Raw genomic sequence first — 54,869 nt, forward strand, 5'->3', positions numbered from 1 at the left:
CTTCTCGGCAAGGCGGGTGGCTTGCGTACCCTTGCCCGCGCCCGGCGGCCCGACGAGGACGATTCGCATCAGCGGAGGAACCCTTCGTAATTGCGCTGCTGGAGCTGGCTCTCGATCTGCTTCACGGTCTCGAGACCGACACCCACGATGATCAGGATGCTGGTCCCGCCGAACGGGAAGTTCTGGTTTGCCCCAAATCCGGCCAACGCCATTGTCGGCACGAGAGCGATCAGACCCAGATACAGCGACCCCGGCCAGGTGATCCGGTTGAGTACGTAGCTCAGGTACTCAGCGGTCGGTCGGCCAGCCCGGATGCCCGGGATGAAGCCACCATACTTCTTCATGTTGTCCGCGACTTCCTCGGGGTTGAACGTGATGGCCACGTAGAAGAAGGCGAAGAAAACAATGAGCAAGAAGTACATAGCGATGTAAATCGGATCGTCGCCCTGGACGAGATGGGCCTCGATCCAGGTCTTCCAGCTCGAAGTGCCACTCGAGAACTGCGCGATCAGTGCCGGGATGTAGAGCAGCGACGAGGCAAAGATCACAGGGATGATGCCCGCCTGGTTGACCTTCAGCGGAATGTACGTCGACGTGCCGCCGTAGGACCGGCGGCCGATCATGCGCTTCGCGTACTGGACCGGAATACGGCGCTGGGCCTGCTCGACGAAGACCACCAGGCCGATCATGAACAGGCCGACGAGGATGACCACACCGAACTCGATCCAGCCGTCCGCCAGGGAGCCCTGCTCCTTGATGGCCCACAGGGCGGCCGGGAAGGTCGCGGCGATCGAGATGAACATCAGGATCGACATGCCGTTGCCGATGCCGCGGTCGGTGATCAGCTCACCGAGCCACATGACGACGGCGGTACCGGCGGTCATCACGATGACCATGGTGACGGTGACGAAGATCGACTGGTCCGGGACGATCTCGCTCGCCACCGGGCAGCCGCTGAAGAGGTTGCCGGTGCGGGCGGTGGCCACCAGGCCGGTGCCCTGCAGGATGGCGAGCGCCACGGTCAGGTAACGGGTGTACTGCGTGATCTTCGCCGTACCGGCCTGACCCTCCTTCTTGAGGGCCTCGAGGCGAGGGATCACCACTGTCAGCAGCTGCAGGATGATGCTCGCGGTGATGTACGGCATGATGCCGAGCGCGAAGATCGTGATCTGCAGCAGCGCGCCGCCGCTGAACATGTTGACCAGACCGAACAGACCCTGGTTGCCCTTGGCCACGTCGATACAGGTCTGGACGTTCTGGTAGTCGACACCCGGGATCGGGATATGCGTACCGATCCGGTACACCACGATGATGCCGAGCGTGAAGAGCAGCTTCTTGCGCAGGTCGGGCGTCTTGAACGCCCGGGCGAACGCGGTGAGCACGGTGCCTCCTGCGACCCCCGCGCAACTGCGTCAAGGGTGATGGTCGTGAGATTCCGATAAGACAACGACTTACGTAACGGTCAACTGCCGCTCAGAGTGCCTCAGGTGCGGCACGCTGTGAAAGTTGGCAGTGCAGGCCACCTTACCCGCGGGACTGCCACCCTTGGAACGACCGACCGGGGATACCCCATTTGTGGGGTATCCCCGGTCGGGATCGCTCAAGTCATCGAGACGCCTGCTGGGTTCAGACGAGCTCGGTGACGGTGCCGCCGGCGGCGGTGATCTTCTCCTTGGCGGAGCCGGAGACGGCGTCGACCGTCACCTGCAGCGCCACGGAGATCTCGCCCTGGCCGAGGACCTTGACGAGGCTGTTCTTGCGAACGGCACCCTTGGCCACGAGGCCCTCGACGGTGACCTCGCCACCCTCGGGGTACAGCGCGGCCAGCTTGTCGAGGTTCACGACCTGGTACTCGGTCTTGAACGGGTTCTTGAAGCCCTTCAGCTTCGGGAGGCGCATGTGCAGCGGCATCTGGCCACCCTCGAAGCGCTCCGGAACCTGGTAGCGGGCCTTGGTGCCCTTGGTACCACGACCGGCCGTCTTACCCTTCGACGCCTCACCACGACCGACACGGGTCTTGGCGGTCTTGGCGCCCGGGGCGGGACGGAGGTTGTGGATCTTGAGCGGGTTCTGCTCCGCCATGATCAGTCGACCTCCTCGACCGTCACGAGGTGGCGGACGGTGTGCACCATGCCGCGGAACTCGGGGCGGTCCTCCTTGACGACCACGGTGTTGATCCCCTTGAGACCAAGCGACCGCAGGGTGTCACGGTGGTTCTGCTTGCTGCCGATGTAGGACTTGACCTGCGTGATCTTGAGCTGCGCCATGATTACGCACCCGCCCCGGCACGCGCACGCAGCAGGGCCGCGGGGGCGACGTCCTCGAGCGGCAGACCACGGCGGGCCGCGATCTCCTCGGGACGCTGCAGGCCCTTCAGGGCCTCCACGGTCGCGTGCACGATGTTGATCGCGTTGTCGGAGCCGAGCGACTTCGACAGCACGTCGTGGATACCGGCGCACTCGAGCACGGCACGCACCGGACCACCGGCGATAACACCGGTACCCGGGGACGCGGGCTTGAGCAGCACGACGCCGGCAGCCTTCTCACCCTGGATGGGGTGCGGGATGGTGCCCTGGATCCGGGGGACCTTGAAGAAGTGCTTCTTGGCCTCCTCAACACCCTTGGCGATGGCGGCCGGCACCTCCTTGGCCTTGCCGTATCCGACACCCACGGTGCCGTCACCGTCGCCCACCACGACCAGCGCGGTGAAGCTGAAGCGACGACCACCCTTCACAACCTTGGCGACGCGGTTGATCGCGACAACGCGCTCAACGTACGCGGTCTTCTCGGCGGCAGCTGCGCCGCCGTCACGGCCCTTCCGGTCCCGCCGCTCGCCGCCACCGGCACCGCCACCGCGGCGCTGGGGTCCAGCCATTGGAATTACCTCTCTCTGTTTCCGCTAGCTACGGAACCGGCTCAGAACTTCAGGCCGGCTTCGCGGGCGGCGTCCGCCAGAGCGGCGATGCGCCCGGCGTACTGGTTGCCACCACGGTCGAACACGACAGCCTCGACGCCGGCGGCCTTGGCACGCTCGGCGACCAGGGCGCCGACCTGCTTGGCCTGCGCGGACTTGTCACCCTCGGCACCGCGGATCGAGGTGTCCAGGGTGGACGCCGACGCCAGGGTGTGACCCTGGATGTCGTCGATCACCTGGGCCACGATGTGGCGGTTCGAGCGGGTCACCACGAGACGGGGACGCTCCGCCGTACCGTTGATCCGCTTGCGGATCCGGATGTGACGGCGCTTGATCGCGGCGCGCTTGTAGGCGTCGCCCTTAAGGATCTTCTGTCCGTATGCCATGGCTTACTTACCCGCCTTTCCGACCTTGCGGCGGATGACTTCGCCCTCGTACTTGACGCCCTTGGCCTTGTACGGGTCGGGCTTGCGCAGCTTGCGGATGTTGGCCGCAACCTCGCCGACCTTCTGCTTGTCGATGCCCTCGACCGAGAAACGGGTCGGGTTCTCCACCTTGAAGGTGATGCCCTCCGGGGCCTCGACCACGATCGGGTGGCTGTAGCCGAGCGCGAACTCCAGGTTCGAGCCCTTGGCGGTCACTCGGTAACCGACGCCACTGATCTCGAGCTTCTTCACGTAACCCTGGGTCACGCCGGTGATCATGTTCGCCACCAGCGTGCGGGACAGGCCGTGCAGGGCCTTGTTCTGACGCTCGTCGTTGGGGCGGGTGACGTTCAGAACGCCGTCCTCACCCTTGACGATCTCGATCGGCGCGGCGACGGTGTGGGTCAGCTCGCCCTTGGGGCCCTTGACCGAGACCGTGCGGCCATCGATGGTGACGTCCACGCCGGCGGGAACCGCGATGGGGAGCTTGCCGATGCGCGACATAGCTGTTTCCTCCGTTCCCTTCCGTTACCAGACGTAGGCGAGAACTTCTCCGCCTACGCCCTTCTTGCCGGCCTGCTTGTCGGTGAGGAGCCCGTGGGACGTGGAGATGATCGCCACGCCGAGGCCGCCGAGCACCTTCGGCAGGTTGGTGGACTTCGCGTACACCCGGAGACCGGGCTTGGAGATCCGCTTGATGCCCGCGATGGAGCGCTCACGGTTCGGGCCGAACTTCAGCTCGAGGACGAGGTTCTTGCCGACCTCGGCGTCCTCGACGCGCCAGCCCGTGATGAAGCCCTCCTGCTGGAGGATCTCCGCAATGTGCGACTTGATCTTCGAGTGCGGCATCGCCACGGTGTCGTGGTACGCCGAGTTCGCGTTCCGCAGACGCGTAAGCATGTCTGCGATCGGATCAGTCATGGTCATGAATTGGCCTTCGGCCTCTCTCGCCGGGGTTTCCTGGTGCGCCATCCCTCTCCCCGATCCGAGACGGGACGGGTGCGGCGCGGTGGACCTACGGCGTAGTAAGTCGTATGGGCGTCAGGCGCCCAACCCTCCAAGCCTAAGCCATGGAGAGGTGGGCACCTGACACTGCCCTTTACTTACCGAGAGCTTCCGGAATCCCTTATGTGGGGGATTACCAGGAGCTCTTGGTCACGCCCGGCAGCTCGCCACGGTGAGCCATCTCACGAAGGCACACGCGGCAGAGGCCGAACTTGCGGTACACGGAGTGCGGACGACCGCAGCGCTGGCAGCGGGTGTACGCGCGCACACCGAACTTGGGCTTGCGAGCAGCCTTAGCGATCAGAGCCTTCTTCGCCATCTCGCTCACGCCTCCTTGAACGGGAAGCCGAGGTGACGGAGAAGAGCACGGCCCTCTTCGTCGTTGGTCGCCGTGGTGACCACGGTGATGTCCATACCCCGGACGCGGTCGATCTTGTCCTGGTCGATCTCGTGGAACATGACCTGCTCCGTGAGACCGAAGGTGTAGTTGCCACGGCCGTCGAACTGCTTGGGGGACAGGCCACGGAAGTCGCGGATGCGCGGCAGCGCGAGCGACAGGGTGCGGTCCAGGAACTCCCACATGCGGTCGCCACGGAGCGTGACGTGGGCACCGATCGGCTGACCCTCACGCAGCTTGAACTGCGCGATGGACTTGCGGGCCTTGGTGACGGCCGGCTTCTGACCGGTGATCGTGGTGAGGTCGCGGATGGCGCCCTCGATCAGCTTGGAGTCGCGGGCGGCGTCGCCCACACCCATGTTGACCACGATCTTGACGAGGCCGGGAACCTGCATGACGTTCTCGTAGGAGAACTGCTCACGCAGCTTGCCCGCGATCTCCTCGCGGTACTTCGTCTTCAGACGCGGAGTGGTGGTGGTAGCCATCAGATGTCCTCACCCGTCCGCTTGGCAACGCGGATCTTGTTGCCCTCTTCGTCGAAGCGGTAACCGACGCGGGTCACGACCTTCTTGCCGTCCTTCTCAACGACCAGCTGGACGTTGGAGACGTGGATCGGCGCCTCGGTCGTGACGATGCCACCGGCCTGCGAACCGCGAGCCGTGGGGCCGGCCTTGGTGTGCTTCTTGACCCGGTTGACACCCTCGACCAGGACGCGCTCGTCGCGCGGGTAAGCGGCAATGACCTTGCCCTGCTTGCCCTTGTCCTTGCCGGTGATGACCTGGACCAGGTCGCCCTTCTTGATCTTCATGCTTACAGCACCTCCGGCGCGAGCGAGATGATCTTCATGAACTTCTTCTCGCGCAGCTCACGGCCGACCGGGCCGAAGATACGGGTGCCGCGAGGGTCGCCGTCGCCCTTCAGAATGACGGCGGCGTTCTCGTCGAAGCGGATGTACGAGCCGTCCTGGCGGCGGCGCTCCTTGACGGTGCGAACGATGACCGCCTTGACGACGTCACCCTTCTTCACGTTGCCACCGGGGATCGCGTCCTTGACGGTGGCGACGATGACGTCACCGATGCCCGCGTAGCGGCGACCGGAGCCACCGAGCACACGGATGCAAAGGATCTCCTTCGCACCAGTGTTGTCGGCGACACGCAGTCGCGACTCCTGCTGGATCACGTCTATCTCCTGTTTGTCTGCCGGTTCCCCAACCGGGCTGATTCCTCAGCCCGGTTGGAGCCTGGCGGAACTGTCCTGCGAGGTTTGCCCCGCAGGAATACCTTGCTTAAGGAATTCCCTTACGGGAATTACTTGGCCTTCTCGAGGATCTCGACGACGCGCCAGCGCTTCGTCGCGGACAGCGGCCGGGTCTCCATGAGGAGGACGCGGTCGCCGACACCCGCGGCGTTCTGCTCGTCGTGCGCCTTGAGCTTGTTGGTACGGCGGATGACCTTGCCGTACAGCGCGTGCTTGACGCGGTCCTCGACGGCGACGACGACGGTCTTGTCCATCTTGTCGCTGACGACCAGACCCTCACGGGTCTTGCGGAAACCGCGCGCGCCCGCGGCGGAGCCGCTGTTCGTTGCAGTCTCTTCAGTCACGTTGCTCTCGCTCATCAGGCGCTCTCCACCGTCTCGATGCCCAGCTCGCGCTCACGCATCAGGGTGTAGATCCGCGCGATGTCCTTTCGCACGGCCTTCAGCCGACCGTGATTTTCAAGCTGCCCCGTCGCCGCCTGGAAGCGGAGGTTGAACAGCTCTTCCTTGGCCTCGCGAAGCTTCGCCAGAAGCTCCTCGTTGCCCAGCTCGCGCAGCTCGGACGCCTTGGTACCGGCCGACATCACGCTTCACCTGCCTCGCGCTTGACGATCCGGCACTTCATCGGCAGCTTGTGGGCCGCACGGGTCAGCGCCTCACGGGCGATCTTCTCGTTGGGGTACGACAGCTCGAACATCACGCGTCCGGGCTTGACGTTGGCCACCCACCACTCGGGAGAACCCTTACCGGAACCCATGCGGGTCTCGGCCGGCTTCTTGGTGAGCGGGCGGTCCGGGTAGATGTTGATCCAGACCTTGCCGCCACGCTTGATGTGACGGGTCATGGCGATACGAGCCGCCTCGATCTGGCGGTTCGTCACGTACGCCGGGGTCAGCGCCTGGATGCCGTACTCGCCGAACGCAACCTGCGTTCCACCCTTGGACATACCACTGCGCTTCGGGTGGTGCTGCTTGCGGTGCTTGACCCTACGGGGGATCAGCATGTCGGTCAGGCCTCCGTTCCGGTGCTCTCAGCCGGAGCGGCAGGGGCCTCGGCCTTGGGGGCCTCGGCGCCGGCAGCCTGCTGCGGCTTGCGACCGCGCCGCTCGCCACCGCGGCCACCACGGGCCGGGCGGTCGGCGCCACCGCGGGCCGGGCGGTTACCCGCACGGGCGGCAGCGTTCTCGGCGCGGACCTCGGCGATGTTCTTGACGTCGCCCTTGTAGATCCAGACCTTCACACCGATGCGGCCGAAGGTCGTCTTGGCCTCGAAGAAGCCGTAGTCCACGTTCGCGCGGAGCGTGTGCAGGGGCACACGGCCCTCGCGGTAGAACTCCGAGCGGGACATCTCGGCGCCGCCGAGGCGGCCACCGCACTGGATCTTGATGCCCTTGGCGCCCGCCTTCATCGCCGACTGCATGCTCTTGCGCATGGCACGGCGGAAGGAGACGCGGGAGGACAGCTGCTCGGCGACGGCCTGGGCCACCAGCTGAGCGTCCGTCTCCGGGTTCTTGACCTCGAGGATGTTCAGCTGGACCTGCTTGCCGGTCAGCTTCTCCAGGTCACCGCGGATGCGGTCGGCCTCGGCGCCACGGCGGCCGATGACGATGCCCGGACGCGCGGTGTGGATGTCCACGCGGACACGGTCACGGGTGCGCTCGATCTCAACCTTCGAGATACCGGCGCGCTCCATGCCGGACGTCATCATCCGACGGATGGCGACGTCTTCCTTGACGTAGTCCTTGTACAGCTTGTCGGCGTACCAACGCGACTTGAAGTCGGTGGTGACACCGAGCCGGAACCCATGCGGGTTTACCTTCTGGCCCATTACCGGGTTCCTTCCTTGCTGCTGACGACCACGGTGATGTGGCTGGTCCGCTTGCGGATCCGGTAGGCACGGCCCTGGGCGCGCGGACGGAACCGCTTCAGGGTCGGACCCTCGTCGACGTACGCCTCGGAGATGTAGAGGCTGTCGGCGTCGGTGTGGTCGTAGTTGTGCGCGGCGTTGGCGATGGCGCTGTCGAGCACCTTGCCGACCGGCACGGAGGCGGCCTGCGGAGCGAATCGCAGGACCGCCTGGGCCTCCGTGGCGTCCATGCCACGGATGAGGTCCACCACGCGGCGGGCCTTCATGGGCGTGACGCGGATGTACCGCGCCTGGGCCCTGGCTTCCATGGTTGTCCCTTCAGTTACTTACGTGTCTGAATGCGATCCGCGTCAGCGGCGCTTCGACTTGCGGTCGTCCTTGACGTGACCCCGGAAGGTGCGCGTCGGCGAGAACTCGCCGAGCTTGTGGCCGACCATCGACTCGGTGACGAACACCGGGATGTGGGTCTTGCCGTTGTGCACCGCGAGCGTGTGGCCGAGCATGTCCGGCACGATCATGGAGCGGCGGGACCAGGTCTTGATGACGTTCTTGGTACCGGCTTCGTTCTGAGCGTCCACCTTCTTCATCAGGTGGTCGTCGACGAAGGGTCCCTTCTTCAAACTACGAGGCATCTCAACCCGTCCTTAGCGCTTCTTGTTCGTCTTGCGGCGGCGGACGATGTACTTGTTGCTCGCCTTCTTGGGAGAACGAGTACGGCCTTCCTTCTTGCCCCACGGGGAGACCGGGTGGCGGCCACCGGAGGTACGGCCCTCACCACCACCGTGCGGGTGGTCGACCGGGTTCATGACCACACCACGCACGGTCGGGCGAACGCCCAGCCAGCGCTTGCGGCCCGCCTTGCCCCAGTTGATGTTCGACTGCTCGGCGTTGCCGACCTCGCCGACGGTGGCGCGGCAGCGCACGTCGACCAGGCGGATCTCTCCGGACGGCATGCGCAGGTGGGCCATGGAGCCCTCCTTCGCGAGCAGCTGCACGGAGGCACCGGCGGAGCGGGCGAACTTGGCACCGCCACCGGGACGGAGCTCGATCGCGTGGATCGTGGTACCGACCGGGATGTTGCGGAGAGCCAGGTTGTTGCCCGGCTTGATGTCGGCCCCGGGACCGTTCTCCACACGGTCGCCCTGCTGCAGGTTGCGCGGGGCGAGGATGTAGCGCTTCTCGCCGTCGGCGTAGTGCAGCAGCGCGATGCGCGCGGTGCGGTTGGGGTCGTACTCGATGTGCGCGACCTTCGCCGGCACGCCGTCCTTGTCGTGACGACGGAAGTCGATCACGCGGTAGGCGCGCTTGTGGCCACCGCCCTGGTGGCGGACGGTCACACGACCGGAATTGTTACGGCCGCCCTTGCTGTGCAGGGGACGGACCAGCGACTTCTCCGGCGTGGACCGCGTGACCTCGACGAAGTCGGCGACGCTGGAGCCACGACGGCCCGGAGTCGTCGGCTTGTACTTGCGGATACCCATTTCTCAGTCCTCGTCCGATATCGGACGATCCGGACCTCCGTCAGGAGGTCGGACCGCCGAAGATGTCGATACGGTCGCCCTCGGCGAGGGTCACGATCGCGCGCTTGGTGGCGGCACGCTGGCCGAAGCCGGTGCGGGTCCGCTTGCGCTTGCCCTGGCGGTTGATCGTGTTGACCCCGGTGACCTTGACCGAGAAGACCGCCTGGACGGCCTCCTTGATCTGGGTCTTGTTGGCACGCGGGTCGACGACGAACGTGTACTTGTTCTCGTCGAGCAGCGCGTAGCTCTTCTCGGAGACGACCGGCTTGATCAGGACGTCACGGGGGTCCGTGTACGACTTGCTCAGCGGCGTCTCGACGGTGTTCTTGCCCTCGGCGGCGTGGCGACGCGCCTTGGCGACGCGAGCGACCTTGGCGGCCTTGGCGGCCTTCGAGGCAATGGCGGGGTGACGGATAGCCATCAGGCCTCGCTCCCTTCGGTGTCATTGGCCTTCGGGCCCGACACGAAGGACTCGAAAGCGGCCTGGGTGAAGACCACGTCGTCCGAGACGAGAACGTCGTACGTGTTCAGCTGGCCCGGCTCCAGGATGTGGACCTGGGGCAGGTTGCGGGCGGACAGCCACGCGGCCTCGTCGGCGCGGTCGACGACCAGGAGCAGGTTCTTGCGCTCCGAGATCTTGCCGAACAGCGTCTTGGCGGACTTCGTCGACGGCGTCTCGCCCTCGACGACGCCGGAGACGACGTGGATGCGGTTGTGGCGGGCCCGGTCGGTGAGGGCGTGGCGCAGGGCCGCGGCCTTCATCTTCTTCGGGGTCCGCTGCGAGTAGTCACGCGGCTGCGGGCCGTGGACGACGCCACCGCCGGCGAACTGCGGCGCACGGGTCGAGCCCTGACGGGCGCGGCCGGTGCCCTTCTGGCGGTACGGCTTCTTGCCACCACCGCGGACTTCGCCACGGCTCTTGGTCTTGTGCGTGCCCTGACGGGCGGCAGCCAGCTGCGCGACGACGACCTGGTGGATCAGCGGGATGCTGACCTTCTCAACGCCGAAGATCTCCGCGGGGAGCTCGACGGAACCGGCCTTGTCGCCCGCCGGCGAAAGGATGTCAACAGTGCTCATCGGTTACCTCAGGCCCCCTTGGCCGCGGTGCGGACCAGGACGAGGCCGCCGTTCGGACCGGGAACCGCGCCCTTGATGAGCAGCAGACCCTTCTCCGCGTCAACGGCGTGGACGGTCAGGTTCTGGGTGGTGACCCGCTCGTTGCCCATACGACCCGCCATGCGGAGGCCCTTGAACACACGGCCCGGGGTGGCGCAGCCACCGATGGAACCGGGCGAGCGGTGCTTGCGCTGGGTACCGTGCCCGGCGCCGAGGCCACGGAAGTTGTGGCGCTTCATGACACCGGCGAAGCCCTTGCCCTTGCTCTTGCCGGTCACGTCGACCTTGACGCCGGCCTCGAACACCTCGGCGGTGATCTCCTGGCCGAGCGTGTACTCGGAGGCGTCCGCGGTGCGGATCTCGACGAGGTGACGACGAGGGGTGACGTCGGCCTTGGCGAAGTGGCCCTTGAGGGGCTTGTTCACCTTGCGCGGGTCGATCTCGCCGAAGGCGATCTGGACCGACTCGTAGCCGTCGGTGTCGTTCGTACGGACCTGGGTGACGACGTTCGGGCCGGCTTTGACGACGGTGACCGGAACAACACGGTTGTTCTCGTCCCACACCTGCGTCATGCCGAGCTTCTCGCCCAGGATGCCCTTGATCTGCTTAGCCATCTCTCAGATCACCGGCCTCAGAGCTTGATCTCGATGTCGACACCGGCCGGGAGGTCGAGTCGCATCAGAGAGTCAACGGTCTTGGGGGTCGGGTCGAGGATGTCGATCAGGCGCTTGTGCGTGCGCATCTCGAAGTGCTCGCGCGAGTCCTTGTACTTGTGCGGCGACTTGATGACGCAGTACACGTTCTTCTCAGTGGGCAGCGGCACCGGGCCCGCGACCGACGCACCAGTGCGGGTCACCGTCTCGACGATCTTCTTCGCCGAGGAGTCGATGACCTCGTGGTCGTAGGCCTTGAGCCGGATGCGGATCTTCTGTCCCGCCATGGCTACTCAGTAGTCCTGTCTCTCGTAACGCTCTGGAACCCGGCGTTCCCTTGCTTTTCTCCGACCCACGCGGTCGGGCGTGTCGCGCTCCCGCTGACACAGATGTCCCTTACGGAACATCCCTTGTTGGGGAACGCGGCCCTTGCGAACCGCAAGCCGGGGACGAAAGGCCCACCGGGCGCCTGGCCGGTGTCGCGCCCACGCTTCCCGGAAGATTCCCGTACGTCCGCCCCACACGGGGACGACGAGTACTGTGGGACTCGCTTCCGGTCCTCCCGGCGGGAGGCGCGCAGCATCAACACTCGACCGAGCAACTCGGACAGTCTGCCATATGGGGCGGGGGGCTGGCCAATCGAGCCGGAGAGAATACCCCGGGGGTGGCGCAGGTCAAACCCGCGTCACGCGCCATGGTGCTCCAGGAAGCCGGCGATCACCTCGGGCGGGTTCGCCGCCACGGTGGCCTCCACCTCCCACCCCGCCCGGTCCATGTCGAAGACGACGACAGGCACGGGCCGCCCGAGCACCCGGGTGAGGTGCGGACCTCGCCCTCGGCGTTGTAGCCGACGGCCACATAGGGGAACCGAAGGTCCTGGCCCTCGTGCCACACCGGAACGACACGACGTAGATCTCGGGCCTGGGGCAATGGGAAAGGCGTCCAGGGCGCGTCGCGTTCCGCGGCGGACGTGGTCACGGAAGGTTCTCCGCATGTCAGAAGCCCCAGGGGTCGGGGTGCGGGGTGAGCGCGGAGTTCTCGGACCAGATCAGGCGGGCTTCCAGGTCCGCGCCGAGGATCTCCCTGAGCCGCCCGACCGCCCAGCCGTTCCAGTGGACGCCTCCCGGGAACTCGGGCACGCGAAAGGCCGGCAGGCCGGAGGGCAGGGCGTCCCGGCGGAAGACCGTCGTCTTCATCTGACCCGTGGCCTTCTTGGGCTTGGACGACCTGCGCTGGTCCACACAGTCGACGACCGCCTCGACGGCGTAGAAGAGGTACGCACCCTCCTCGCCCCCATCGATCTCGACGGGCGTCAGCCGCCCCGCCTTCAGCAGGTCGTCCCCCAGAGCCTCGACGACATCGTCCAACCGTGCGACACGACCCAGTGCCCCGGCAGGCAACATTTGCCCGTCAAGGGCGGCGTCCGATGCATGCTCTCGGCGCGCCGGGTGCAAGCCCTCGTACTGGATGCACTTGGGCTTGTGCCCGGTGCGACGAGTGGGGGGACCTCCCACGCCCTTGCGGCAGTGGGGGAGCGTGCCGGGCGTCGCGACGGGGCGAACGTTGCTGCCGGAGCACTGGTTCAGCCGGGCGGCACCACGCCTCACCGTGACGCGACAACAGTTTCTCGTCGATGCCCTTGCCGTCGACGACACAGCCGCCGGAGTCCGAGCAGGTCATCATCGCCGTCACGTCCGCAAGCGCGCAGATAAATACCACACTTGCCACTTTTCCATCGCTCCCAACACGGCGCCCCTGAAGTGCCTTTGACAGGTTTTCACTTCACGTTTACTGTCCCTCGGTCACATGTACATGATCATCTGCTTGCAGGAGTGGTTTGTATGCAGCTCAGCACCTCCAAGGCCTTCCGGAGAAAGGCGGCCCTTACCGTCACCGCCGCCATGGCACTCGTCGGCTTCAGTGCCACCACGGCCTCGGCCAACTGGTCCAGCTACATCTCCAGCTGGACCGACGGCGACCGTTCTCGCGAGTGGACCGACTCCGGCACCTACAGCCAGGTCCAGTTCCGCAGCTGCTTCGCCCAGTACGGCACGACAAAGCAGGTCGTCGTCAAGATGTGGAAGATCGACACCTGGACGCCGAACGACGACCTCGGCAACAAGACCTTCACCAACTGCTTCAACGGCTCCAGCTCCTGGTCCAACGGTCAGTGGACCAACGTGCCGACCGGTGAACACACGCTGCAGTTCGAGGCCGACAAGGTTGCTCAGGGCGGCTCCTGCTGCCTGCTGAACGTCGCCGAGGTCTACGTCGACACCTCCCAGGCCGACTGACGCACGGTTCGAACGCCCTGCCCGCGGTGGTGCACGGAAGAACCCCTTCCGTGCACCACCCGCTTCCGCCGGAGAGCACCACTTGAGAATTCGGACCCTCTTCCGCACATCGCCCGCATTCATGTGCCTGCCGATCGCCGTCGGCATCACTGTCCTGTACTACACCCAGGAAGCGGCCGACCAGATCCACTACTTCCCGTATCCGTGGGCCCCACTGCTCGTCCAGCGTCCGATCGAGTACATGGCGGCTCCCACCTACGCCATGGTCGCCGCGCTCGCCGCCTGGTCCGCGGCCCGCGTGCGTGAAGCGGGCACCTGGCAGCTCGCCGCCCACCGTCCCACCTGGCAGGTGATCGCCCAGGCACTGGTCCCCGTCGTCACGGTGGGATGGCTGATGTTCATCGTGTCCGCTGCCTGGGCCTTCACCGAACGCCCGACCTGGCCCACCCCTGCCAGTCTGGCCCCGCTGCTGCTCACCAGTGTCCTGACCGTCGCCTGGGCGGTGATCGGCTTCACCGTCGGCCACCACGTCAAGCCTCTGATCTCCGCGCCCGTCCTCGCGTGCGGGGTGTTCATCGTCGTGGCCTACCCGCACGCCATGCAGCCGTTCTACCTGCGGCATCTCTCCGGCGAGTACTTCGCGCACCTGGGCGTCGGCGAATCCGCGACCTTCGAGTCCATGGCCGCCCAGATGATGCCGACCCTGGGCGTGGCCGCCGCCGTGGCCCTGGTGTGGGCCCGCTGGAAGCCGGTGCTGCGCATCGTGTCCGCCGCCGTGCTGGTGGTCGCCCCCGCCCTGGCCGGCTACAGCATCGTCAAGGACTGGAACTACAACCCCAGCGTCAACACCCACGTCGCCCTCGCGTGCCACGGCACCGAGCCCCAGGTGTGCCTGCCTGAGAGCGGGGCACACGACCTGCCCGAGGTGCACGTGCAGGTCGCCAAGGCGTTCCGCGTCCTCGAGACCTACGCCATCACCACCTCGCTCCCCCGCCGGGTGGAGGACCAGATGGCCTACGGGCGCTTCACCCAGCGGAACACCGACCGAACGGTCTACATGCAGCTCGGCATCGCCCACCACAAGGGCGGGCTCGACCGCTCGATCGTCACGAGTGCCGTGCGATTCGGATGCGACGCGGACCCGCAGCTCGCCCGCACGATCCACTTCTGGCTGGAGAAGAAACTCGGCGGCATCACGCCGTACTCACGTATCGCGGCCGAGGACCCCTACTACACACGCGCTCAGTACCAGCAGGCCGTCGCCACCGCCGAACGCGTCTCGGCGCTGTCCGTCCACGAGCAGAAGCAGTGGTTCGCCAAGACCAGGACCACTGCCTGTGAGGGGCGGCCGTCGTGATCTGGTGGCTGAGGGTTCGTCTCGTCCCGACCGTGCTCACGACCGCGCTGGTCGTCTATGCGCTGCTGCTGCTCACTGTGCGGGACGGGGCGGTGATTCTCCCGGCGATCACCGTGAACGCGGGCAACACCGTGCCACTGGCGTTCTTCCTGCCGCTGCTCGTCGCCGGACCCCTCGCGCACTGCCTGGACTCCCGGCAGCCGCACGCCGAGCTCACCGGAATCCGCCGCACCGCTTGGATGGACACCGTGCTGGCGGCTGCCTCGATGGGGGCGGCGCTGGCGGCGACGGCCCTGGTCTTTGTCGTCACCGCCGCGGACGTCACCGTGCAGGCAGGGCGCAACACGCTGTTTCTGACGGGTCTCATGCTCACGGCCCGCGCCGTACTCGGACGGGCCGGCATCGTCGTCCCGTTGGGCTGGGTGTTCGCCGTCATCCTCCTCGGCCGCCGCACCAGCAGCACCTTCCACTCCTGGGCCGTGACCGCCCTGCCGCCCGACACCTGGCACGCCACGGCAGTGGCGGCCCTGTCGATCAGCGCCGGTGTCGCAGCCACCTTCATCACCGCGAGGAAACTCCCGTGACCGTCTCCTTCACCGACTGCACCTACCGTTACAAGCGTCGCAACCGGCCGGTACTGGACCGCTTCACCTACCGGATCCACGAGGGGGTGACGATCCTCCTCGGCCCCAACGGCGCGGGAAAGTCCACGACCCTCAAGCTCGCCGCCTCCGTCCTCACGCCCCAGGACGGTCGCATCGCGTTCGACGACCTCGGCTCCCGCGAACGCGCGTACCGCCGCCATGTCTCCTGGATGCCTCAGCACATCACCGCGGCCCCCGGCCTCACCTGCCGCGAACAAGTCGCCTACACCGGCTGGCTGAAGGGCATGAACCGCACCGACGCCTGGACGCAGGCGCAAGAGGCTCTCGCCTTGGTGAACATGGTCGAGCATGCCGGCGAGAAGGCCACCAAACTCTCCGGCGGACAGCTCCGCCGCCTCGGTGTCGCCGCAGCTCTCGTCCACGACTGCCGCGTCCTGCTCCTGGACGAGCCCACCGCCGGCATGGACCCCACTCAGCGGCGCGTCTTCCGCGACGTCATCGCCGCTGCCGCCGCCACGAGGCGGATACGCATCCTGATGTCCACCCACGACGTCGCCGATCTCGCCGAGGACGCCGACCACGTCACCGTGCTCGCAGACGGCCGTGTCCAGTACGACGGCGACACCACCGGCTTCCTCTCCCAGGCACCCCACGGCACCCCTACCGGACGTCTCGCGGAAGCCGCCTACACCCACTTCGTCCATTCCGTCTGAACCAAGCCGGGCTCGCCGGTTGGCGCCCCCGGCCCGCGGGACCTGACGTCCGGCATTCACCGACGCCGGAATTACGGGCACCGGGGCCGCCGCGCCGGTTGCCGGCTGGGCTGGTGAACAAGACCCGCAAGGACGGCAACCACAAGGCCGCGGTGGCCCGGGAGGAACTCGTGCGGGCACTCGCCGAGGAAGGCGCGGGTGGTACGGCTTCCGCGCGGGAGATACGGCAGTGCTGCACCAGCACCTCCGTCATGGCGCGGAAGTAGTCGAGCATCCCTCGTCGAGGTCGGGCAGGAATCCGCTGCGCACGCGAAGTCCTCAGCCCGTGAAGCGGAACGTCGACGTGATCGCGTCGAAGATGTCGAAGAAGGAGTCCGCGAGGTCCAGAACCTGGCTGCTGCCCGCCACCAGCGCGGCCTTGCCCTCCTGGCCCGGCACGGGGATGTACGTCTGCATGAGCACCGCGCGGATGGTGCGGTTCAGGGCGTCGTCGGGCACGACCACGTCCTCGATGCCGTACGTCCGTGCCGCCGGGCCCACGCCGGGGATGTCGACGATCGTCACCTTGCGCCAGGAATCGCCCGCCTTCTTGGCCTCCTTGGCCGACAGCCCAGCAGCTATGGCGGCCGGGTCGGTCGAGAGCGGCTCGCCGTCGCGGGTGCGGCCGCCGACGAGTGAGACGGTCACCGAGCCGGTGATGGGCGTCTCGCTGCCGAAGCTCTCCGCCATGCAACCGCAGTACAGCGCACCCGACTTCCAGGCATCCGTGGCCGCCTTCCGCAGGAAGGCCATGTACGTGTCCCGGTACTTGGCCAGCTCCGGGTGCTGTTCCACCCGCTCGCTCACCATCCGCCGGATCGAGTCGTCCCGCGACTCCGGCCGCACGTCGAACTCCCACCACGACTCCGGCACCTTGATCCGGAAACCGCCGCGCTCGACGGTGAGCGTCTCCATGTAGCGGGCCATGACGCCGGCCTCCCCGTTCGCTCGATTGTCTGGGCCGACATCGTCCCACTGTGCGTTTCAAGGTGTGACAGCCCCGGGGAAACCGTCACACCGCCGACAGGTGCACGTCCGCCGCCTCCAGCGAGGCGGCGGACGTGTCCCAGTACGACGAGCGGATACCCGAGCTCTTCAGTCCCTGTTTGCCGCGGTAGACCGGTGACCGTCCGGCGGCCTCGCCGCCTCCCGGTGCCTTGGGGCGGGCATGCCTGGCGGGGGTGACCGGTCTGCCGGAGGGGCGGACATGTGCCCGCCCAACCGCAGGGCAGGAGTCGGCTCCTGATCGCTCGTACCCCGTGCGGGGCGCTCAGGCGAGGCGGCCCTCGGACGCGTACGACACGAAGGCCGACCAGGCCGCCGGGGCGAGGGCGAGACGGGGGCCGTCTTCGCTGTTCTTGGAGTCGCGGACGTGGATGGTGCCGGGGGTGGTGCCGACCTCGACACAGGAGTCGCCTTCGCTGCTACTGCTGTAGCTGCTCTTGAACCACGCCAGCTCGGACGCGTCCCCGGCCGAGGCGTTGCGGATCATGTTTCCCCCAGCAGTTGCTCGATGAAGGCCCTCGACTCCCGTGGCGTGAGGGCCTGAGCCCGGATGATGCCATACCGGAGTTCAAGGATACGGAGCTGCTTGGGCTCTGCGACCGGTCGGCCGTTGACCACGGCCGGCGAGCGTCCCACGGCCGAGCCATCAGCGAACTTCAGCACCTCGATACCACCGGCCAGGCCAGCGTGCTCCTCACGATCCATCGGCATCACCTGCAACTCGACGTTCCGCAGCTTCCCCATTTCCAGCAGATGCTCCAGCTGGCGGCGCAACGCGGCCATTCCGCCGAGCGGACGCCGAAGCGTCCACTCCTCCAGGACGAAGCTGAGTTCGGGCACGGGATCCCGTTCGAAGACGGCCTTGCGTGCCACGCGCGCTGCGATGAACCGCTCGACCTCGTCCTCGGTGTACGCGGGGCGCCGCATCAGAAGGAGCCCGCGTGCGTACTCCGGCGTCTGCAGCAGCCCGTGGATGTTCAGCGGGTCGTAGAGCTGAAGCTCGACCGCCTTGGCCTCCAACTGCGCCAGGTCCCGCACCTTCTTCGGGTACCGAACCTTCTTCACGTCCTCCTGCATCGCGGCGAGCAGCCCACCCGCCCCCAAGACCTCATCCGCCTTGTCCAGAAACTCCGGCCTAGGAATCCGCTTCCCACCCTCGATCTTGTAGACCATGTCCTCGCCGTACCCCACCGCCTTCCCGAACTCGGCGGCCCGCATCCCCACCGCCTCCCGCCGCAGCTTCAACTGCCGCCCGACCGTGGCGACAACCGCGACCCCCCAGTCGTCGTCGGGTCCACCTCCCAACCCGGCTCGTCCGCCTCGGTCTTGAGCCGCCCCGCGTCCGCTTCCACCGTCATCCCGGCGCCCCTCCGTCGTACCGCGTCGTACCGCCACGCCCCTACCCGTACGCACCGCCCCGACAGCCCGGACACCACCGGACAACCGCTGGACAGTCACCGTACGCAACGGCGTAGTCACTGTTCACGGTAAGCGCAGCTCGCCACGCTGAGTGACGTGAATCAAGAAACCACCGAGGCCAAGGCCCAACTCGACTGCCCCATCCGCAACTTCAGCGTCTCGCTGTCCCCCACTCCACGCGCGGCCCGTCTCGCACGTCTACTGGCGGTCGAACAACTCCGCTCGTGGGGCCTCCCGTTGAACCCGGCGGAGCACATCGTGGCCGAGCTGGCAGCGAACGCCGTGACTCACGGGCGTGTACCGGGACGGGACTTCCGGCTCACGCTCTACGTCGTCGGCGACACCCTCCGCATCGAGGTCACCGACACCCGCGGTGACCGTCTGCCCCGACGAGCCACGCCCGACGGCGAGTCCGGCCGCGGCCTCCTCCTCGTCGACACGCTCGCCGACCGCTGGGGAGTGGCCGAGGGCCCGACCCCGCGCAAGACGGTCTGGGCCGAACTACGTCTTCGACCGGAACCCGACCCCTCGCGCTTCGGTGCCGCAGACGCCTTGTCCCAAGGAACGTGAGGGACGACCTGCCCCGATACCCACCTGCGTAAGCCGAACCGCCATACCCGCAGTCACGCCGCCCGCTGGAAGCTACGCAACCGCGCGAACGACGAATCCAGCCCCCGCTTCACCATCCGCGCCACCGGCCGTTCCACAAACCGGTGCACCAGCCAGCTCAACACCAGGAACCCGGCGATCAGGACCACGACCAGCAGCCGGGGGTCCATGGTGTCCCGGAAGCGGTTGATGAGGACCGCACCGGCGACGTAGTGCGTGAGATAGAGCGGGTACGTCAGGCAGCCCGCCGTCACCAGCCACTTCCAGCGGATGCGGTCGGTGTATCCCAGAGCCACGGCCACCATCACCAGCATGAAGACCGTGAAGATGACGACCGCGCCGCGCCAGCTGCTGACCTGCTCGTACGCCACCCGCTCCCCCAGCTCCAGCTGGCCCATGAGCCAGGCCATCGCGAGGATCCCCCACAGCAGGAGGTCCTGGCCGAAGCGGTACATGAGGTAGAGGGCGAGGCCGGCGATGAAGTACCAGGCGGCGCTCGGGTCGGCGACCAGCACCATCAGCGGGAACTTGGAGATCGGCGCGAGCATCGCGGCCGCGCCCCAGATGCAGCAGAAGACCACGACCCGGCGGTACGTCAGACCCATGGCCACGACGACGAGGAACAGCAGGTAGAAGCGGAGCTCCGACCAGAGGGTCCAGTACACGGGGTCGACGTTCGGTACGTCGGAACCCGCCTGCAGCATCGTCAGGTTGAACAGGACCTCCCGCAGCGGCAACCGCTCCATCACCCCCGGCAGCAGCACCAGCACTGCCGTGGTGAAGAGGACACCGAACCAGTACGCCGGGTAGAGGCGGATCACCCGCGACACGAAGAAGTCCCGCGGCGTGCGGCCCCAGCACGACATACAGATCACGAAGCCGCTGATCACGAAGAAGATCTCGACGCCGATCCAGCCGAAGGAGGCGACCCGGAACACCGTCGGCATGATGTCCGACACCGAGCGGTCCCAGATGATGTTGCCCGGCTCATTGGCCCGGCGCGTACCGACGAAGTGGTGCAGGACGACCATCAGGGCGGCGGCCAGACGGATGCCGTCGATGACGTACAGCCGCGGGCGGGACCGGGCGGCGCGCGAGGGGTCCGGCTTCGGTGTGCCCAGCGGCTGCTGCGGCGGACGATCGGCCACCGCGACCGGCATCGGTATCGACAATCCGCTGCGCACACCCTGCATCAAGAGACCTAGCCATCCTCGGGAGAGACTCGGGGCCCGACGGCCACTGGACCACGGTTCACGCTACGGCCGCGCCTTCCGCCCCACCGGGACAGAAAAGAACAATCCCCCCGCACCCACCGGGAGTTGCCGGAACTCTCGCCAATCCGCCGCACAAGATTCGATTAGGTTTCACCCACCGCCAGCACAACCCTCCGAATGTTCGAGGGGCCCGGACGACAAAGAGGGCCCGGACGACAAAGGGGCCCGTACGACCGAAGTCGTACGGGCCCCTTCAGGCCTTTTCAGGTCAGGCGACCCTCAAGCAAGCGGAACTTACTTGACGATCTTGGTGACCTGGCCGGCGCCCACGGTCCGGCCACCCTCACGGATGGCGAACTTCAGGCCCTCCTCCATGGCGACCGGCTGGATGAGCTCGACCTTCATCTCGGTGTTGTCGCCCGGCATGACCATCTCGGTGCCCTCGGGGAGGTGCACGACACCGGTCACGTCAGTCGTACGGAAGTAGAACTGCGGGCGGTAGTTGTTGAAGAACGGGGTGTGGCGGCCACCCTCGTCCTTCGACAGGATGTAGGCCTGGGCCTCGAACTCGGTGTGCGGGGTGACAGAGCCCGGCTTGATGATGCACTGGCCGCGCTCGACGTCCTCGCGCTTGATGCCGCGGAGCAGCAGACCGACGTTCTCACCGGCCTGGCCCTCGTCGAGCAGCTTGCGGAACATCTCGATGCCGGTGACCGTGGTGGTGGTCTTCTCCGGCTTGATGCCGATGATGTCGACGGTCTCGTTGACCTTGAGGACACCACGCTCGATACGGCCGGTGACGACCGTACCGCGACCGGTGATCGTGAAGACGTCCTCGATCGGCATCAGGAACGGCTTGTCGACCTCGCGCTCCGGCTGCGGGATGGACTCGTCGACGGCGTTCATCAGGTTGAGAACGGAGTCGACCCACTCCTTCTCGCCCTCAAGGGCCTTCAGAGCGGAGACCTTGACGACCGGAACGTCGTCGCCCGGGAACTCGTACTCGGAGAGGAGCTCACGGACCTCGAGCTCGACGAGCTCCAGGATCTCCTCGTCGTCCACCATGTCGGCCTTGTTCAGGGCGACGACGATGTACGGAACGCCGACCTGGCGGGCCAGGAGCACGTGCTCCTTGGTCTGCGGCATCGGGCCGTCGGTGGCGGCGACCACGAGGATCGCGCCGTCCATCTGCGCGGCACCGGTGATCATGTTCTTGATGTAGTCCGCGTGACCCGGGCAGTCGACGTGCGCGTAGTGACGCGCCTCGGTCTGGTACTCGACGTGCGCGATGGAGATGGTGATACCGCGCTGACGCTCTTCCGGCGCCTTGTCGATGTTGTCGAACGGGGTGGCCTCGTTCAGGTCCGGGTACGCGTCGTGCAGCACCTTGGTAATGGCCGCCGTGAGGGTGGTCTTACCGTGGTCGATGTGACCGATGGTGCCGATGTTGACGTGCGGCTTAGTCCGCTCGAACTTCGCCTTCGCCACTGGGGTCCTCCTGTGGAGTGGTTCTGTACGCCTTACTTCATCGGCGCCAGGTGATCTTTGCTGTTAAATCCCGGGCCCCGGGACATTCACCCGAGAATGCGGGGGAATGCCCCGTGAGGCTCCGGAGTCAAGCCTACGGCGTGTGAACGCGGAGCGTTACTCGCCCTTGGCCTTCGCGATGATCTCCTCGGCGACGTTCCGCGGAACCTCGGCGTAGGAGTCGAACTGCATCGAGTAGCTTGCGCGACCCGACGTCTTGCTACGGAGGTCTCCGACGTAGCCGAACATCTCCGACAGGGGCACGAGGCCCTTCACGACGCGGGCACCGGCCCGCTCCTCCATGGCCTGGATCTGGCCACGGCGGGAGTTGATGTCGCCGATGACGTCACCCATGTAGTCCTCGGGCGTGGTGACCTCGACGGCCATCATCGGCTCGAGCAGCACAGGGCTGGCCTTGCGCGCGGCCTCCTTGAAGGCCTGCGAACCGGCGATCTTGAACGCGAGCTCGGAGGAGTCGACCTCGTGGTAGGCACCGTCGAGCAGCGTGACGCGCACACCGGTCATCTCGTAACCGGCGAGGATGCCGAACTGCATGGCCTCCTGCGAACCGGCGTCGACCGAGGGGATGTACTCCTTCGGGACGCGGCCACCGGTCACCTTGTTGACGAACTCGTACGAGGCGTCGCCGCCCTCGATCGGCTCGATCGCGATGATGACGCGAGCGAACTGGCCGGTGCCACCCGTCTGCTTCTTGTGGGTGTACTCGACCTTCTCGACCGACTTGCGGATCGTCTCGCGGTACGCGACCTGCGGCTTGCCGACGTTGGCCTCGACCTTGAACTCACGGCGCATACGGTCGACCAGCACCTCGAGGTGCAGCTCGCCCATGCCTCCGATGATGGTCTGGCCGGTCTCCTCGTCCGAGTGGACCTGGAAGGACGGGTCCTCCTCGGCCAGGCGCTGGATGGCGACACCCAGCTTCTCCTGGTCGCCCTTGGACTTGGGCTCGATGGCGACCTGGATCACCGGCGCCGGGAAGTCCATGGACTCCAGGATCACCGGCTGCTTCTCGTCGCTCAGCGTCTCACCGGTGGTGGTCTGCTTCAGGCCCATGACGGCGACGATGTCGCCGGCGCCCACCGACTCGATCTCCTCACGCTTGTTGGCGTGCATGCGGTAGATCTTGCCGATGCGCTCCTTGCGGCCCTTGACGGAGTTCAGCACGGCGGTGCCGGACTCCAGGCGGCCGGAGTACACGCGGACGAAGGTGAGCTTGCCGAGGTGCGGGTCGCTCATGATCTTGAACGCCAGCGCCGCGAGCGGCTCGTCGTCGGACGGCTTGCGCGTGACGACCGTCTCCGGGTCCTTGACGTCGTGGCCCTCGATGGCCTCGATGTCGACCGGGGACGGCAGGTAGCGCACGACCGCGTCGAGCAGGGGCTGAACGCCCTTGTTCTTGAACGCGGTGCCGCAGAACACCGGGGTGACCGTGGTGCCCTCGCCCTTGCCAGACGCGATGGTGATACGACGGATCGCCGCGTACAGCTGCTCCACGGAGGGCTCCTCGCCCTCCAGGTACAGCTCCATCAGCTCCTCGTCGTTCTCCGCGACGGCCTCGAGCAGCTTGCCGCGCCACTCCTCGGCGGCCTCGGTGTGCGTGGCCGGGATGTCGACGGTGTCGTACATCTCGCCCTTGGTGGCCTCGGCCGACCAGACCAGGGCCTTCATCGTCACGAGGTCGACGACGCCCTTGAAGTCCGCCTCCGCACCGATCGGCAGCTGCATGACCAGCGGCTGCGCACCCAGGCGGTCGGTGATCATGTCGACGCAGCGGTGGAACTCCGCACCGGTGCGGTCGAGCTTGTTGACGAAGCAGATACGCGGAACGCCGTAGCGGTCCGCCTGACGCCACACCGTCTCGGACTGGGGCTCGACACCGGCGACGCCGTCGAACACCGTCACGGCACCGTCGAGCACGCGCAGGGATCGCTCCACCTCGACGGTGAAGTCGACGTGGCCCGGCGTGTCGATGATGTTGATGGTGTGGTCGACGTTCTCCAGCGGCCAGTGGCAGGTGGTGGCAGCAGAGGTGATCGTGATGCCACGCTCCTGCTCCTGCTCCATCCAGTCCATGGTGGCAGCGCCGTCGTGGACCTCACCGATCTTGTAAGACACACCGGTGTAGAACAGGATCCGCTCGGTGGTGGTCGTCTTGCCCGCGTCGATGTGGGCCATGATCCCGATGTTGCGGACCTTGGCCAGGTCAAGTGAAGTGGTAGCCATAAGGCTTCAGTCTTCTCTCGGTCTCGATGTGGGTAGCGACTACCAGCGGTAGTGCGCGAAGGCCTTGTTGGACTCGGCCATCTTGTGCGTGTCCTCGCGCTTCTTCACAGCGGCACCGAGGCCGTTGCTGGCGTCGAGGAGTTCGTTGAGCAGACGCTCGGTCATGGTCTTCTCGCGACGGGCGCGGGAGTAACCGACCAGCCAGCGCAGCGCCAGGGTGTTGGCACGGCCGGGCTTGACCTCGACCGGGACCTGGTAGGTGGCGCCACCGACACGGCGGGACTTGACCTCGAGGGTCGGCTTGATGTTCTCAAGAGCGCGCTTGAGCGTGATGACCGGGTCGTTGCCGGTCTTCTCGCGCAGGCCCTCCATGGCGCCGTAAACGATGCGCTCGGCAGTCGAGCGCTTTCCGTTCAGCAGCACCTTGTTGATCAGGGAGGTCACCAGAGGGGAGCCGTAGACCGGGTCGATGATGACCGGGCGCTTCGGGGCGGGGCCCTTACGAGGCATTCTTACTTCTCCTTCTTGGCGCCGTAGCGGCTGCGGGCCTGCTTGCGGTTCTTGACACCCTGGGTGTCGAGCGAACCGCGGATGATCTTGTAGCGAACACCCGGCAGGTCCTTCACACGGCCACCACGCACGAGCACGATGGAGTGCTCCTGCAGGTTGTGTCCCTCACCCGGAATGTAAGCGGTGACCTCGATCCCGCTGGTCAGACGCACACGCGCGACCTTACGCAGGGCCGAGTTCGGCTTCTTCGGGGTGGTCGTGAACACACGCGTGCAGACGCCGCGACGCTGAGGGGAACCCTCGAGTGCGGGCGTCTTGTTCTTCTCGACCTTGTCCTGCCGGCCCTTACGGACCAGCTGCTGGATCGTAGGCACTACTTCTCCGGTTTCTGTGTGCCGATGGGTACAGCTAACCTGGAACGTCGCCGACCCACGCGGTCGGGTGTGTCGAATCCCGCGGCACTCCCGCCGCTAGGCAGAAAGAGGCGCAGATTACGGTGGCCGGTCTCGGCCCCCGGTGCGGTCTGAAGGCACGCACGAGAGCCAGGGCACACCCCAGGCACAAGGTCTGAGCGTACCTACCTCATTCGCTGTGGTCAAAACAAATGGGCGTCACCCACCTCGCCATGCGAGGTATGTCAAGCCCCGGTACCCTCGGTGATCTTCGAATCGACGACTCCCGCATCTCCGGGCACCCTCTCGTGATCTTCGGCCAGACGTCGTCCGGCTGTGTCACCACGCGGCGATCGTCACCGCCAGCACCACGGCCAGGACGAGCGCCCAGCCCGCCGTGGACAGCCAGCCGAACACCAGACCGGTCAGCGCCAGCCAGTCGCCGCCCTCCCCGGTGCGCCGGATCTCGGCCCGTGCCGAGTGCCCCAGAATCACCGCGGGGATACCGGTGAGACCTACGGTCACCAGACACAGGGCCCCGCAGATCGCGGACCCGACCGCCTTCACGTTCGTCCGCGCCGTCGGCACGGGCGCGAACGTCCGGGGCACGGGCGAGCCGGCCGTGAGATGCGGTACGGGCCCCTGCGGCAGGTCGGCGACCAGCAGCGCCAGCTCCCCCACCGTACGGGCCGCATACGCCCGCGCAACCCGCTTCTCGAACTCGGCATGCTCCAGCCGCCCCTCCCCGTAGCCGGCTCTGAGCACATCCACGGCGCGCTCACGGTCGGCGTGCGAGGCGAGCATCGACGGGGTGCTGGGCTGCCCCCAGGGTTGCCATGCGGGGTACGACACCACCAACCACCTCCCGGGACGGCGGGGGTCTCCTCCATGATGCGCCGAAGGGCGGCCTCCCGCGTAACGGGGAGACCGCCCTTCAGTGCGCCAAGCGGACGCTCGCTTACTGGTTGTACGGACCGTAGTCGTAGTCCTCCAGCGGCACGGCCTGGCCGGAGCCGGTGCCGAACGGCGAGTAGTCGATGTCGTCGTAGCCGACGGCCGAGTACATCGCGGCCTTGGCCTCCTCGGTCGGCTCGACCCGGATGTTGCGGTAGCGGGACAGGCCCGTACCGGCCGGGATGAGCTTACCGATGATGACGTTCTCCTTGAGGCCGATCAGGGAGTCGGACTTGGCGTTGATCGCCGCGTCCGTGAGGACCCTGGTCGTCTCCTGGAAGGACGCCGCCGACAGCCACGACTCGGTCGCCAGCGAGGCCTTGGTGATACCCATCAGCTGCGGACGACCGGAGGCCGGGTGACCGCCCTCCTGGACCACACGACGGTTCTCGGTCTCGAACTTCGAGCGCTCGACCAGCTCGCCGGGCAGCAGCTCGGCATCGCCGGACTCGATGATCGTCACACGGCGCAGCATCTGCCGGATGATGATCTCGATGTGCTTGTCGTGGATCGACACACCCTGCGAGTTGTACACCCGCTGGACCTCGCCGACCAGGTGGACCTGGACGGCACGCTGGCCCAGGATGCGCAGCACGTCGTGCGGGTTGGTGGCACCCACGGTGAGCTTCTGGCCCACCTCGACGTGCTCGCCCTCGCTGACCAGGAGTCGGGCACGCTTCGAGATCGGGTACGCCGTCTCGTCGCTGCCGTCGTCCGGGGTGACGACGATCTTCTTGGTCTTCTCGGTCTCCTCGATCCGCACGCGGCCGGTGGCCTCGGAGATCGGGGCGACACCCTTCGGGGTACGGGCCTCGAAGAGCTCGACGACACGGGGCAGGCCCTGGGTGATGTCGTCACCGGCCACACCACCGGTGTGGAAGGTACGCATCGTCAACTGGGTACCGGGCTCACCGATGGACTGGGCGGCGATGATGCCGACCGCCTCACCGATGTCGACCAGCTTGCCGGTGGCCAGCGAGCGGCCGTAGCACATGGCGCAGGTGCCGACGTGCGACTCGCAGGTCAGGATCGAACGGGTCTTGACCTCGGAGACACCGTGCCGGATCAGCTCGTCGATGAGCACGTCGCCCAGGTCGGTACCGGCCGGGGCCAGCACCTTGCCGTCCACCACGATGTCCTCGGCGAGGCAGCGCGCGTACACGGACGTCTCGACGTCCTCCGCCTTGATCAGCGAACCGTCGGCGCCGCGCTCGGCGATCGACAGACGCAGACCACGGTCGGTGCCGCAGTCCTCCTCGCGGATGATGACGTCCTGCGAGACGTCCACCAGACGACGGGTGAGGTAACCCGAGTCGGCGGTACGCAGGGCGGTGTCCGCCAGACCCTTACGGGCGCCGTGCGTGGAGATGAAGTACTCCAGCACGGACAGACCCTCACGGAACGACGCCTTGATCGGACGCGGAATCGTCTCGTTCTTCGCGTTCGACACCAGACCACGCATACCGGCAATCTGACGCATCTGCATCATGTTGCCTCGTGCACCCGAGCTCACCATCATGAAGATCGGGTTGGTCTTCGGGAAGTTCTCGTTCATCGCCTCGGCGACCTCGTTGGTCGCCTTGGTCCAGATCGCGATGAGTTCCTGCGTGCGCTCGTCCTTGGTGATCAGACCGCGCTCGTACTGCTTCTGGACCTTCTCGTCCTGCGCCTCGTAGCCCTTGACGATCTCCTTCTTCGCCTCGGGGACGACGACGTCGGAGATGGCGACGGTGACGCCGGAACGGGTGGCCCAGAAGAAGCCGGCCGCCTTCAGGTTGTCGAGCGTCGCCGCCACGATGACCTTCGGGTAGCGCTCGGCCAGGTCGTTGACGATCTGGGAGAGCTGCTTCTTGCCGACCTCGTAGTCGACGAACGGGTAGTCCTCGGGCAGCAGTTCGTTGAAGAGCGCACGGCCCAGCGTGGTCTTCAGCGTGAAGCTGTCACCCTGCTGCCACTCCGGCTCGCCCTCCTCGCGCACCGGCGGCTCCCAGCCACGCGGCGGGATGGTGCCCACCGGGAAGCGGATGTCGACCGGCGCCTGCAGCGACAGCTCGCCGGCGTCGAACGCCATGATCGCCTCGGCGACCGAGGAGAACGGACGGTCGGCGCCCTTGATGTCGCGGCCCTCGGAGTCCGTGGTGAGGAAGTACAGACCCAGCACCATGTCCTGGGTCGGCATCGTCACCGGACGGCCGTCGGCGGGCTTGAGGATGTTGTTCGAGGACAGCATCAGGATGCGGGCCTCGGCCTGCGCCTCCGCGGACAGCGGCAGGTGCACGGCCATCTGGTCACCGTCGAAGTCCGCGTTGAACGCGGTGCAGACGAGCGGGTGGATCTGGATGGCCTTGCCCTCGACCAGCTGCGGCTCGAAGGCCTGGATGCCGAGGCGGTGCAGCGTGGGCGCACGGTTCAGCAGAACCGGGTGCTCCGCGATGACCTCTTCCAGCACGTCGTACACGACCGTGCGGCCGCGCTCGACCATGCGCTTGGCGCTCTTGATGTTCTGCGCGTGGTTCAGGTCGACCAGGCGCTTCATCACGAACGGCTTGAAGAGCTCCAGCGCCATCGCCTTCGGCAGACCGCACTGGTGCAGCTTCAGCTGCGGACCGACGACGATCACGGAACGCGCGGAGTAGTCCACACGCTTACCGAGCAGGTTCTGACGGAAGCGACCCTGCTTACCCTTCAGCATGTCGCTGAGGGACTTCAGCGGGCGGTTGCCCGGACCGGTGACCGGACGGCCACGACGGCCGTTGTCGAACAGCGCGTCGACGGCCTCCTGGAGCATGCGCTTCTCGTTGTTCACGATGATCTCGGGCGCGCCGAGGTCGAGAAGCCGCTTCAGTCGGTTGTTCCGGTTGATCACACGGCGGTACAGGTCGTTCAGGTCGGAGGTCGCGAAGCGGCCACCGTCCAGCTGCACCATCGGGCGGAGGTCCGGCGGGATGACCGGGACGCAGTCCAGGACCATGCCCTTGGGGCTGTTGGAGGTCTGCAGGAACGCGGACACGACCTTCAGCCGCTTCAGGGCGCGGGTCTTCTTCTGGCCCTTGCCGGTGCGGATGATCTCGCGGAGGCGCTCGGCCTCCTCGTCCAGGTCGAAGGACTCCAGGCGCTTCTGCAGCGCCGCGGCACCCATCGAACCGTCGAAGTACGTGCCGAAGCGGTCACGCAGCTCGCGGTAGAGCAGCTCGTCGCCCTCGAGGTCCTGGACCTTGAGGTTCTTGAACCGGTTCCACACCTCGTCGAGGCGGTCGATCTCGCGCTGCGCACGGTCGCGCAGCTGCTTCATCTCACGCTCGGCGCCCTCGCGCACCTTGCGGCGCACATCGGCCTTGGCACCCTCGGCCTCCAGCTCGGCCAGGTCGGCCTCGAGCTTCTTGGCGCGGGTCTCCAGGTCGGCGTCGCGGCGCTGCTCGATCTGCTGGCGCTCGACGGAGACATGGGCCTCCAGCGAGGGCAGGTCGCGGGTGCGGCGCTCCTCGTCGACGTACGTGATCATGTACGCCGCGAAGTAGATGACCTTCTCCAGGTCCTTCGGGGCGAGGTCGAGCAGGTAGCCCAGCCGCGACGGAACGCCCTTGAAGTACCAGATGTGCGTGACGGGGGCGGCCAGCTCGATGTGGCCCATCCGCTCACGGCGCACCTTGGCGCGCGTGACCTCGACGCCACAGCGCTCACAGATGATGCCCTTGAAGCGCACGCGCTTGTACTTGCCGCAGTAGCACTCCCAGTCCCGGGTCGGACCGAAGATCTTCTCGCAGAAGAGTCCGTCCTTTTCCGGCTTGAGGGTGCGGTAGTTGATGGTCTCGGGCTTCTTGACCTCGCCGTGGCTCCACTGACGGATGTCGTCAGCGGTGGCCAGGCCGATCCGGAGCTCGTCGAAGAAGTTGACGTCGAGCACTATGCGTCAATCCCTCTCAGGGTCGTAAGTCATTGGGTCTGATACGGGGGTCCTGGGGCCGGCCGGGGCAATGCGCGCCCGGCCGGACTCCCGTCAGACCTCTTCGACGCTGCTCGGCTCACGCCGGGACAGGTCGATGCCGAGCTCCTCCGCAGCGCGGAAGACGTCCTCGTCGGTGTCTCGCATCTCGATGGACATACCGTCGCTGGACAGCACCTCCACGTTCAGGCAGAGAGACTGCATCTCCTTGATGAGCACCTTGAAGGACTCGGGGATGCCGGGCTCGGGGATGTTCTCGCCCTTGACGATGGCCTCGTAGACCTTCACGCGACCGGTCACGTCGTCGGACTTGATGGTCAGCAGCTCCTGGAGGGCGTAGGCGGCGCCGTACGCCTCGAGTGCCCACACCTCCATCTCGCCGAACCGCTGGCCACCGAACTGGGCCTTACCACCCAGCGGCTGCTGGGTGATCATCGAGTACGGACCGGTCGAACGGGCGTGCAGCTTGTCGTCGACCAGGTGGTGCAGCTTCAGGATGTACATGTAGCCGACCGAGATCGGGTCCGGGAACGGCTCACCGCTACGGCCGTCGAACAGCCGCGCCTTGCCGGACGGGAGCACCATGCGCTCGCCGTCACGGTTCGGGATGGTGTGCTGCAGCAGACCCGCGAGCTCGTCCTCACGCGCACCGTCGAAGACCGGGGTGGCGACGTTGGTGCCGGGCTCGACGCTGTCGGCGCCGATGACCTGCAGGCGCTGGGCCCACTCGTCGGCGAGGCCGGAGACGTCCCAGCCGCGGCTGGCGAGCCAGCCGAGGTGGATCTCCAGGACCTGTCCCGGGTTCATTCGGGACGGGACACCCAGCGGGTTGAGGATGATGTCGACCGGGGTGCCGTCCTCCAGGAACGGCATGTCCTCGATCGGCAGGATCTTCGAGATGACGCCCTTGTTGCCGTGGCGGCCGGCGAGCTTGTCACCGTCGGTGATCTTGCGCTTCTGCGCGACGTACACGCGCACCAGCTGGTTCACACCGGGGGGAAGCTCGTCGCCCTCCTCGCGGTCGAAGACACGCACGCCGATGACCTTGCCGGTCTCGCCGTGCGGCACCTTCAGCGAGGTGTCACGGACCTCACGGGCCTTCTCACCGAAGATCGCGCGCAGCAGGCGCTCCTCGGGCGTCAGCTCGGTCTCACCCTTCGGGGTCACCTTGCCGACGAGGATGTCACCGGCGATGACCTCGGCACCGATGCGGATGATGCCGCGCTCGTCGAGGTCGGCGAGGACCTCCTCGGAGACGTTCGGGATGTCCCGGGTGATCTCCTCCGGGCCGAGCTTGGTGTCACGGGCGTCGACCTCGTGCTCCTCGATGTGGATCGAGGAGAGGACGTCGTCCTGCACGAGGCGCTGCGACAGGATGATCGCGTCCTCGTAGTTGTGACCCTCCCACGGCATGAACGCGACCAGCAGGTTCTTGCCGAGGGCCATCTCGCCGTTCTGGGTGGCCGGACCGTCGGCGAGGACCTGGCCCTCGATGACTCGGTCGCCCTCGTTGACGATGACCTTCTGGTTGACCGAGGTGCCCTGGTTGGAGCGGGCGAACTTGGCCAGGCGGTACGTGATGTACGTGCCGTCGTCGTTGGCGGTGGTGATGTAGTCCGCGGAGACCTCCTGGACCACACCGGCCTTCTCGGCCTTGACGACGTCGCCGGCGTCGACCGCGGAGCGGTACTCCATGCCGGTGCCGACGAGCGGGGACTCGGACTTAATCAGGGGCACGGCCTGACGCATCATGTTCGCGCCCATGAGGGCACGGTTGGCGTCGTCGTGCTCGAGGAACGGGATCATGGCGGTCGCGACCGACACCATCTGGCGCGGCGAGACGTCCATGTAGTCCACGTCCTCGGGAGCGACGTAGTCGACCTCGCCGCCACGGCGGCGGACCAGCACGCGGGCCTCGGCGAACCGGAGCTCGTCGGTGAGCGGCGCGTTGGCCTGGGCGATGACGAAGCGGTCCTCCTCGTCGGCGGTCAGGTAGTTCACCTCGTCGGTGACCTGGCCGTCGACGACCTTGCGGTACGGGGTCTCGACGAAACCGAACGCGTTGACCCGGCCGTAGGTGGCGAGCGAGCCGATCAGACCGATGTTCGGGCCTTCAGGGGTCTCGATCGGGCACATGCGGCCGTAGTGCGAGGGGTGCACGTCACGGACCTCGAAGCCGGCCCGCTCACGGGACAGACCACCCGGGCCGAGCGCGGACAGACGACGCTTGTGCGTCAGTCCGGACAGCGGGTTGTTCTGGTCCATGAACTGCGACAGCTGGCTGGTGCCGAAGAACTCCTTGATGGAGGCGACGACCGGCCGGATGTTGATCAGGGTCTGCGGCGTGATCGCCTCGACGTCCTGCGTGGTCATGCGCTCCCGCACGACGCGCTCCATACGCGCCAGACCCGTACGGACCTGGTTCTGGATGAGCTCGCCGACGTTACGCAGACGACGGTTGCCGAAGTGGTCGATGTCGTCGGTCTCGACGACGATCGTCGAGCCGCTGGCGCCGACCGTCTCGGTCTCACCGGCGTGCAGCTGCACCAGGTACTTGATCGTCGCGATGATGTCCTCGACGGTCAGGACGCCCGCGTCCAGCGGAGCGTCCGCACCCAGCTTCTTGTTGACCTTGTAGCGGCCGACCTTGGCGAGGTCGTAGCGCTTGGGGTTGAAGTAGAGGTTCTCGAGCAGCGTCTGCGCGGCCTCACGCGTGGGGGGCTCGCCCGGGCGCAGCTTGCGGTAGATGTCGAGCAGCGCGTCGTCCTGGCCCTGGGTGTGGTCCTTCTCCAGGGTGGCGCGCATGGACTCGTACTCGCCGAACTCCTCGAGGATCTGCTCGGTCGTCCAGCCGAGCGCCTTGAGCAGGACGGTGACGGACTGCTTGCGCTTACGGTCGATGCGCACACCGACCATGTCGCGCTTGTCGATCTCCATCTCCAGCCAGGCACCCCGGGACGGGATGATCTTGGCGGAGAAGATGTCCTTGTCGGACGTCTTGTCGATGCTGGAGTCGAAGTAGACACCGGGCGAACGGACCAGCTGCGACACCACGACACGCTCGGTGCCGTTGATGACGAAGGTGCCCTTGTTCGTCATGAGCGGGAAGTCGCCCATGAAGACCGTCTGGGACTTGATCTCGCCGGTCTCGTTGTTGGTGAACTCGGCGGTGACGAAGAGCGGAGCCGCGTAGGTGAAGTCACGCTCCTTGCACTCGTCGATCGAGTTCTTCGGCGGCTCGAAGCGGTGGTCGCGGAAGGTCAGCGACATCGACCCGCTGAAGTCCTCGATCGGGGAGATCTCCTCGAAGATCTCCTCGAGCCCGGACTTGGTGGGGACGTCCTGACCGGACTCCAGAGCCTCCTCGACCCGACTCTGCCAGGCGGTGTTCCCGAGCAGCCAGTCAAAGCTCTCGGTCTGCAGCGCGAGCAGGTTGGGAACCTCGAGAGGCTCCTTGATCTTTGCAAAGGAAATGCGCAGCGGGGCGGTGCTGGCGCCGTTGTTCGTATTCGCGGTCGAGGCAGTGCGCGAGGCGGCCAAGAGGGGGTCCTTCCGAGGGCTCGGACTCACTACGCGCGTACCGGCCCCTCACCGATACACAGAGACAGGTTCCCTTGATTGACCAAATGGCCAGGTCAGGGACGGTCCGGTCGTCGGTGCTCAAGCGAGGGCATGCCCCTGGTGACGGGCAGGGGACAGCTAACAGGCAGCGCAAAGGGTCAGTGTAGCCACTCGGCACACTGATGTCCAGCGCGGGTTTTCGGAACCCTCGTTGCCCTCGTTGTTCTCAACCCCTGCGACAAGGCGACACCCTCAACGCACGTTGATACTGCCCTCTTCGTCGTCGATCCATGCCTCGGATTCGGATCCTTGTGACGACGCGTCCTGAGAATTGCGCGCTGCGTGCAGTTCGTCAAGGCCCCCCTGGCTCAAACCGGGTGCTGCGCTCGTCACGTGCGCGCTCGGAGGCAGGACGAAGATCACCTTACCCCTCCCGTCCGGGCGTGCAAGGTAGCCGCCACCCAAGCCCCCTGAACGCCGAAGAGCGACCACCCGGATGGATGATCGCTCTTCGGTGCGTTCGCGTTACAGCCCTACTGGGCCGCACTCGGCGCGCTGAGAGGTGCGGAGGTACTCCGAAAGGTCTTACTTGACCTCGACGGAGGCGCCGGCGCCCTCGAGGGACTCCTTGGCCTTGTCGGCGGCGTCCTTGGCAACCTTCTCCAGGACGGGCTTCGGGGCGCCGTCCACCAGGTCCTTGGCCTCCTTCAGGCCGAGGGAGGTCAGCTCGCGCACGACCTTGATGACCTGGATCTTCTTGTCACCGGCGCCGGTGAGGATGACGTCGAACTCGTCCTTCTCCTCCGGGGCCTCGGCGCCGGCGGCGGCACCGGCACCACCGGCGACGACGACCGGGGCGGCCGCGGCGGCGGTGACGTCGAACTTCTCCTCGAACGCCTTCACGAACTCGGAGAGCTCGATGAGGGTCATCTCCTCGAACTGCGCGAGCAGGTCTTCCTGGCTGAGCTTCGCCATGATGGCGGTCCTTCCACTAATTCGGCAGGTGCCGGATGTACATGTGAGGCGGGCGTACGTCTGGCCCGCGACGGCCTCCGCGTTCAGGCAGCGGTGGCCGGGATGCGAGCCGAGTTACTCGGCACCGCCCTGCTCGTCCTGCTTGGCGCGCAGCGCGTCCACGGTGCGGACGAGCTTCGACGGCAGCGCCTGGAAGACGGAGGCAGCCTGGGACTGCTTCGCCTTGAAGGCACCGGCCAGCTTGGAGAGCAGAACCTCGCGGGACTCGAGGTCCGCAAGCTTCTTGATGTCGTCGGCGGACAGCGCCTTGCCTTCAAGGACACCGCCCTTGATGACGAGATTCGGGTTGTCCTTGGCGAAGTCACGAAGACCCTTCGCCGACTCCACCGGGTCGCCGGTGATGAAGGCGACAGCCGTCGGACCAGCGAACTGGTCGTCCAGCGTCGTGATCCCGGCCTCGTTGGCCGCAATCTTGGTCAGCGTGTTCTTCACCACGGCGTACTGGGCGTTCTCACCGAGCGAACGGCGCAGCTGCTTGAGCTGAGCCACGGTGAGACCGCGGTACTCGGTCAGCACGGCGGCGTTGGAGCTGCGGAACTTGTCCGTCAGCTCGGCAACCGCGGCAGCCTTGTCGGGCCTCGCCATAGAGCCTCGGCCTCCTTCCGGGTGATTCGGACCGCGCGGACCCGAAGGAGGACTGGGGAAAACGAAACGCCCCGGCGCAGGCGCACGGGGCGTAGCTCGACCAGACGGATTCCGTACGGGCGGAACCGGTCCGGGAGCACTTCCACTGTCACCTACGCGGGTCGTCCGCAGTTCAGCGGATCCTTCGGCCACCGCGCCCTCGTACGAGCACGCGGCAACGACCAGCGGTCTTTGGCTTCTGCAGAAGAGTACGGGACCGGATCGCTGTCAAGCAAATCCGGTCGTACGACGGTGCTCGGCTCCGGGGCTGGTCAGCTCTCCCCGAGTTCCTTCATCATCTCGGCGAGGTCGAGCGTCTCCTTGGCGGGCGGGGCCTGGACGGTCACCGGCTCGTTGTAGTCGAGGAACGTCACCGTCATGTCGAGCCTGCCCTTGTCGGCGTCGCCCTGCATACGGAACTGCTTGGTGTGGTCGTCGCCGTCGACCCACATGTCCATGGTCAGCTCGTCGACGCCCATGTCCTCGTACTGCTCGAGGCTCTTCTCGCGCAGCTCGCGGGTCTTCTTGTCCTCGTCCTTGAGGCTGTCCCGCATCTCGTCGAGGGTGATCGTGCCCTTGTAGTGGGTGGTCTCCACGCCGTCGACCGTCTCGGTGCCGACCTCCTCGACGTCGTCGGAGCCGGTGAGGAAGGCGGACTCGGCAGCCGGGTTCCTGTCGGCCTGGTCGAGGCCGCTCGCCCCGGCGCCGAAGCCCTGCTCGGCGCCGCCCAGCTCAGAGGCGTCGATCTTCATCCAGCTCTTGCCGTCCATCTCCTCGGCCATCGACTCGCCGCCGAGGTACAGCGCCTTGCCGACCAGCCGCATCTCCACCGGGCCGGTCATCTCCGGATCGTCGGGCATGGTGATCTTCATGCTCATGGCCTGCGGCTTCATGCTCATCGCCGCCTCGGCCTCGACCCGGCCGTCGCCGGGGACCTCGCCCTTCATCCGGTAGCGGAGGGAGGTGATGTCCTCCGTCTTCTCCGCCGCCCTGGCGACAGCCGCGGCGGGCGTCATGGCCGGCGCCTGCTCGGTACCGCAGCCGACCGCACCGCCGAGGACCAGTGCCGCGAGCCCGGCTCCCGCCACCCCGCCCCGCGTACGTACAGAAAGACCCATCGATTCCCCCCAAGGAACACATGGCCGATTCACAACAGGGCTGGAGCCTATCCCAGGGGCCTCGGAGGGTTCCCCGAATTCCCTGGGCCACAGGAGGGCTCACCCGGGCTTCAACAGGTCCTTGACGTCCTGGGTGTCGGCGGCCGGGGGTTCCTCGGCGATGGCCGCGGCGCCGTAGTCGCTGTAGTAGGCGGTCTGGGTGAGCTCGCCGCTCGTCGTGCGGCCCTTCTCGACCTTCTTGACCAGCAGGTCCCGGTCGTTGACCCATATGTCGACGGTCTGCGTGGTGACACCGGCGTCGCCGACGTCGACCGTGCCGGAGTAGTGCGTGGTGCGCTCGCCACGTATCCGTTCCTCGCCGACCCTGCGCACGTCGTCCGATTCCAGCAGGAGCCGTACCGATTCGTCGGGGGTGCTCTGCCGCAGCTGCTTCTCGAGGTACGCGCCGGAGCTGCCGGCCAGCTGCTCCAGGTCGTCGTACGCGTACTTCAGCCAGTGCCTGCCGCCCGCCTGCGCGGCGAACTCGTCACCCATGCGGGCGTAGTAGGCGTCGGGCAGATAGCGGGCCTCCATCGACGTGCTGCCGAGGCGGCGCATCGTGTCGGCCATCGTGCCGCCGGTGTAGGTGATCGTCAGGGTGCCGGTGAGGTCGTCGCCCCAGCCGAGGACACCGTCGGCGGTCATGGACATCATCGTGCCCATGGTCGTGGTGGACTCGACGCGGGCGGAGCCGACCCGGTCGGTGGACCGCTCGGCGGAGCGCAGCTCGGCCGTCGGGCGGGCCTGGGCGGCGCCGGTCGCGCTGTCGCGGGTCGGGCTGTCGTCCGGGCGGGCGGCCGGAGGGGTCCGTGGAGGTGCAGGCAGCCAAGCCGGTCAGCGCGGTCGCCGCTGCGATCGCGAGAGCCACGCGGCGCACGCCGGTGCGCAGGCTGGTGCTCGTCATTCGTCCCCCCTGTGCGAGATGCGAGTCCCGTGCAAGAACGCTAACCCAGGGCACTGACAGTCGTACCCGGCAGCGGAAAGGGAACGGGCCCCGCACCTCGGAAGGTACGGGGCCCGTGACCGGTTGGGGTGAGCCTGAGGGGGCTCAGACCGCAGCCGGGTCCTCCTCGACGAGAAGGTTGCGGGTGCGGTTCGGGTCGACCGGGATGCCGGGGCCCATCGTGGTGGTGATGGCGGCCTTCTTGATGTAGCGACCCTTGGCGGCGGACGGCTTCAGACGGAGGATCTCCTCCAGCGCGGCGCCGTAGTTCTCCACCAGCTTGGTGTCGTCGAACGACGCCTTGCCGATGATGAAGTGCAGGTTCGAGTGCTTGTCGACGCGGAACTCGATCTTGCCGCCCTTGATCTCGGTGACGGCCTTGGCCACGTCGGGGGTGACGGTGCCGGTCTTCGGGTTCGGCATCAGACCACGCGGGCCGAGGACGCGGCCGAGGCGGCCGACCTTGCCCATGAGGTCCGGGGTGGCGACGACGGCGTCGAAGTCCAGACGGCCCTTCGACACCTCGTCGATCAGCTCGTCGGCGCCGACGATGTCGGCGCCCGCGGCACGAGCGGCCTCGGCACGGTCACCGGTCGCGAAGACCAGGACCCGGGCGGTCTTACCGGTGCCGTGCGGGAGGTTCACGGTGCCACGGACCATCTGGTCGGCCTTGCGCGGGTCGACACCCAGACGGAAGGCGACCTCGACGGTGCCGTCGAACTTGGTCGTGGAGGTCTCCTTGGCGAGACGGACGGCCTCGAGCGGGGCGTACAGCTTTTCCCGGTCGACCTTGGCGTCCGCAGCGCGGAGAGACTTGCTGCGCTTGCTCACTACTGCTCCTGGGGGTTCTTAGGAGTCGTGGTCCGGGCCGAGCAGGCCCTGCCACTTCTGCTTCGGGGAGGTTGGGGCTCAGCCCTCGACCGTGACGCCCATGGAACGGGCGGTGCCGGCGATGATCTTCTCGGCGGCGTCCAGGTCGTTGGCGTTGAGGTCGGGCATCTTGGTGGTGGCGATCTCGCGGACCTGGTCGCGGGTGATCTTCGCGACCTTGGTCTTGTGCGGCTCGCCGGAGCCCTTCTCCACACCCGCGGCCTTGAGGATCATCTTGGCGGCCGGCGGGGTCTTGGTCACGAAGGTGAAGGAACGGTCCTCGTAGACCGTGATCTCCACCGGGATGACCCAGCCACGCTGCGACTCGGTCGCGGCGTTGTAGGCCTTGCAGAACTCCATGATGTTGACGCCGTGCTGACCCAGCGCGGGGCCGACCGGCGGAGCCGGGTTGGCGGCACCGGCCTGGATCTGGAGCTTGATGAGCCCCGTGACCTTCTTCTTCTTGGGAGGCATGCTCTCTCCGGGTCCTTAGTGAGAGTTTTTCAGCCGTCCGGTCCGGATCATCCGGATGGAGGCATACCGCACAACGATAACGGGTCGGTGTGCAGGTTCTGAAATCGATCAGGTCACACGGGGTTCGGCGGCCCTCGCGCGACGCAGTTTGACCGTCCAGGCGACGGCGCCGGACAGCGAGGTCAACGCCAGGAGGCCGGTGAAGCCGGCCTGGTAGCGAGTCCCGCGGACACTCACCTGGCGGGCGAGCGCGACACGCTGCGGATCGTCGGCACGGTAGACGATGTCCACGCGCTCGCCGTCGAGCCAGCGCTTGGCACTCGTACCGACCGGCAGCGAGGCCACGACCCGCTCCCCGCCCGCCTGGAACTCCACCCCGCAGTTGCCCAGCCTGCACGAGCCCGAACCGGTGCGAAGCGTGCCGACGCCCTGCGTCCCGTTCGCCGCCAGGTCGGCGACCAGTCGGCTCATGGGAAGCATCACGAACACGGTCACCGCACCGAAGACCAGCGCGAACAGCAGACACACAACCCGGAACGCACGGGCCTGGGTGGGGGTGGTAGGCCGCATGGGTTCCGGGTTGCCCGCCGGCCATTCCGCGCCGGGCGGTATGGCCGGCACAGAGGTCAGTTCTTCTGGATCTGGTCGAAGGAGAGCTCGACCGGGGTCTCCCGGCCGAAGATCTCCACCAGGCCCTTGACCTTCTTGGAGTCGGCGTTGATCTCGTTGATCGTGGCCTGGAGCGTGGCGAACGGGCCGTCGGTGACGGTGACCGAGTCGCCGACCTCGAAGTCCAGCACCTGGACCTCGACCTTGCGCTGCGGCGCCGGCTTGCCCTCGGCCTCGGCGGCCTCGCGGGCGGCCTTCTCCTCCGCCTCCGGGGCGAGCATCTTGACGATCTCGTCCAGGGTCAGCGGGTACGGGTCGTAGGCGTTGCCGACGAAGCCGGTGACGCCCGGCGTGTTGCGGACGACGCCCCAGGACTCGTTCGTCAGGTCCATGCGCACCAGGACGTACCCGGGGAGCTTGTTCTGGCGGATGGTCTTGCGGTCGCCGTTCTTGATCTGGACGACCTCTTCCTGCGGCACCTCGGCCTGGAAGATGTAGTCCTCGACGTTCAGCGAGACGGCGCGCTGCTCCAGGTTGGTCTTCACGCGGTTCTCGTAGCCGGCGTAGGTGTGGATGACGTACCACTCGCCGGGCAGGGTGCGCAGTTCCTCGCGGAGCTTCTCCACGGGGTCGAGCTCGGACTCGGGCTCCCCCTCGCCCTCCTCGGAGGGCTCCTCCTCGACGTGCACGGCGGCTTCCTCCGCGGGCTCGTCCGCGGCGGCCTCGGCAACCTCAGCCTCATCCAGGTCCTCGTCCGCACCCTCGACGATGTCGAGCTCGTCTTCCACGGACTCGACCGGCTCGATGGCGTCGTTCACGTTCGGGTCAGACACGGTGGCTGCTTCTTCCTGGATACATGGGGGTGGAACGCGCGAAAGGGGCGCCGGTGACGGCGCCCTTCGCTCTTGGCTCAGCCGAAGACGTACTTGGCGGCGTGGTCGAGCCCATAGTCAATCACGGTCACCAGGCCGATCATGATGACGACGAAGATGATCACGACGGTCGTGTACGTCGTCAGCTGGTTGCGCGAGGGCCAGACGACCTTGCGAAGCTCCGCGACGATCTGCCGGTAGAAGAGGGCAAGGCGCTTCAGCGGGCCCTTCTTGGCGCGCTTGCCGCCCTTGCGGGTCTTCTTGGACTCCGGCGCCTCGTCCTGAGCATCAGGCGTGTCGAGGGAGCCCACGGCGTCCGTCATTCGTCCTCACCTGATCCCGGGTCGTGGCCGTGCCGCGCCCGGTCTGAGCCGCACGGCGGTGCATTGCTGTACGTACCTGCGCACACATCCTGGCGGTGTGTGTAGCAGGGCCGGAGGGACTTGAACCCCCAACCGCTGGTTTTGGAGACCAGTGCTCTACCAATTGAGCTACGACCCTTTGTCTGCCCACCAACGTACCGCATATGACCGGGTGCTCGGTGTGCACCTGGTGTGTGCGGGCTGCTGTGGGCCAACGAGGTGAGAGTGTACGTGGTCCTGAGCCGGTCGTCGAACAGAAAGTGCCCGTAGGGGGCTTGGCGGATGGAAGACGGGTGGCAGAAGGGTGGTGGACGGCCGGAAGATCTCCGGCGGGGTCGGCCGGAGATCGCTGGTGGATCCTCCAAGGTCAGGCGCCCCGGCCCGGCCCGGTTCCAGAAGATCGCCCAGGCCATCCCACCTGTCCGCACTGTTGTTCACGTGTTGACCTCCTGTCGTTCAGTCCGTGAAACCCGTGTGCCGGGCCCGTTTCCGGTCTGGAACGATGAGGTCCATGAGCGCTGCAACCCCTCCCACCGAGCGCCGGGTCTCCGCCCGCATCGGCGCGATCTCCGAGTCCGCCACCCTCGCCGTGGACGCCAAGGCCAAGGCCCTGAAGGCCGCCGGGCGTCCGGTGATCGGCTTCGGCGCCGGCGAGCCCGACTTCCCCACCCCGGACTACATCGTCGAGGCCGCGATCGAGGCCTGCAAGAACCCCAAGTACCACCGCTACACACCGGCCGGCGGCCTGCCCGAGCTGAAGGCCGCGATCGCCGTGAAGACGCTGCGCGACTCGGACTACGAGGTCGACGCCTCGCAGATCCTCGTCACCAACGGCGGCAAGCAGGCCATCTACGAGGCGTTCGCCGCGATCCTCGACCCGGGTGACGAGGTCATCGTCCCGGCGCCGTACTGGACGACGTACCCGGAGTCGATCCGGCTGGCCGGCGGTGTCCCGGTCGAGGTCGTCGCCGACGAGACGACCGGCTACCGCGTCAGCGTGGAGCAGCTGGAGGCGGCCCGCACCGAGAAGACCAAGGTCGTGCTGTTCGTCTCCCCGTCGAACCCGACGGGCGCCGTGTACAGCGAGGCCGAGACCGAGGCGATCGGCCGCTGGGCCGTCGAGCACGGGCTGTGGGTGCTGACCGACGAGATCTACGAGCACCTGGTCTACGGCGACGCGACCTCGGCGTCGCTGCCGGCGGTCCTGCCGGAGCTGCGCGACAAGTGCATCGTGGTCAACGGCGTCGCGAAGACGTACGCGATGACGGGCTGGCGCGTGGGCTGGATCATCGGCCCGAAGGACGTGGTCAAGGCCGCGACGAACCTCCAGTCGCACGCCACGTCGAACGTCTCGAACGTGGCGCAGGTGGCCGCGCTGGCCGCCGTCTCCGGCGATCTGGACGCCGTGGCGAAGATGCGCGAGGCCTTCGACCGGCGCCGCAGGACCATCGTGCGGATGCTGAACGAGATCGACGGCGTGGTGTGCCCGGAGCCCGAGGGCGCCTTCTACGCCTACCCGTCGGTGAAGGCGCTGCTCGGCAAGGAGATCCGCGGCAAGCGTCCGCAGGACACGGTCGAGCTGGCCGCGCTGATCCTGGAGGAGGCCGAGGTCGCGGTGGTGCCGGGCGAGGCCTTCGGCACGCCGGGCTATCTGCGACTGTCGTACGCCCTGGGTGACGAGGACCTCGTCGAGGGCGTGAGCCGGATCCAGAAGCTGCTGGCAGAGGCGCGCGACTGACGTTTCCGGGCTTCACGCGTGTGTGGCGGGCCGTTTCCCTGTGGGGAGGCGGCCCGTTTCTTCGTGCGAGCAAGACCACTCGAGGGGAAAGCGCTACCGGGACGGCAGGGCCGTACGGCAGGATCCTGGGATGGAACGTGTACGTGATGTCTCCGCCCTCCCGAAGGCCCATCTGCACCTGCACTTCACCGGGTCGATGCGATCCGCCACTCTGCTGGAACTCGCCGACAAGCACGGGGTGCGACTGCCCGACGTGCTGACCGAGGCCCTGGTCAGCGGGGAGCCACCGAAGCTGCGGGCGACGGACGAGCGGGGCTGGTTCCGCTTCCAGCGGTTGTACGACGCGGCCCGCTCGTGCCTCAGGGAGCCGGAGGACATCCAGCGGCTGGTGCGGGAGGCGGCTCAGGAGGATCTGAAGGACGGCTCGGGTTGGCTGGAGATCCAGGTGGATCCGACGTCGTACGCCCCCCGTCTGGGTGGTCTTATCCCCGCGCTGGAGATCATCCTGGACGCGGTGGACACGGCGGTGCGGGAGACCGGGCTCGGCATGCGGGTCCTGGTGGCCGCGAACCGTATGAAGCACCCGCTGGACGCCCGCACGCTGGCCCGGCTGGCGGTCCGCTATGCCGACCGGGGCGTGGTCGGCTTCGGCCTCTCGAACGACGAACGGCGGGGCATGGCACGCGACTTCGACCGGGCCTTCGCCATCGCCCGGGACGGCGGTCTGCTCTCGGCTCCGCACGGTGGCGAACTGACGGGCCCGGCCTCGGTTCGCGACTGCCTGGACGACCTGCACGCCAACCGGGTGGGTCACGGCGTGCGGGCGGCCGAGGATCCACGGCTCCTGAAGCGTCTGGCCGACCGGGGCGTCACCTGTGAGGTGTGTCCGGCGTCGAACGTGGCGCTCGGCGTGTACGACAAGCCGGAGGACGTCCCGCTGCGCACCCTTTTCGAGGCGGGCGTGCCCATGGCGCTGGGCGCCGACGATCCCCTGCTCTTCGGCTCCCGTCTGGCGGCGCAGTACGAGCTCGCCCGGGAGCATCACGGCTTCACCGACGCGGAGCTGGCGGAACTGGCACGCCAGTCGGTACGGGCTTCGGCGGCACCGGAGGACGTGCAGGCGAAGCTGCTGGCGGGCGTGGACGACTGGCTGACCGCCTGAGCTTGTTCCGCAGGCGCCGGCGGGCCGGCGCTCAGCCCGCGATCCCGTACTGAACCGGCCTGGACGAAACGCCTCCAGAGGCCTCTAGAGGCTGACGCCGACCGTCACCGGTTCGTTGACCAGCGTGATTCCGAACGCCTCATGGACTCCGGCGACGACCTCGCGGGCCAGCGCCAGCAGATCCTCCGTGGTCGCGTCGCCGCGGTTGGTGAGGGCGAGGGTGTGCTTGGTGGAGATACGGGCCGGGCCCGTGCCGTAGCCCTTGGTGAAGCCCGCCTTGTCGATCAGCCAGGCCGCGGAGGTCTTGGTGTGCCCCTCCCCCGCCGGGTAAGCGGGCGGCTCGACGCCGTCGCCGAGCCGCTCCCGGACGCGCGCGTGGAACGCGGCGAACCCCGCGTCGGTCAGGATCGGGTTGGTGAAGAAGGAGCCGGCCGACCAGGTGTCGTGGTCCTCGGGGTCCAGGACCATGCCCTTTCCGGCGCGCAGCTTCAGCACGGCCTCGCGGGCGTCGCCGAGCGGGACGCGGTCACCGGGCTCGACACCCAGGGCGCGTGCGGTCTCGGCGTACTTCAGCGGCGCCGACAGCCCGCCCGCGTCCTCCAGTTCGAAGCGGACGCGCAGGACGACGTACCGCTCGGGGTCGGCCTTGAAGCGGCTGTGCCGGTAGGAGAAGGCGCACTCGGCGTTGGCCAGGGCGACCGTCTCGCCCGCCTGGCGGTCGTAGGCGATGACCTCGGTGATCGTCGAGGAGACCTCCTGGCCGTACGCCCCGACGTTCTGGATCGGCGTCGCGCCTGCCGAGCCGGGGATGCCGGCCAGGCACTCGATGCCCGCGAGTCCGGCCTCGACCGTGCGGGTGACGGCGTCGGTCCACACCTCGCCGGCGGCGAGCTCCAGCCGCGTGCCGGTGAGTTCGAAGCCGCGCGTGGCGATGCGCAGGGCGGTGCCGTCGAACCCCTTGTCCGAGATGACCAGGTTCGAACCGCCGCCGATGAGCAGCAGCGGCGTACCGGCGGAGTCGGCCTCGCGGACGGCGTCGATCACTTCGGCGTCCGTCGTCGCGGTGACCAGCCGGGTCGCGGGGCCGCCCAGCCGGAGGGTGGTCAGCGGGGCGAGAGGGGCGTCGTGGAGTTCCTGCACGCGCTCAAGACTACGAGACGGCACTGACAGCCCGGCGCCCCTGCCTCTCGCCTCGCCGCCCCGCTCAGGCCAGCCGTACGACCGCCCGCGACATCCCGAGCACCTTCTGCCCGTCACTGGTGGCCGTCAGGTCCACCCGTACGGTGCTGCCGTCGAGCTTGGCCGCGACCTTGCCGGAGACCTCGATCACGGCCCCCTTGTCGTCGTTCGGGACGACGACGGGCTTGGTGAAGCGGACACCGTACTCGACGACCGCTCCCGGATCACCGGTCCAGTCGGTGACCACGCGGATCGCCTCGGCCATGGTGAACATGCCGTGCGCGATGACGTCCGGCAGTCCGACCTCCTTGGCGAACTTCTCGTTCCAGTGGATCGGGTTGAAGTCCCCGGAGGCCCCCGCGTACTGGACGAGGGTGGCGCGCGTCACGGGGAAGCTCTGCGCGGGCAGTTCGGTGCCGACCTCAACGTCGGCGTACGCGATCTTGGCGGTCATCTGCTCACGCCTCCTCGGCCGCGCGGGCCACCAGCTTGGTCCAGGCGGTGACGACGTGCTCGCCGGCCTCGTCGTGCACCTCGCCGCGGATCTCCAGGACGTCGTTCCCCGCGAGGGACTTGATCGACTCGATGGTCGAGGTGACCGTCAGCCGGTCACCGGCCTGCACCGGACGGCTGTAGGCGAACTTCTGGTCGCCGTGCACGACCCGGCTGTAGTCCAGGCCGAGCTGCGGGTCGGCGACGACCTGGCCCGCGGCCTTGAAGCTGATCGCGAACACAAAGGTCGGCGGGGCGATCACATCGGGGTAACCGAGGGCCTTGGCGGCCTCCGGGTCCGTGTAGGCCGGGTTGGCGTCACCCACCGCCTCCGCGAACTCACGGATCTTCTCCCGGCCCACCTCATAGGGGTCGGTGGGCGGGTAGGTCCGCCCCACGAAGGACTGGTCGAGCGCCATGGCTCGGCACCTCCTGGTGTCTGCTGTGGTTGACCGGTGGACGACGGCCTTCTTACGGCGTCCGCTTGCGGGCACCGTGCCCGGTCAACCGTATAAAAGGGGGCTGTGCCCGATTGCGCTCGACGCCACGCTGGCCGAAAGGGTGACCGAAAAGCCGCGAGGCCACCCCCTCGAACTGCGGGGTGGCCTCGTGACAGAGATCTGAAAGATCTGAATCTTCGAGATGTACGAGCCTGGTCAGCGCGTCTCGCGGTGCGCCGTGTGCGCGTTGCAGCGCGGGCAGTGCTTCTTCATCTCGAGACGGTCCGGGTTGTTACGCCGGTTCTTCTTGGTGATGTAGTTCCGCTCCTTGCACTCCACGCAGGCCAGCGTGATCTTCGGGCGGACGTCGGTGGCAGCCACGTGAGTGCTCCTTGACGAACGGGTAGGTTAGTTCAACGCAAGAAAGAGTAGCCGATCGAAGGACCGACCCCGCAATCGGCTACTGTCAGTAGCGGTGACCGGACTTGAACCGGTGACACAGCGATTATGAGCCGCTTGCTCTACCGACTGAGCTACACCGCTGTGATGTGATCAGGCCCCGTCTTGCGACGGGAACCCCTCACACCAGAGCCCCAAAACGGAATCGAACCGTTGACCTTCTCCTTACCATGGAGACGCTCTGCCGACTGAGCTATTGGGGCGAGCGATGAAGACATTACACGCTCGGCCGCCGTTCACCCAAATCCGTTTCCCGGCCCCAGCCCCGCCCCGAAAACGGATCTCTCAGCAACCCCGTGAGCCCTCTCCCGCGCTGCTCAGGTTCGGCGGGCCACACCGGTACGACTTTTACGCTCCTCCCCGCCGGGGACCGACCGCCGTCCTAGGCTCGACTCACTCTGCGTGATCTTGGCCGCATACGCACCCCGTGCCGCACATCACGAACCCCGACCCCCCGAGCCCCCGAGCCCCCGAGCCCCTGGAACGCGATGCCCGACAGCCAACCGCAGCCGCCCGACCCCTCGTCGTCCCCGTCGGACTCCCCGGGGCAGCACGCCGCGGCCTCCCTGCTGCTGTGCGGGGCGCGGCTCACCGACGGCCGGACCGTGGACGTCCGGGTGGGCGGCGGGCGGATCGAGGCGGTCGGTACGGCCGGCAGCCTGGGCAGTACCCGCGGCCGCTGTGCGCGCGTGGACCTCGGCGGGTATCTCCTTCTGCCGGCCCCGGCCGAACCCCACGCTCACGCGGACACCGCGCTGTCCGCCGACGGCAGTCCGGTCTCGTACGAACCCGAGGACATCCAGCGCCGGGCCACGGAGGCCGCCCTGCTGCAACTCGGGCACGGGGCGACCGCACTGCGGGCCCATGTGCGCGTGGGCGACGTTCAGGGGCTCGGCGCGCTGACCGCCGTCCTTCAGGCACGTCGCTCACTGCGCGGGCTCGCCGCGCTGGCGGCGGTCGCGGTGCCGCGGGTGCTGACCGGGGTGGCCGGGGCCGACGGGCTCGCCGTGATGCAGGACGCGATGAAGATGGGGGCCTCTGTGGTGGGGGGTTGTCCTGATCTCGATCCCGATCCGACGGGCTACGTCGAGACGGTCCTGGAGCTCGCCTCCGAACACGGCTGCCCTGTGGACCTGCACACCGACGCCACCGACCCGGCGCGCCTCGCCCGCCTCGCCGCGATGGCCGGCGGGCTGCGCCCGGGCGTGACGATCGGCCCGTGCGGCGGCCTCGGCCGGCTGTCCGCCGACGTGGCCGCGCGCACCGCCGACCAGTTGGCGGCGGCCGGAGTGACCGTCGTGTGCCTGCCGCAGGGCGGCTGCGGCAGCGTCGACCGACGCGACACGGCGCCCGTACGACTGCTGCGCGCCGCCGGCGTTCGTGTCGCCGCCGGCAGCGGCGCCCTGCGGGACGTGTCCAACCCGGTGGGCAGAGGCGACCCACTGGAGGCCGCCTACCTGCTGGCCTCCCGCTACGGGCTGCGCCCCGAGGACGCCTACGACGCGGTGAGCGCCTCGGCCCGAGCCGTCCTGGGCCTGCCCGAGGTGCGCGTGGAGGCGGGCTTTCCGGCCGAACTGCTGGCGGTGCGAGGGGATCAGCTCGCGGGTGCGCTGTCGCTGGCGTACAGCCGGATCGTGGTGCACCGGGGGCGCGTGGTGGCGCGGACGAGCTCCGTACGGGAGTACTGCAACTGGGAGGCCGGGGCGGCTGCGGCGGAGCTGGGGTTGCCTCGGCAGGGGCGGAAGGAGTTGTCGTGAGGGGTGAGGGGGCAGGGCGAGGTGTGAGCGGGGCGGGCGCGGGGCGCGTCGGTGGTGCAGGAGCGCGTTCGGGGGCGCATATACACGGGGGCGTATGCGCCCTGGCGCACGCGCCCGCGCATGCGCTTCCGGAGGGCGCGCCGTGGGGTGGAGCTCGGGTCGTGGGGCGCATGCGGCCGTCCGGGCGTACGGTCGGAAACATGCGCATTGTCATCGCTGGCGGTCATGGTCAGATCGCGTTGCGGCTGGAGCGGCTGCTCACCGCGCGCGGTTACGAGGTGGCGGGCATCATCCGCCGCTCGGAACAGGGCGACGATCTGCGGGAGGCGGGTGCCGAACCCGTCCTGCTGGACCTGGAGTCGGCCACGGTCGAGGAGGTCGCGGCGCACCTTCAGGGCGCGGACGCAGCCGTGTTCGCGGCCGGCGCCGGCCCGGGGAGCGGGGCGGCACGCAAGGACACCGTGGACAAGGGTGCGGCGATCCTGTTCGCGGACGCCGCGGTCCGGGCGGGCGTACGGCGCTTCCTGGTCGTGTCGTCCATCGGCGCGGACGCGAAGCACGAGGGCAACGAGGTCTTCGACGTCTACCTGCGCGCCAAGGGCGAGGCGGACAAGTACATCCGCGGTCTGGACGCCCTGGACTCGACGATCCTGCGCCCCGGTTCGCTGACGGACGACGCCGGCACCGGCCTCGTACGCCTGGAGGCCCACACGGGCCGCGGTGCGGTCCCACGTGACGACGTGGCCGCGGTACTGGCCGAACTGCTGGAGACCCCGGCGACGGCCGGCCTGACCCTGGAACTGGTCAGCGGGTCCGCTCCGGTGTCGGTGTCGGTGAAGTCGGTGGCCGGCAACTGAGGATCCGGAGCAGAAGACGAACTGGGACCCTGCTGCAACGAGAAAACCCCCTCCGCACCGCGTTTCCGCAGGTGGGGAGAGGGTCTTCCTCAGTGTGGCGGCGCCAGGATTCGAACCTGGGAAGGCTGAGCCGGCAGATTTACAGTCTGCTCCCTTTGGCCGCTCGGGCACACCGCCGGGTTTGCCGCCATTCGAACCCGCTTTCGGCGGAGCTCGCTGGCAACGACGTAAACAATACCCGATAGGCAGGGGTGCTTCGCACCCGACTATTCGGCGCTCGCGGGACGATGGGGTGGCTAGGCTTGTCCGGATGCGGCCCGGGGCCGAGCCGGGCTCGGCTGTCGCCCTGCGTATGCCGCCCCGCACCGATACGCACCCGGATACAAGGAGCCACAGCACATGGCCGACTCCAGTTTCGACATCGTCTCGAAGGTCGAGCGGCAGGAGGTCGACAACGCCCTCAACCAGGCCGCCAAGGAGATCTCGCAGCGCTACGACTTCAAGGGCGTGGGTGCCTCGATCTCGTGGTCCGGCGACAAGATCCTGATGGAGGCGAACTCCGAGGACCGCGTGAAGGCCGTCCTCGACGTCTTCCAGTCCAAGCTGATCAAGCGCGGTATCTCGCTGAAGGCTCTGGACGCGGGCGAGCCCCAGCTCTCCGGCAAGGAGTACAAGATCTTCGCGTCGATCCAGGAGGGCATCTCCCAGGAGAACGCGAAGAAGGTGGCGAAGATCATCCGCGACGAGGGCCCCAAGGGCGTCAAGGCCCAGGTACAGGGTGAAGAGCTGCGGGTCAGCTCCAAGAGCCGGGACGACCTGCAGGCTGTGATCGCCCTTCTGAAGGGACAGGACTTCGACTTCGCGTTGCAGTTCGTGAACTACCGCTAGCCGGTCGCCGTCCGGCCGCGCGTGCGCGCAGCGCGCAGGGGTGGGCATCTGATGCCCACCCCTGCGCGCTGCGCGCACGCGTGTTCCTGATCTGTTGTCGGCCAGGACGGGCTGTGTGCACGGGGCGGTTGCACTGGTCAGTAGGGTGCGGCACATGACACAGCCTGGTTCGGAACTGCGGCGCACCCTCGGCGTGGGCGACGCCGTGATCATCGGCTTGGGCTCCATGGTCGGGGCCGGGATCTTCGCTGCTCTGGGACCCGCAGCCGAAGCGGCTGGTTCCGGACTGCTGGTCGGGCTCGCCGTCGCCGCGGTGGTCGCGTACTGCAACGCCATGTCGTCCGCGCGGCTGGCGGCTCGGTACCCGGCCTCGGGTGGAACGTATGTGTACGGTCGCGAGCGGCTCGGGGAGTTCTGGGGGTATCTCGCGGGCTGGTCGTTCGTGGTCGGGAAGACGGCGTCCTGCGCGGCGATGGCGCTCACTGTGGGCACGTACGTCTGGCCGGAGCAGGCGCACGCGGTGGCGGTCGCGGCCGTGGTGGCGCTGACCGCGGTGAACTACGGCGGTGTCCAGAAGTCGGCCTGGCTGACGCGGTCGATCGTGGCCGTGGTCCTGGCTGTCCTCGCTTTCGTGGTGGTGGTGTGTCTGGGCTCCGAGGCGTCGGACACGGGACGCCTCGACATCGGCGTCTCGGGTGGCGCGGGGGGCGTGCTGCAGGCGGCTGGTCTGCTCTTCTTCGCGTTCGCCGGGTACGCGCGTATCGCGACCCTCGGTGAGGAGGTACGGGATCCCGCGCGCACGATTCCCCGCGCGATTCCGCTGGCCCTCGGTATCGCGCTGGCGGTCTACACCTGCGTGGCGGTGGCCGTCCTTTCCGTGCTCGGGTCGGAGGGTCTGGGGCAGGCGGGCGCGCCGCTGGCCGACGCGGTGCGGTCAGCCGGCGTGCCGGGGTTGGTGCCTGTGGTGCGGGTGGGTGCCGCGGTGGCCGCGCTGGGCTCGCTGCTCGCCCTGATCCTCGGCGTCTCCCGGACCACGCTGGCCATGGCGAGGGACCGGCATCTGCCGGGCGCGCTGTCCGCCGTGCATCCGCGTTTCCAGGTGCCGCACCGGGCGGAGTTGGCCGTGGGCGTGGTGGTTGCCGCCCTGGCCGCCACGGTGGATGTGCGGGGCGCCATCGGTTTCTCCTCCTTCGGTGTGCTGGCCTACTACGCGGTGGCCAATGCCTCGGCCTGGACGCTCGACACGGCTCCCGCGAGGCGCGTGGTGCCTGTGGTGGGGTTGCTCGGCTGTGTCGTGCTGGCGTTCTCACTGCCGGGGACCTCGGTGGTGGCCGGCGCGGGTGTGCTGGCGGTGGGTGCGGTCGCGTATGGCGTACGGCGCCGGATGGCTGCGTGGTAGGGGCGCCTCGGCGTCGGATCGCCCTCCCTGTCAGGACGAACTGCGAGATCGTCCCGAAACGTTCCCGATCGCGCTACAAGGATGCTGTGGCCCTGCCTGAACGGCGTGACCGGCTGATACTTGTCTCGGCAGGCAGTTCCGGCAGCGACCTGGAAGGTGCCGATCATGAAGTTGTTCAACCTGCTGTTGAACATCCTGTGGCTGATCTTCTGCGGGATCTGGATGGCGATCGCCTATACCGTCGCCGCCCTGGTGTGCTTCATCCTGATCGTCACCATCCCGTTCGGCATTGCGTCGCTGCGTATCGCGGGCTTCGTGCTGTGGCCGTTCGGCAGGACGACCGTGGAGCGGCGGGATGCGGGGGCGCCGTCGTTCGTCGGGAACGTGATCTGGGTGATCTTTGCGGGCTGGTGGCTGGCCCTGGGGCACCTGATCACCAGCATCCCGCTGTTCCTGTCGATCATCGGGATCCCGTTCGGGTGGGCCAATCTGAAGCTGATCCCGGTCTCGCTCATGCCGTTGGGTCGTGAGGTCGTTCCGACGGACCAGCAGTTCGGCGGTCGCTGACCTCCGCCGGTCAGCCCATGCCGGTCGGGGCCGTCCTCACGGGCGGCGGCCTGCCATCTGCTCGAGCCGGGCGATGCGCTCCGCCATGGGCGGGTGCGTGGAGAACATCCTGGACAGTCCCTGGCCCGGACGGAACGGGTTCGCGATCATCATGTGGCTCGCGGTCTCGATCCGGGGCTCGGGAGGCAGCGGAAGCTGCTTGGTGCCGGCCTCGAGCTTGCGCAGGGCACCGGCCAGGGCGAGCGGGTCGCCGGTCAGCTGGGCGCCGGACGCGTCGGCCTCGTATTCCCGGGAGCGGCTGATGGCCATCTGGATCAAGCCGGCCGCGAGGGGACCCAGGATCATGATCAGCAGCATGCCGAAGAGGCCGGGGCCGTCGTCGTCATCGGAGCGGCCGATCGGGATCAGCCAGGCGAAGTTGACCAGGAACATGATCACGGAGGCGAGGGCTCCGGCGACGGACGAGATGAGGATGTCGCGGTTGTAGACATGGCTCAGCTCGTGGCCGATGACACCGCGCAGTTCACGCTCGTCCAGGATGCGCAGGATGCCTTCGGTGCAGCACACGGCGGCGTGGCGCGGGTTGCGGCCGGTCGCGAAGGCGTTCGGCGCCTCCGTCGGGGAGATGTACAGGCGGGGCATCGGCTGGCGGGCCTGCGTGGAGAGGTCGCGGACCATGCGGTACAGGGCGGGCGCCTCGAACTCGCTCACCGGGCGGGCACGCATCGCGCGTAGCGCGAGCTTGTCGCTGTTCCAGTACGCGTACGCGTTCGTGCCCAGCGCGACCAGGACGGCGACGACGAGCCCGACACGCCCGAAGAAGCTGCCGATGCCGATGATGAGTGCGGACAGTCCCCCGAGGAGTACTGCGGTCCTGAGCCCGTTGTGCCGGCGGTGCACGGTACGCCCTCCAAGTGGTGCAGCAGGGGAACCCTTTGCTTGCTGATCTCTGATCCCGCTGGTCCGTGGTGACACGACCAGTGGAACCTCCCGGTTTGGACAACGCCAGGCGGGAGCCACGAGTTCCCTTGCGCGGTCGGCGGCGCGCTTGGGCCGGGTGGGTGACGGTGGCCTGTTCGGCGTACTAGAAGAGCCCGGTGTCCGTGAAGCGCAGCACCAGCTGGGGTGCGCCGGACAGGCCGATGCCCAGGGCGGCGGTCAGGGCGATCGCGGCCGTGAGGGGGGCCGGGACGAGGTGCTTGGCGGGCTCGCCCTCGGGAGCGCGGAACAGCAGGGCCGTCCACTGGAGGTAGTAGAACAGCGCGATCACCACGTTGGCGGCCATGACCACGGCCAGCCAGCCCAGGCCCGCGTCGACGGCGGCGGAGAAGACGGTGACCTTCGCGAAGAGGCCGATGATGCCCGGCGGCAGTCCCGCCAGGCACAGCAGGAAGAAGGCCAGGAGCAGCGCGGTCACGGGGTTCGAGGCGTACAGGCCCCGGTAGTCGGTGATGCGGTTGAGGGTCTTCGCACGGCCCACCAGTGCGGCCACCGCGAAGGCGCCGAGGTTCACGGCGGCGTACATGAGCGCGTAGGCGACCGTGGAGCCGATCGACTGCTCGGCGTCGTCGGAGTACGCGGCGGCGGCGATCGGCACCAGGAGGTAGCCGGCCTGGCCGACGGACGACCAGGCGAGCAGGCGAACCGCGCTGTACGCGCGCGTGCCCTGCTGACGGAGGGCGCCGACATTGCCGACGGTCATGGTGAGGGCGGCCAGCGCGGCGAGTGCCGGGCCCCAGGCGTCGGCGTACGACGGGAAGGCGATCACCGTGACCAGGATCAGGCCGGTGAAGCCGACCGCCTTGCCGACGACCGACAGATACGCCGCAACGGGGAGCGGCGCACCCACATACGTGTCGGGCACCCAGAAGTGGAAGGGCACGGCGGCCGTCTTGAACGCGAAGCCGATGAGGGTGAGGACGACGCCGGTCTGCGCGAGGGTGTCGAGCTGTCCGTCGACGTCCTGGATGCGGTCGGCGATCTGGGTGAGGTAAAGGGTGCCGGTGGAGGCGTAGACGAAGCTGATGCCCATGAGGCTGACCGCGGTCGCGGTGACCGAGGACAGGAAGAACTTCAGGGCGGCTTCGGAGGACCTCTTGTCGCCGTGGCGGATGCCGACCAGGGCGAAGGCGGGCAGGGAGGCGACCTCCAGGGCGACGATCAGGGTCGCGAGATCGCGGGAGGCGGGCAGGAGGGCGGCGCCGGCCGCCGAGGAGAGCAACAGGAACCAGAACTCCCCTTCGGGGAGTCCTCTGCGCGCGTCCTTCAGAGCGGTGACGGACAGGAGGGCCGCCAGGAGGGCACCGCCGAGGACCAGGAACTGGATGACGAGCGTGAAGCGGTCCGCCGTGTAGCTGCAGACGTCGGCGTCGCCGGTGAGGCAGAAGGTGGAGCGGTCGCCGTCCAGGAGCGGCAGCAGCATCAGTGCCGACACGGCGAGCCCTGCGACGGAGACCCGGCCGAGGAGGGCCTTCCTGGCGTCGTCGACGAACAGGTCGGCGACGAGCACACCGAGTCCGACCACGGCCGCGATGGTGGGCGGCGCGATGGCGAGCCAGTCGACGGACTGGACCATGGACTGGGCCATCGGCTGTGCCAGGGAGCTCATCGGGTGCCTCCTGCAAGGAGCTGCTGCACGGCCGGGTCGGTCAGGCCGAGGAGGGCCTTCGGCCAGAGTCCGGCGACGACGGTGAGGGCGACGAGCGGGGTCCAGGCCGCGAACTCGTAGGTCTGCACATCGGCGAGTTCGGGCGCGTCCTGCGGTACGGCGCCCATGCAGACCCGGCGGACCACGACGAGCAGGTACGCGGCCGTCAGCAGCGTGCCGAACGCGGCGATCGCCATGAAGGTCAGGAAGGCGGGGCGGCTGAGGTCGGCGGCGGGCCGGAACGCGCCGAACAGCGCCAGCATCTCGCCCCAGAATCCGGCGAGGCCCGGCAGGCCGAGTGAGGCGACCGCGCCGAAGGCGAGCAGACCGCCGAAGCGCGGGGCCTTGCCGTACAGCGCGGCGCCGGTCTGTTCGGCCAGGGCGTCGAGATCGGTGGTGCCGGTGCGGTCCTTCAGCGCGCCGACCAGGAAGAAGAGCAGGCCGGTGATGAGGCCGTGGGCGATGTTGGCGAACAGCGCGCCGTTCACGCCGGTCGGCGTCATGGTCGCGATGCCGAGCAGGACGAAGCCCATGTGGCCGACGGAGGAGTAGGCGATGAGGCGCTTCAGATCGCCCTTCGCGCCCTGTTTGGCGAGGGCCAGGCAGGCCAGGGATCCGTAGATGATGCCGACGACGGCGAAGGCGGCGAGGTAGGGCGCGAACGTGCGGAAGCCGTCCGGCGCGACCGGCAGCAGAATTCGGACGAACCCGTACGTGCCCATCTTCAGCAGGACGCCGGCCAGCAGGACCGAGCCGACGGTCGGCGCGGCGGTGTGAGCGTCGGGCAGCCAGCTGTGCAA

At 67.7% G+C, this 54,869-nt stretch carries 62 protein-coding genes, 4 tRNA genes and 2 pseudogenes (2 of these 68 only partly in view); 13 read left to right on the forward strand and 55 right to left on the reverse strand.

All coding sequences use genetic code 11. The features are described 5' to 3' along the window. The 24 genes from StrepF001_RS17905 to StrepF001_RS18025 form a co-directional block, all read right to left on the reverse strand. A protein-coding gene (locus tag StrepF001_RS17905; RefSeq protein ID WP_129799266.1) for an adenylate kinase crosses the window boundary here: on the reverse strand, positions 1-69 show its beginning. The gene continues 594 nt to the left of window position 1, outside the view; 69 of the gene's 663 nt are visible here — the first part of the coding sequence; it begins with the start codon at positions 67-69; the stop codon falls past the left edge of the window. Next, positions 69-1,382 (reverse strand): preprotein translocase subunit SecY, encoded by a 1,314-nt coding sequence (secY, locus tag StrepF001_RS17910; protein WP_129799267.1) that lies wholly within the window; start codon positions 1,380-1,382, stop codon positions 69-71. The genes StrepF001_RS17905 and secY overlap by 1 nt, the downstream gene beginning before the upstream one ends. Before the next feature lie 244 nt (positions 1,383-1,626). After that, positions 1,627-2,082: a 50S ribosomal protein L15 gene (rplO, locus tag StrepF001_RS17915; RefSeq protein WP_014674382.1), complete on the reverse strand. Its 456-nt coding sequence runs from the start codon at positions 2,080-2,082 to the stop codon at positions 1,627-1,629. 2 nt (positions 2,083-2,084) lie between these two features. Further along, positions 2,085-2,267 (reverse strand): 50S ribosomal protein L30, encoded by a 183-nt coding sequence (gene rpmD / locus StrepF001_RS17920; RefSeq protein WP_003998814.1) that lies wholly within the window; start codon positions 2,265-2,267, stop codon positions 2,085-2,087. Between the two features lie 2 nt (positions 2,268-2,269). Next, positions 2,270-2,875, reverse strand: coding sequence for a 30S ribosomal protein S5 (gene rpsE / locus StrepF001_RS17925; protein ID WP_009190144.1), 606 nt, complete (start codon positions 2,873-2,875; stop codon positions 2,270-2,272). Between the two features lie 41 nt (positions 2,876-2,916). Then, positions 2,917-3,300 (reverse strand): 50S ribosomal protein L18, encoded by a 384-nt coding sequence (gene rplR / locus StrepF001_RS17930; protein WP_129799268.1) that lies wholly within the window; start codon positions 3,298-3,300, stop codon positions 2,917-2,919. A gap of 3 nt (positions 3,301-3,303) precedes the next feature. After that, complete coding sequence (gene rplF / locus StrepF001_RS17935) at positions 3,304-3,843, reverse strand: 50S ribosomal protein L6 (RefSeq protein ID WP_129799269.1); 540 nt, start codon at positions 3,841-3,843, stop codon at positions 3,304-3,306. A 24-nt stretch (positions 3,844-3,867) separates the two neighbouring features. Next, the gene (gene rpsH / locus StrepF001_RS17940; RefSeq protein WP_129799270.1) at positions 3,868-4,266 is read right to left on the reverse strand and encodes a 30S ribosomal protein S8; all 399 of its coding nucleotides are present in this window, start codon (positions 4,264-4,266) and stop codon (positions 3,868-3,870) included. A gap of 211 nt (positions 4,267-4,477) precedes the next feature. Beyond that, positions 4,478-4,663 (reverse strand): type Z 30S ribosomal protein S14, encoded by a 186-nt coding sequence (locus StrepF001_RS17950; protein ID WP_003956452.1) that lies wholly within the window; start codon positions 4,661-4,663, stop codon positions 4,478-4,480. Positions 4,664-4,668: 5 nt separating this feature from the next. Continuing rightward, a complete protein-coding gene (gene rplE / locus StrepF001_RS17955; RefSeq protein WP_004927250.1) occupies positions 4,669-5,226 on the reverse strand; it encodes a 50S ribosomal protein L5 in 558 nt (185 codons plus the stop codon). Beyond that, positions 5,226-5,549 carry a 50S ribosomal protein L24 gene (gene rplX / locus StrepF001_RS17960; protein WP_129799271.1) on the reverse strand — a complete coding sequence of 108 codons (324 nt, stop codon included), beginning with the start codon at positions 5,547-5,549 and terminating at the stop codon, positions 5,226-5,228. The genes rplE and rplX overlap by 1 nt, the downstream gene beginning before the upstream one ends. A 2-nt stretch (positions 5,550-5,551) precedes the next feature. Further along, the gene (rplN, locus tag StrepF001_RS17965) at positions 5,552-5,920 is read right to left on the reverse strand and encodes a 50S ribosomal protein L14 (RefSeq protein WP_129799272.1); all 369 of its coding nucleotides are present in this window, start codon (positions 5,918-5,920) and stop codon (positions 5,552-5,554) included. A 128-nt stretch (positions 5,921-6,048) separates the two neighbouring features. Beyond that, the gene (gene rpsQ, locus StrepF001_RS17970) at positions 6,049-6,357 is read right to left on the reverse strand and encodes a 30S ribosomal protein S17 (RefSeq protein ID WP_129799273.1); all 309 of its coding nucleotides are present in this window, start codon (positions 6,355-6,357) and stop codon (positions 6,049-6,051) included. Next, a complete protein-coding gene (rpmC, locus tag StrepF001_RS17975) occupies positions 6,357-6,581 on the reverse strand; it encodes a 50S ribosomal protein L29 (RefSeq protein ID WP_003974259.1) in 225 nt (74 codons plus the stop codon). Before rpmC ends, rpsQ begins: the two co-directional genes overlap by 1 nt. Beyond that, positions 6,581-7,000: a 50S ribosomal protein L16 gene (gene rplP / locus StrepF001_RS17980; RefSeq protein WP_093613754.1), complete on the reverse strand. Its 420-nt coding sequence runs from the start codon at positions 6,998-7,000 to the stop codon at positions 6,581-6,583. The genes rpmC and rplP overlap by 1 nt, the downstream gene beginning before the upstream one ends. 5 nt (positions 7,001-7,005) lie before the next feature. Next, entirely contained in the window at positions 7,006-7,824 is an 819-nt protein-coding gene (gene rpsC, locus StrepF001_RS17985; RefSeq protein WP_055706471.1) for a 30S ribosomal protein S3, read from the reverse strand. Then, positions 7,824-8,171, reverse strand: coding sequence for a 50S ribosomal protein L22 (gene rplV / locus StrepF001_RS17990; RefSeq protein WP_019329637.1), 348 nt, complete (start codon positions 8,169-8,171; stop codon positions 7,824-7,826). Before rplV ends, rpsC begins: the two co-directional genes overlap by 1 nt. Before the next feature lie 42 nt (positions 8,172-8,213). Continuing rightward, the gene (gene rpsS, locus StrepF001_RS17995; protein ID WP_129799274.1) at positions 8,214-8,495 is read right to left on the reverse strand and encodes a 30S ribosomal protein S19; all 282 of its coding nucleotides are present in this window, start codon (positions 8,493-8,495) and stop codon (positions 8,214-8,216) included. A 12-nt stretch (positions 8,496-8,507) separates the two neighbouring features. Further along, a complete protein-coding gene (gene rplB / locus StrepF001_RS18000; RefSeq protein WP_053135624.1) occupies positions 8,508-9,344 on the reverse strand; it encodes a 50S ribosomal protein L2 in 837 nt (278 codons plus the stop codon). Positions 9,345-9,384: 40 nt separating this feature from the next. Then, a complete protein-coding gene (gene rplW / locus StrepF001_RS18005; RefSeq protein ID WP_129799275.1) occupies positions 9,385-9,804 on the reverse strand; it encodes a 50S ribosomal protein L23 in 420 nt (139 codons plus the stop codon). Beyond that, positions 9,804-10,460 (reverse strand): 50S ribosomal protein L4, encoded by a 657-nt coding sequence (gene rplD, locus StrepF001_RS18010; protein WP_129799276.1) that lies wholly within the window; start codon positions 10,458-10,460, stop codon positions 9,804-9,806. Before rplD ends, rplW begins: the two co-directional genes overlap by 1 nt. Positions 10,461-10,468: 8 nt before the next feature. Then, positions 10,469-11,113: a 50S ribosomal protein L3 gene (gene rplC, locus StrepF001_RS18015; RefSeq protein WP_129799277.1), complete on the reverse strand. Its 645-nt coding sequence runs from the start codon at positions 11,111-11,113 to the stop codon at positions 10,469-10,471. A gap of 17 nt (positions 11,114-11,130) precedes the next feature. Next, positions 11,131-11,439 (reverse strand): 30S ribosomal protein S10, encoded by a 309-nt coding sequence (gene rpsJ / locus StrepF001_RS18020; RefSeq protein WP_003948644.1) that lies wholly within the window; start codon positions 11,437-11,439, stop codon positions 11,131-11,133. Between the two features lie 708 nt (positions 11,440-12,147). Beyond that, positions 12,148-12,519, reverse strand: a complete 372-nt coding sequence (locus tag StrepF001_RS18025) for a hypothetical protein (protein ID WP_165396296.1) — start codon at positions 12,517-12,519, stop codon at positions 12,148-12,150. 474 nt (positions 12,520-12,993) lie between these two features. Here StrepF001_RS18025 and StrepF001_RS18030 point away from each other — a divergent pair, with 474 nt between their 5' ends. From StrepF001_RS18030 to StrepF001_RS45660, 5 genes are all read left to right on the forward strand, one after another. Continuing rightward, positions 12,994-13,446: a hypothetical protein gene (locus tag StrepF001_RS18030; RefSeq protein WP_129799279.1), complete on the forward strand. Its 453-nt coding sequence runs from the start codon at positions 12,994-12,996 to the stop codon at positions 13,444-13,446. A gap of 82 nt (positions 13,447-13,528) precedes the next feature. Beyond that, positions 13,529-14,803, forward strand: coding sequence for a hypothetical protein (locus StrepF001_RS18035; RefSeq protein WP_129799280.1), 1,275 nt, complete (start codon positions 13,529-13,531; stop codon positions 14,801-14,803). Then, a complete protein-coding gene (locus tag StrepF001_RS18040) occupies positions 14,800-15,387 on the forward strand; it encodes a hypothetical protein (protein WP_129799281.1) in 588 nt (195 codons plus the stop codon). Before StrepF001_RS18035 ends, StrepF001_RS18040 begins: the two co-directional genes overlap by 4 nt. Then, the gene (locus StrepF001_RS18045) at positions 15,384-16,121 is read left to right on the forward strand and encodes an ATP-binding cassette domain-containing protein (protein WP_129799282.1); all 738 of its coding nucleotides are present in this window, start codon (positions 15,384-15,386) and stop codon (positions 16,119-16,121) included. Before StrepF001_RS18040 ends, StrepF001_RS18045 begins: the two co-directional genes overlap by 4 nt. A gap of 113 nt (positions 16,122-16,234) precedes the next feature. Continuing rightward, entirely contained in the window at positions 16,235-16,387 is a 153-nt protein-coding gene (locus StrepF001_RS45660; RefSeq protein WP_165396298.1) for a hypothetical protein, read from the forward strand. 52 nt (positions 16,388-16,439) lie between these two features. Here the strand turns inward: StrepF001_RS45660 and StrepF001_RS18050 are convergent, their stop codons facing one another. The 3 genes and pseudogenes from StrepF001_RS18050 to StrepF001_RS18060 form a co-directional block, all read right to left on the reverse strand. Further along, entirely contained in the window at positions 16,440-17,087 is a 648-nt protein-coding gene (locus StrepF001_RS18050) for a hypothetical protein (RefSeq protein WP_129799283.1), read from the reverse strand. Positions 17,088-17,430: 343 nt separating this feature from the next. Next, positions 17,431-17,652, reverse strand: coding sequence for a DUF397 domain-containing protein (locus StrepF001_RS18055; RefSeq protein ID WP_129799284.1), 222 nt, complete (start codon positions 17,650-17,652; stop codon positions 17,431-17,433). Further along, positions 17,649-18,523 (reverse strand): annotated as a pseudogene (locus StrepF001_RS18060) (helix-turn-helix transcriptional regulator). The gene StrepF001_RS18055 and the pseudogene StrepF001_RS18060 overlap by 4 nt, the downstream one beginning before the upstream one ends. A gap of 157 nt (positions 18,524-18,680) precedes the next feature. Between StrepF001_RS18060 and StrepF001_RS18065 the strand changes: the two are divergent. Next, positions 18,681-19,154, forward strand: coding sequence for an ATP-binding protein (locus StrepF001_RS18065; protein ID WP_129799285.1), 474 nt, complete (start codon positions 18,681-18,683; stop codon positions 19,152-19,154). Positions 19,155-19,207: 53 nt separating this feature from the next. Here StrepF001_RS18065 and StrepF001_RS18070 read toward each other — a convergent pair whose 3' ends face one another. The 18 genes and pseudogenes from StrepF001_RS18070 to StrepF001_RS18160 all read right to left on the reverse strand — a co-directional run bounded on the left by StrepF001_RS18070 (position 19,208) and on the right by StrepF001_RS18160 (position 40,623). Then, on the reverse strand, positions 19,208-20,341 hold the full coding sequence (locus tag StrepF001_RS18070; protein WP_240797562.1) for an acyltransferase: 1,134 nt from the start codon (positions 20,339-20,341) through the stop codon (positions 19,208-19,210). A gap of 360 nt (positions 20,342-20,701) precedes the next feature. Further along, positions 20,702-21,895 carry an elongation factor Tu gene (gene tuf / locus StrepF001_RS18075; RefSeq protein WP_129799287.1) on the reverse strand — a complete coding sequence of 398 codons (1,194 nt, stop codon included), beginning with the start codon at positions 21,893-21,895 and terminating at the stop codon, positions 20,702-20,704. A 156-nt stretch (positions 21,896-22,051) separates the two neighbouring features. Further along, positions 22,052-24,178: an elongation factor G gene (gene fusA, locus StrepF001_RS18080; protein ID WP_129799288.1), complete on the reverse strand. Its 2,127-nt coding sequence runs from the start codon at positions 24,176-24,178 to the stop codon at positions 22,052-22,054. Positions 24,179-24,217: 39 nt separating this feature from the next. Next, entirely contained in the window at positions 24,218-24,688 is a 471-nt protein-coding gene (rpsG, locus tag StrepF001_RS18085) for a 30S ribosomal protein S7 (RefSeq protein ID WP_003998848.1), read from the reverse strand. Between the two features lie 2 nt (positions 24,689-24,690). Then, on the reverse strand, positions 24,691-25,062 hold the full coding sequence (gene rpsL / locus StrepF001_RS18090) for a 30S ribosomal protein S12 (protein ID WP_003948652.1): 372 nt from the start codon (positions 25,060-25,062) through the stop codon (positions 24,691-24,693). Between the two features lie 357 nt (positions 25,063-25,419). Beyond that, a complete protein-coding gene (locus StrepF001_RS18095; RefSeq protein ID WP_240797563.1) occupies positions 25,420-25,932 on the reverse strand; it encodes a DUF1707 and DUF4190 domain-containing protein in 513 nt (170 codons plus the stop codon). 106 nt (positions 25,933-26,038) lie between these two features. After that, entirely contained in the window at positions 26,039-29,938 is a 3,900-nt protein-coding gene (locus StrepF001_RS18100; RefSeq protein WP_129799289.1) for a DNA-directed RNA polymerase subunit beta', read from the reverse strand. A gap of 93 nt (positions 29,939-30,031) precedes the next feature. Continuing rightward, positions 30,032-33,517 carry a DNA-directed RNA polymerase subunit beta gene (rpoB, locus tag StrepF001_RS18105; protein ID WP_129799290.1) on the reverse strand — a complete coding sequence of 1,162 codons (3,486 nt, stop codon included), beginning with the start codon at positions 33,515-33,517 and terminating at the stop codon, positions 30,032-30,034. A gap of 606 nt (positions 33,518-34,123) precedes the next feature. Further along, entirely contained in the window at positions 34,124-34,513 is a 390-nt protein-coding gene (gene rplL, locus StrepF001_RS18115) for a 50S ribosomal protein L7/L12 (RefSeq protein WP_129799291.1), read from the reverse strand. A 114-nt stretch (positions 34,514-34,627) separates the two neighbouring features. Next, a complete protein-coding gene (rplJ, locus tag StrepF001_RS18120; RefSeq protein ID WP_129799292.1) occupies positions 34,628-35,158 on the reverse strand; it encodes a 50S ribosomal protein L10 in 531 nt (176 codons plus the stop codon). A 311-nt stretch (positions 35,159-35,469) separates the two neighbouring features. Then, positions 35,470-36,315 (reverse strand): DUF1396 domain-containing protein, encoded by an 846-nt coding sequence (locus StrepF001_RS18125; RefSeq protein WP_129799293.1) that lies wholly within the window; start codon positions 36,313-36,315, stop codon positions 35,470-35,472. Between the two features lie 99 nt (positions 36,316-36,414). Next, positions 36,415-37,258, reverse strand: a pseudogene (locus tag StrepF001_RS18130) (hypothetical protein). Positions 37,259-37,402: 144 nt separating this feature from the next. Continuing rightward, positions 37,403-38,128 (reverse strand): 50S ribosomal protein L1, encoded by a 726-nt coding sequence (gene rplA / locus StrepF001_RS18135; protein WP_129799294.1) that lies wholly within the window; start codon positions 38,126-38,128, stop codon positions 37,403-37,405. A gap of 78 nt (positions 38,129-38,206) precedes the next feature. Then, positions 38,207-38,641 (reverse strand): 50S ribosomal protein L11, encoded by a 435-nt coding sequence (rplK, locus tag StrepF001_RS18140; protein ID WP_004927359.1) that lies wholly within the window; start codon positions 38,639-38,641, stop codon positions 38,207-38,209. A 108-nt stretch (positions 38,642-38,749) separates the two neighbouring features. After that, positions 38,750-39,211 (reverse strand): hypothetical protein, encoded by a 462-nt coding sequence (locus tag StrepF001_RS18145; RefSeq protein ID WP_129799295.1) that lies wholly within the window; start codon positions 39,209-39,211, stop codon positions 38,750-38,752. A gap of 56 nt (positions 39,212-39,267) precedes the next feature. Then, complete coding sequence (gene nusG, locus StrepF001_RS18150; RefSeq protein WP_129799296.1) at positions 39,268-40,083, reverse strand: transcription termination/antitermination protein NusG; 816 nt, start codon at positions 40,081-40,083, stop codon at positions 39,268-39,270. 77 nt (positions 40,084-40,160) lie between these two features. Next, the gene (gene secE, locus StrepF001_RS18155) at positions 40,161-40,445 is read right to left on the reverse strand and encodes a preprotein translocase subunit SecE (protein WP_129799297.1); all 285 of its coding nucleotides are present in this window, start codon (positions 40,443-40,445) and stop codon (positions 40,161-40,163) included. Positions 40,446-40,550: 105 nt separating this feature from the next. Further along, a tRNA-Trp gene (locus StrepF001_RS18160) sits at positions 40,551-40,623 on the reverse strand. 372 nt (positions 40,624-40,995) lie between these two features. On the opposite strand from StrepF001_RS18160, the gene StrepF001_RS18165 reads away from it, so the two are divergent. Further along, on the forward strand, positions 40,996-42,222 hold the full coding sequence (locus tag StrepF001_RS18165) for a pyridoxal phosphate-dependent aminotransferase (RefSeq protein WP_129799298.1): 1,227 nt from the start codon (positions 40,996-40,998) through the stop codon (positions 42,220-42,222). A 130-nt stretch (positions 42,223-42,352) separates the two neighbouring features. Continuing rightward, entirely contained in the window at positions 42,353-43,384 is a 1,032-nt protein-coding gene (locus tag StrepF001_RS18170; protein ID WP_129799299.1) for an adenosine deaminase, read from the forward strand. An 84-nt stretch (positions 43,385-43,468) separates the two neighbouring features. On the opposite strand, the gene StrepF001_RS18175 is transcribed toward StrepF001_RS18170, so the two are convergent. The 6 genes from StrepF001_RS18175 to StrepF001_RS18200 form a co-directional block, all read right to left on the reverse strand. Then, positions 43,469-44,524, reverse strand: a complete 1,056-nt coding sequence (locus tag StrepF001_RS18175; RefSeq protein WP_129799300.1) for a UDP-N-acetylmuramate dehydrogenase — start codon at positions 44,522-44,524, stop codon at positions 43,469-43,471. A gap of 64 nt (positions 44,525-44,588) precedes the next feature. Next, entirely contained in the window at positions 44,589-45,017 is a 429-nt protein-coding gene (locus tag StrepF001_RS18180; protein WP_129799301.1) for a MaoC family dehydratase, read from the reverse strand. A 4-nt stretch (positions 45,018-45,021) separates the two neighbouring features. Further along, positions 45,022-45,474, reverse strand: a complete 453-nt coding sequence (locus StrepF001_RS18185) for a MaoC family dehydratase N-terminal domain-containing protein (RefSeq protein WP_129799302.1) — start codon at positions 45,472-45,474, stop codon at positions 45,022-45,024. A 237-nt stretch (positions 45,475-45,711) separates the two neighbouring features. Further along, entirely contained in the window at positions 45,712-45,876 is a 165-nt protein-coding gene (gene rpmG / locus StrepF001_RS18190) for a 50S ribosomal protein L33 (protein ID WP_003948671.1), read from the reverse strand. A gap of 89 nt (positions 45,877-45,965) precedes the next feature. Continuing rightward, positions 45,966-46,038, reverse strand: a tRNA-Met gene (locus tag StrepF001_RS18195). 46 nt (positions 46,039-46,084) lie between these two features. Then, positions 46,085-46,157, reverse strand: a tRNA-Thr gene (locus StrepF001_RS18200). 285 nt (positions 46,158-46,442) lie between these two features. Here StrepF001_RS18200 and StrepF001_RS18205 point away from each other — a divergent pair. Then, positions 46,443-47,711, forward strand: a complete 1,269-nt coding sequence (locus StrepF001_RS18205; protein ID WP_129799303.1) for an amidohydrolase family protein — start codon at positions 46,443-46,445, stop codon at positions 47,709-47,711. 200 nt (positions 47,712-47,911) lie between these two features. Next, entirely contained in the window at positions 47,912-48,568 is a 657-nt protein-coding gene (locus StrepF001_RS18210) for an SDR family oxidoreductase (protein WP_129799304.1), read from the forward strand. 95 nt (positions 48,569-48,663) lie between these two features. Here StrepF001_RS18210 and StrepF001_RS18215 read toward each other — a convergent pair. Continuing rightward, a tRNA-Tyr gene (locus StrepF001_RS18215) sits at positions 48,664-48,745 on the reverse strand. Positions 48,746-48,967: 222 nt separating this feature from the next. On the opposite strand from StrepF001_RS18215, the gene StrepF001_RS18220 reads away from it, so the two are divergent. From StrepF001_RS18220 to StrepF001_RS18230, 3 genes are all read left to right on the forward strand, one after another. After that, entirely contained in the window at positions 48,968-49,456 is a 489-nt protein-coding gene (locus StrepF001_RS18220; RefSeq protein ID WP_129799305.1) for a YajQ family cyclic di-GMP-binding protein, read from the forward strand. A 154-nt stretch (positions 49,457-49,610) separates the two neighbouring features. Next, complete coding sequence (locus tag StrepF001_RS18225; protein WP_129799306.1) at positions 49,611-50,855, forward strand: APC family permease; 1,245 nt, start codon at positions 49,611-49,613, stop codon at positions 50,853-50,855. Between the two features lie 165 nt (positions 50,856-51,020). Continuing rightward, positions 51,021-51,422 carry a YccF domain-containing protein gene (locus tag StrepF001_RS18230; protein WP_129799607.1) on the forward strand — a complete coding sequence of 134 codons (402 nt, stop codon included), beginning with the start codon at positions 51,021-51,023 and terminating at the stop codon, positions 51,420-51,422. A 36-nt stretch (positions 51,423-51,458) separates the two neighbouring features. On the opposite strand, the gene htpX is transcribed toward StrepF001_RS18230, so the two are convergent. The 3 genes from htpX to StrepF001_RS18245 all read right to left on the reverse strand — a co-directional run. Then, the gene (gene htpX, locus StrepF001_RS18235; RefSeq protein ID WP_129799307.1) at positions 51,459-52,322 is read right to left on the reverse strand and encodes a zinc metalloprotease HtpX; all 864 of its coding nucleotides are present in this window, start codon (positions 52,320-52,322) and stop codon (positions 51,459-51,461) included. Positions 52,323-52,506: 184 nt separating this feature from the next. Continuing rightward, positions 52,507-54,030 carry an NADH-quinone oxidoreductase subunit N gene (locus StrepF001_RS18240; RefSeq protein ID WP_129799308.1) on the reverse strand — a complete coding sequence of 508 codons (1,524 nt, stop codon included), beginning with the start codon at positions 54,028-54,030 and terminating at the stop codon, positions 52,507-52,509. Continuing rightward, on the reverse strand, positions 54,027-54,869 hold the 3' portion of the coding sequence (locus StrepF001_RS18245; RefSeq protein ID WP_129799309.1) for an NADH-quinone oxidoreductase subunit M. 732 nt of this gene lie beyond the right edge of the window; only the last 843 of its 1,575 coding nucleotides appear in the window; its start codon lies off the right edge, out of view; its stop codon occupies positions 54,027-54,029. The genes StrepF001_RS18240 and StrepF001_RS18245 overlap by 4 nt, the downstream gene beginning before the upstream one ends.

It is taken from the genome of Streptomyces sp. F001 (assembly GCF_004187715.1).
GTDB lineage: Bacteria > Actinomycetota > Actinomycetes > Streptomycetales > Streptomycetaceae > Streptomyces > Streptomyces flavusporus.

Excerpts from the sequence above, each read along its gene's own strand:
- rplO (WP_014674382.1), bottom strand. The coding sequence starts at position 2,082 with ATGGCGGAGCAGAACCCGCTCAAGATCCACAACCTCCGTCCCGCCCCG.
- rpmD (WP_003998814.1), bottom strand. The coding sequence starts at position 2,267 with ATGGCGCAGCTCAAGATCACGCAGGTCAAGTCCTACATCGGCAGCAAG.
- rpsE (WP_009190144.1), bottom strand. The coding sequence starts at position 2,875 with ATGGCTGGACCCCAGCGCCGCGGTGGCGGTGCCGGTGGCGGCGAGCGG.
- rplR (WP_129799268.1), bottom strand. The coding sequence starts at position 3,300 with ATGGCATACGGACAGAAGATCCTTAAGGGCGACGCCTACAAGCGCGCC.
- rplF (WP_129799269.1), bottom strand. The coding sequence starts at position 3,843 with ATGTCGCGCATCGGCAAGCTCCCCATCGCGGTTCCCGCCGGCGTGGAC.
- rpsH (WP_129799270.1), bottom strand. The coding sequence starts at position 4,266 with ATGACCATGACTGATCCGATCGCAGACATGCTTACGCGTCTGCGGAAC.
- StrepF001_RS17950 (WP_003956452.1), bottom strand. The coding sequence starts at position 4,663 with ATGGCGAAGAAGGCTCTGATCGCTAAGGCTGCTCGCAAGCCCAAGTTC.
- rplE (WP_004927250.1), bottom strand. The coding sequence starts at position 5,226 with ATGGCTACCACCACCACTCCGCGTCTGAAGACGAAGTACCGCGAGGAG.
- rplX (WP_129799271.1), bottom strand. The coding sequence starts at position 5,549 with ATGAAGATCAAGAAGGGCGACCTGGTCCAGGTCATCACCGGCAAGGAC.
- rpsQ (WP_129799273.1), bottom strand. The coding sequence starts at position 6,357 with ATGAGCGAGAGCAACGTGACTGAAGAGACTGCAACGAACAGCGGCTCC.
- rpmC (WP_003974259.1), bottom strand. The coding sequence starts at position 6,581 with ATGTCGGCCGGTACCAAGGCGTCCGAGCTGCGCGAGCTGGGCAACGAG.
- rplP (WP_093613754.1), bottom strand. The coding sequence starts at position 7,000 with ATGCTGATCCCCCGTAGGGTCAAGCACCGCAAGCAGCACCACCCGAAG.
- rpsC (WP_055706471.1), bottom strand. The coding sequence starts at position 7,824 with ATGGGCCAGAAGGTAAACCCGCATGGGTTCCGGCTCGGTGTCACCACC.
- rplV (WP_019329637.1), bottom strand. The coding sequence starts at position 8,171 with ATGGAAGCCAGGGCCCAGGCGCGGTACATCCGCGTCACGCCCATGAAG.
- rpsS (WP_129799274.1), bottom strand. The coding sequence starts at position 8,495 with ATGCCTCGTAGTTTGAAGAAGGGACCCTTCGTCGACGACCACCTGATG.
- rplB (WP_053135624.1), bottom strand. The coding sequence starts at position 9,344 with ATGGGTATCCGCAAGTACAAGCCGACGACTCCGGGCCGTCGTGGCTCC.
- rplW (WP_129799275.1), bottom strand. The coding sequence starts at position 9,804 with ATGGCTATCCGTCACCCCGCCATTGCCTCGAAGGCCGCCAAGGCCGCC.
- rplD (WP_129799276.1), bottom strand. The coding sequence starts at position 10,460 with ATGAGCACTGTTGACATCCTTTCGCCGGCGGGCGACAAGGCCGGTTCC.
- rplC (WP_129799277.1), bottom strand. The coding sequence starts at position 11,113 with ATGGCTAAGCAGATCAAGGGCATCCTGGGCGAGAAGCTCGGCATGACG.
- rpsJ (WP_003948644.1), bottom strand. The coding sequence starts at position 11,439 with ATGGCGGGACAGAAGATCCGCATCCGGCTCAAGGCCTACGACCACGAG.
- StrepF001_RS18030 (WP_129799279.1), top strand. The coding sequence starts at position 12,994 with ATGCAGCTCAGCACCTCCAAGGCCTTCCGGAGAAAGGCGGCCCTTACC.
- StrepF001_RS18050 (WP_129799283.1), bottom strand. The coding sequence starts at position 17,087 with ATGGCCCGCTACATGGAGACGCTCACCGTCGAGCGCGGCGGTTTCCGG.
- StrepF001_RS18055 (WP_129799284.1), bottom strand. The coding sequence starts at position 17,652 with ATGATCCGCAACGCCTCGGCCGGGGACGCGTCCGAGCTGGCGTGGTTC.
- fusA (WP_129799288.1), bottom strand. The coding sequence starts at position 24,178 with ATGGCTACCACTTCACTTGACCTGGCCAAGGTCCGCAACATCGGGATC.
- rpsG (WP_003998848.1), bottom strand. The coding sequence starts at position 24,688 with ATGCCTCGTAAGGGCCCCGCCCCGAAGCGCCCGGTCATCATCGACCCG.
- rplL (WP_129799291.1), bottom strand. The coding sequence starts at position 34,513 with ATGGCGAAGCTCAGCCAGGAAGACCTGCTCGCGCAGTTCGAGGAGATG.
- rplJ (WP_129799292.1), bottom strand. The coding sequence starts at position 35,158 with ATGGCGAGGCCCGACAAGGCTGCCGCGGTTGCCGAGCTGACGGACAAG.
- StrepF001_RS18125 (WP_129799293.1), bottom strand. The coding sequence starts at position 36,315 with ATGGGTCTTTCTGTACGTACGCGGGGCGGGGTGGCGGGAGCCGGGCTC.
- rplK (WP_004927359.1), bottom strand. The coding sequence starts at position 38,641 with ATGCCTCCCAAGAAGAAGAAGGTCACGGGGCTCATCAAGCTCCAGATC.
- StrepF001_RS18145 (WP_129799295.1), bottom strand. The coding sequence starts at position 39,211 with ATGCGGCCTACCACCCCCACCCAGGCCCGTGCGTTCCGGGTTGTGTGT.
- secE (WP_129799297.1), bottom strand. The coding sequence starts at position 40,445 with ATGACGGACGCCGTGGGCTCCCTCGACACGCCTGATGCTCAGGACGAG.
- StrepF001_RS18165 (WP_129799298.1), top strand. The coding sequence starts at position 40,996 with ATGAGCGCTGCAACCCCTCCCACCGAGCGCCGGGTCTCCGCCCGCATC.
- StrepF001_RS18170 (WP_129799299.1), top strand. The coding sequence starts at position 42,353 with ATGGAACGTGTACGTGATGTCTCCGCCCTCCCGAAGGCCCATCTGCAC.
- StrepF001_RS18180 (WP_129799301.1), bottom strand. The coding sequence starts at position 45,017 with ATGACCGCCAAGATCGCGTACGCCGACGTTGAGGTCGGCACCGAACTG.
- StrepF001_RS18185 (WP_129799302.1), bottom strand. The coding sequence starts at position 45,474 with ATGGCGCTCGACCAGTCCTTCGTGGGGCGGACCTACCCGCCCACCGAC.
- StrepF001_RS18205 (WP_129799303.1), top strand. The coding sequence starts at position 46,443 with ATGCCCGACAGCCAACCGCAGCCGCCCGACCCCTCGTCGTCCCCGTCG.
- StrepF001_RS18210 (WP_129799304.1), top strand. The coding sequence starts at position 47,912 with ATGCGCATTGTCATCGCTGGCGGTCATGGTCAGATCGCGTTGCGGCTG.
- StrepF001_RS18220 (WP_129799305.1), top strand. The coding sequence starts at position 48,968 with ATGGCCGACTCCAGTTTCGACATCGTCTCGAAGGTCGAGCGGCAGGAG.
- StrepF001_RS18225 (WP_129799306.1), top strand. The coding sequence starts at position 49,611 with ATGACACAGCCTGGTTCGGAACTGCGGCGCACCCTCGGCGTGGGCGAC.
- StrepF001_RS18230 (WP_129799607.1), top strand. The coding sequence starts at position 51,021 with ATGAAGTTGTTCAACCTGCTGTTGAACATCCTGTGGCTGATCTTCTGC.
- StrepF001_RS18240 (WP_129799308.1), bottom strand. The coding sequence starts at position 54,030 with ATGAGCTCCCTGGCACAGCCGATGGCCCAGTCCATGGTCCAGTCCGTC.